General features: G+C 43.2%; 63 protein-coding genes, 1 pseudogene and 1 riboswitch. Of the genes and pseudogenes, 49 read left to right on the forward strand and 15 right to left on the reverse strand.

Features of this window, described 5'->3' with window-relative positions:
* Positions 1–223 precede the first annotated feature (223 nt).
* Entirely contained in the window at positions 224–1,174 is a 951-nt protein-coding gene (rnz, locus tag AAHB12_RS00605) for a ribonuclease Z (RefSeq protein WP_342043968.1), read from the forward strand.
* A 178-nt stretch (positions 1,175–1,352) separates the two neighbouring features.
* On the opposite strand, the gene proI is transcribed toward rnz, so the two are convergent.
* Entirely contained in the window at positions 1,353–2,189 is an 837-nt protein-coding gene (proI, locus tag AAHB12_RS00610) for a pyrroline-5-carboxylate reductase ProI (protein ID WP_129727129.1), read from the reverse strand.
* A gap of 625 nt (positions 2,190–2,814) precedes the next feature.
* Here proI and AAHB12_RS00615 point away from each other — a divergent pair.
* Together AAHB12_RS00615 and AAHB12_RS00620 are read left to right on the forward strand one after the other, a co-directional pair.
* Complete coding sequence (locus AAHB12_RS00615; protein ID WP_129727128.1) at positions 2,815–3,765, forward strand: MBL fold metallo-hydrolase; 951 nt, start codon at positions 2,815–2,817, stop codon at positions 3,763–3,765.
* Between the two features lie 8 nt (positions 3,766–3,773).
* A complete protein-coding gene (locus AAHB12_RS00620; RefSeq protein ID WP_129727127.1) occupies positions 3,774–4,562 on the forward strand; it encodes an SDR family NAD(P)-dependent oxidoreductase in 789 nt (262 codons plus the stop codon).
* A 231-nt stretch (positions 4,563–4,793) separates the two neighbouring features.
* On the opposite strand, the gene AAHB12_RS00625 is transcribed toward AAHB12_RS00620, so the two are convergent.
* Positions 4,794–4,997, reverse strand: a complete 204-nt coding sequence (locus tag AAHB12_RS00625) for a YqzH family protein (protein ID WP_129727126.1) — start codon at positions 4,995–4,997, stop codon at positions 4,794–4,796.
* A 396-nt stretch (positions 4,998–5,393) separates the two neighbouring features.
* Between AAHB12_RS00625 and argC the strand changes: the two genes are divergently transcribed.
* The 7 genes from argC to AAHB12_RS00660 all read left to right on the forward strand — a co-directional run bounded on the left by argC (position 5,394) and on the right by AAHB12_RS00660 (position 12,164).
* Positions 5,394–6,428: an N-acetyl-gamma-glutamyl-phosphate reductase gene (gene argC, locus AAHB12_RS00630; RefSeq protein ID WP_129727125.1), complete on the forward strand. Its 1,035-nt coding sequence runs from the start codon at positions 5,394–5,396 to the stop codon at positions 6,426–6,428.
* Between the two features lie 16 nt (positions 6,429–6,444).
* Positions 6,445–7,668: a bifunctional ornithine acetyltransferase/N-acetylglutamate synthase gene (gene argJ, locus AAHB12_RS00635; RefSeq protein WP_129727124.1), complete on the forward strand. Its 1,224-nt coding sequence runs from the start codon at positions 6,445–6,447 to the stop codon at positions 7,666–7,668.
* Between the two features lie 12 nt (positions 7,669–7,680).
* Positions 7,681–8,451: an acetylglutamate kinase gene (gene argB / locus AAHB12_RS00640; RefSeq protein ID WP_129727123.1), complete on the forward strand. Its 771-nt coding sequence runs from the start codon at positions 7,681–7,683 to the stop codon at positions 8,449–8,451.
* Positions 8,448–9,605: an acetylornithine transaminase gene (locus AAHB12_RS00645; protein WP_342043969.1), complete on the forward strand. Its 1,158-nt coding sequence runs from the start codon at positions 8,448–8,450 to the stop codon at positions 9,603–9,605. The genes argB and AAHB12_RS00645 overlap by 4 nt, the downstream gene beginning before the upstream one ends.
* 253 nt (positions 9,606–9,858) lie before the next feature.
* Positions 9,859–10,818 (forward strand): ornithine carbamoyltransferase, encoded by a 960-nt coding sequence (argF, locus tag AAHB12_RS00650; protein WP_342043970.1) that lies wholly within the window; start codon positions 9,859–9,861, stop codon positions 10,816–10,818.
* Between the two features lie 371 nt (positions 10,819–11,189).
* Entirely contained in the window at positions 11,190–11,744 is a 555-nt protein-coding gene (locus AAHB12_RS00655; protein ID WP_129727391.1) for a DUF2062 domain-containing protein, read from the forward strand.
* A gap of 243 nt (positions 11,745–11,987) precedes the next feature.
* The gene (locus AAHB12_RS00660) at positions 11,988–12,164 is read left to right on the forward strand and encodes a hypothetical protein (protein WP_342043971.1); all 177 of its coding nucleotides are present in this window, start codon (positions 11,988–11,990) and stop codon (positions 12,162–12,164) included.
* A gap of 33 nt (positions 12,165–12,197) precedes the next feature.
* Here the strand turns inward: AAHB12_RS00660 and AAHB12_RS00665 are convergent, their stop codons facing one another.
* On the reverse strand, positions 12,198–13,328 hold the full coding sequence (locus AAHB12_RS00665) for a CapA family protein (RefSeq protein WP_342043972.1): 1,131 nt from the start codon (positions 13,326–13,328) through the stop codon (positions 12,198–12,200).
* Positions 13,329–13,536: 208 nt separating this feature from the next.
* Between AAHB12_RS00665 and AAHB12_RS00670 the strand changes: the two genes are divergently transcribed.
* The 4 genes and pseudogenes from AAHB12_RS00670 (at position 13,537) to AAHB12_RS00685 (ending at position 15,905) form a co-directional block, all read left to right on the forward strand.
* Positions 13,537–14,115 (forward strand): class D sortase, encoded by a 579-nt coding sequence (locus AAHB12_RS00670; protein ID WP_342043973.1) that lies wholly within the window; start codon positions 13,537–13,539, stop codon positions 14,113–14,115.
* A 3-nt stretch (positions 14,116–14,118) separates the two neighbouring features.
* A pseudogene (locus AAHB12_RS00675) lies at positions 14,119–14,376 on the forward strand (DUF554 family protein); the annotation flags it as partial.
* Between the two features lie 297 nt (positions 14,377–14,673).
* Entirely contained in the window at positions 14,674–15,291 is a 618-nt protein-coding gene (locus tag AAHB12_RS00680; RefSeq protein ID WP_342043974.1) for a hypothetical protein, read from the forward strand.
* 194 nt (positions 15,292–15,485) lie between these two features.
* Entirely contained in the window at positions 15,486–15,905 is a 420-nt protein-coding gene (locus AAHB12_RS00685; RefSeq protein ID WP_410776037.1) for a hypothetical protein, read from the forward strand.
* Between the two features lie 422 nt (positions 15,906–16,327).
* On the opposite strand, the gene ribH is transcribed toward AAHB12_RS00685, so the two are convergent.
* The 5 genes from ribH to AAHB12_RS00710 all read right to left on the reverse strand — a co-directional run bounded on the left by ribH (position 16,328) and on the right by AAHB12_RS00710 (position 20,662).
* The gene (gene ribH, locus AAHB12_RS00690; RefSeq protein WP_129727116.1) at positions 16,328–16,792 is read right to left on the reverse strand and encodes a 6,7-dimethyl-8-ribityllumazine synthase; all 465 of its coding nucleotides are present in this window, start codon (positions 16,790–16,792) and stop codon (positions 16,328–16,330) included.
* Positions 16,793–16,807: 15 nt separating this feature from the next.
* A complete protein-coding gene (locus AAHB12_RS00695) occupies positions 16,808–18,001 on the reverse strand; it encodes a bifunctional 3,4-dihydroxy-2-butanone-4-phosphate synthase/GTP cyclohydrolase II (protein ID WP_129727115.1) in 1,194 nt (397 codons plus the stop codon).
* A 16-nt stretch (positions 18,002–18,017) separates the two neighbouring features.
* A complete protein-coding gene (gene ribE / locus AAHB12_RS00700; protein WP_129727114.1) occupies positions 18,018–18,665 on the reverse strand; it encodes a riboflavin synthase in 648 nt (215 codons plus the stop codon).
* Positions 18,666–18,676: 11 nt separating this feature from the next.
* Entirely contained in the window at positions 18,677–19,759 is a 1,083-nt protein-coding gene (gene ribD / locus AAHB12_RS00705; RefSeq protein WP_129727113.1) for a bifunctional diaminohydroxyphosphoribosylaminopyrimidine deaminase/5-amino-6-(5-phosphoribosylamino)uracil reductase RibD, read from the reverse strand.
* A 210-nt stretch (positions 19,760–19,969) separates the two neighbouring features.
* Positions 19,970–20,115: riboswitch (FMN riboswitch) on the reverse strand.
* 328 nt (positions 20,116–20,443) lie between these two features.
* Entirely contained in the window at positions 20,444–20,662 is a 219-nt protein-coding gene (locus tag AAHB12_RS00710; protein WP_129727112.1) for a CDGSH iron-sulfur domain-containing protein, read from the reverse strand.
* Positions 20,663–20,922: 260 nt separating this feature from the next.
* Between AAHB12_RS00710 and AAHB12_RS00715 the strand changes: the two genes are divergently transcribed.
* Entirely contained in the window at positions 20,923–21,165 is a 243-nt protein-coding gene (locus AAHB12_RS00715; RefSeq protein ID WP_129727111.1) for a DUF2552 family protein, read from the forward strand.
* Positions 21,166–21,356: 191 nt separating this feature from the next.
* On the opposite strand, the gene AAHB12_RS00720 is transcribed toward AAHB12_RS00715, so the two are convergent.
* Positions 21,357–22,259: an alpha/beta hydrolase gene (locus tag AAHB12_RS00720; RefSeq protein ID WP_342043975.1), complete on the reverse strand. Its 903-nt coding sequence runs from the start codon at positions 22,257–22,259 to the stop codon at positions 21,357–21,359.
* 124 nt (positions 22,260–22,383) lie between these two features.
* Between AAHB12_RS00720 and AAHB12_RS00725 the strand changes: the two genes are divergently transcribed.
* From AAHB12_RS00725 to AAHB12_RS00765, 9 genes are all read left to right on the forward strand, one after another.
* Positions 22,384–23,430, forward strand: a complete 1,047-nt coding sequence (locus tag AAHB12_RS00725; protein WP_342043976.1) for a LacI family DNA-binding transcriptional regulator — start codon at positions 22,384–22,386, stop codon at positions 23,428–23,430.
* A gap of 408 nt (positions 23,431–23,838) precedes the next feature.
* Positions 23,839–24,294: a ribbon-helix-helix domain-containing protein gene (locus AAHB12_RS00730; RefSeq protein WP_129727109.1), complete on the forward strand. Its 456-nt coding sequence runs from the start codon at positions 23,839–23,841 to the stop codon at positions 24,292–24,294.
* Between the two features lie 98 nt (positions 24,295–24,392).
* A complete protein-coding gene (locus AAHB12_RS00735) occupies positions 24,393–24,665 on the forward strand; it encodes a YqkE family protein (RefSeq protein ID WP_129727108.1) in 273 nt (90 codons plus the stop codon).
* 281 nt (positions 24,666–24,946) lie between these two features.
* Positions 24,947–25,768 carry an aldo/keto reductase gene (locus AAHB12_RS00740; protein WP_129727107.1) on the forward strand — a complete coding sequence of 274 codons (822 nt, stop codon included), beginning with the start codon at positions 24,947–24,949 and terminating at the stop codon, positions 25,766–25,768.
* A gap of 297 nt (positions 25,769–26,065) precedes the next feature.
* Positions 26,066–26,530: a MarR family winged helix-turn-helix transcriptional regulator gene (locus AAHB12_RS00745; RefSeq protein WP_342043977.1), complete on the forward strand. Its 465-nt coding sequence runs from the start codon at positions 26,066–26,068 to the stop codon at positions 26,528–26,530.
* 1 nt (position 26,531) lies between these two features.
* Positions 26,532–28,148: an MDR family MFS transporter gene (locus AAHB12_RS00750; RefSeq protein WP_342043978.1), complete on the forward strand. Its 1,617-nt coding sequence runs from the start codon at positions 26,532–26,534 to the stop codon at positions 28,146–28,148.
* A 336-nt stretch (positions 28,149–28,484) separates the two neighbouring features.
* The gene (locus AAHB12_RS00755; RefSeq protein WP_342043979.1) at positions 28,485–29,249 is read left to right on the forward strand and encodes a hypothetical protein; all 765 of its coding nucleotides are present in this window, start codon (positions 28,485–28,487) and stop codon (positions 29,247–29,249) included.
* Between the two features lie 17 nt (positions 29,250–29,266).
* Positions 29,267–29,713 carry a hypothetical protein gene (locus AAHB12_RS00760; protein ID WP_129727103.1) on the forward strand — a complete coding sequence of 149 codons (447 nt, stop codon included), beginning with the start codon at positions 29,267–29,269 and terminating at the stop codon, positions 29,711–29,713.
* 98 nt (positions 29,714–29,811) lie between these two features.
* A complete protein-coding gene (locus AAHB12_RS00765; protein ID WP_342043980.1) occupies positions 29,812–30,372 on the forward strand; it encodes a CBO0543 family protein in 561 nt (186 codons plus the stop codon).
* 302 nt (positions 30,373–30,674) lie between these two features.
* Here AAHB12_RS00765 and AAHB12_RS00770 read toward each other — a convergent pair whose 3' ends face one another.
* Both AAHB12_RS00770 and mciZ read right to left on the reverse strand, forming a co-directional pair.
* On the reverse strand, positions 30,675–31,589 hold the full coding sequence (locus tag AAHB12_RS00770) for an aldo/keto reductase (protein ID WP_342043981.1): 915 nt from the start codon (positions 31,587–31,589) through the stop codon (positions 30,675–30,677).
* A gap of 55 nt (positions 31,590–31,644) precedes the next feature.
* Positions 31,645–31,773, reverse strand: coding sequence for a Z-ring formation inhibitor MciZ (gene mciZ, locus AAHB12_RS00775; RefSeq protein WP_129727100.1), 129 nt, complete (start codon positions 31,771–31,773; stop codon positions 31,645–31,647).
* 71 nt (positions 31,774–31,844) lie between these two features.
* Here mciZ and AAHB12_RS00780 point away from each other — a divergent pair, with 71 nt between their 5' ends.
* On the forward strand, positions 31,845–32,384 hold the full coding sequence (locus AAHB12_RS00780; protein ID WP_205650888.1) for an NUDIX domain-containing protein: 540 nt from the start codon (positions 31,845–31,847) through the stop codon (positions 32,382–32,384).
* Between the two features lie 22 nt (positions 32,385–32,406).
* Here AAHB12_RS00780 and AAHB12_RS00785 read toward each other — a convergent pair whose 3' ends face one another.
* Positions 32,407–32,646, reverse strand: coding sequence for a DUF3951 domain-containing protein (locus tag AAHB12_RS00785; protein ID WP_129727098.1), 240 nt, complete (start codon positions 32,644–32,646; stop codon positions 32,407–32,409).
* A 258-nt stretch (positions 32,647–32,904) separates the two neighbouring features.
* On the opposite strand from AAHB12_RS00785, the gene AAHB12_RS00790 reads away from it, so the two are divergent.
* The 11 genes from AAHB12_RS00790 (at position 32,905) to corA (ending at position 41,862) form a co-directional block, all read left to right on the forward strand.
* Complete coding sequence (locus tag AAHB12_RS00790) at positions 32,905–33,060, forward strand: SH3 domain-containing protein (RefSeq protein ID WP_281278878.1); 156 nt, start codon at positions 32,905–32,907, stop codon at positions 33,058–33,060.
* 107 nt (positions 33,061–33,167) lie between these two features.
* Positions 33,168–33,818 carry a stage II sporulation protein M gene (spoIIM, locus tag AAHB12_RS00795; protein ID WP_342043982.1) on the forward strand — a complete coding sequence of 217 codons (651 nt, stop codon included), beginning with the start codon at positions 33,168–33,170 and terminating at the stop codon, positions 33,816–33,818.
* Positions 33,819–33,924: 106 nt separating this feature from the next.
* On the forward strand, positions 33,925–34,383 hold the full coding sequence (gene fur / locus AAHB12_RS00800; RefSeq protein WP_129727095.1) for a ferric iron uptake transcriptional regulator: 459 nt from the start codon (positions 33,925–33,927) through the stop codon (positions 34,381–34,383).
* Between the two features lie 131 nt (positions 34,384–34,514).
* Positions 34,515–34,745, forward strand: a complete 231-nt coding sequence (locus AAHB12_RS00805; RefSeq protein ID WP_129727094.1) for a YqzK family protein — start codon at positions 34,515–34,517, stop codon at positions 34,743–34,745.
* A gap of 6 nt (positions 34,746–34,751) precedes the next feature.
* Positions 34,752–35,642, forward strand: a complete 891-nt coding sequence (gene xerD / locus AAHB12_RS00810; protein ID WP_129727093.1) for a site-specific tyrosine recombinase XerD — start codon at positions 34,752–34,754, stop codon at positions 35,640–35,642.
* A 143-nt stretch (positions 35,643–35,785) separates the two neighbouring features.
* On the forward strand, positions 35,786–36,511 hold the full coding sequence (locus AAHB12_RS00815; RefSeq protein ID WP_342043983.1) for a FixH family protein: 726 nt from the start codon (positions 35,786–35,788) through the stop codon (positions 36,509–36,511).
* Between the two features lie 79 nt (positions 36,512–36,590).
* The gene (locus AAHB12_RS00820) at positions 36,591–37,247 is read left to right on the forward strand and encodes an N-acetylmuramoyl-L-alanine amidase family protein (protein ID WP_342043984.1); all 657 of its coding nucleotides are present in this window, start codon (positions 36,591–36,593) and stop codon (positions 37,245–37,247) included.
* An 88-nt stretch (positions 37,248–37,335) separates the two neighbouring features.
* Positions 37,336–38,517, forward strand: coding sequence for a phosphopentomutase (deoB, locus tag AAHB12_RS00825; protein WP_129727090.1), 1,182 nt, complete (start codon positions 37,336–37,338; stop codon positions 38,515–38,517).
* Between the two features lie 13 nt (positions 38,518–38,530).
* Positions 38,531–39,349 (forward strand): purine-nucleoside phosphorylase, encoded by an 819-nt coding sequence (locus AAHB12_RS00830; protein ID WP_129727089.1) that lies wholly within the window; start codon positions 38,531–38,533, stop codon positions 39,347–39,349.
* 91 nt (positions 39,350–39,440) lie between these two features.
* Complete coding sequence (locus AAHB12_RS00835; protein WP_129727088.1) at positions 39,441–40,745, forward strand: pyrimidine-nucleoside phosphorylase; 1,305 nt, start codon at positions 39,441–39,443, stop codon at positions 40,743–40,745.
* A 166-nt stretch (positions 40,746–40,911) separates the two neighbouring features.
* Positions 40,912–41,862 (forward strand): magnesium/cobalt transporter CorA, encoded by a 951-nt coding sequence (gene corA / locus AAHB12_RS00840; RefSeq protein WP_129727087.1) that lies wholly within the window; start codon positions 40,912–40,914, stop codon positions 41,860–41,862.
* Between the two features lie 75 nt (positions 41,863–41,937).
* On the opposite strand, the gene AAHB12_RS00845 is transcribed toward corA, so the two are convergent.
* The gene (locus AAHB12_RS00845) at positions 41,938–42,600 is read right to left on the reverse strand and encodes an SIMPL domain-containing protein (RefSeq protein ID WP_129727086.1); all 663 of its coding nucleotides are present in this window, start codon (positions 42,598–42,600) and stop codon (positions 41,938–41,940) included.
* Positions 42,601–42,860: 260 nt separating this feature from the next.
* Between AAHB12_RS00845 and AAHB12_RS00850 the strand changes: the two genes are divergently transcribed.
* The 12 genes from AAHB12_RS00850 (at position 42,861) to AAHB12_RS00905 (ending at position 52,498) form a co-directional block, all read left to right on the forward strand.
* Positions 42,861–43,280, forward strand: a complete 420-nt coding sequence (locus AAHB12_RS00850; RefSeq protein ID WP_129727085.1) for a MarR family winged helix-turn-helix transcriptional regulator — start codon at positions 42,861–42,863, stop codon at positions 43,278–43,280.
* Between the two features lie 353 nt (positions 43,281–43,633).
* The gene (locus AAHB12_RS00855) at positions 43,634–44,836 is read left to right on the forward strand and encodes a D-alanyl-D-alanine carboxypeptidase family protein (protein WP_342043985.1); all 1,203 of its coding nucleotides are present in this window, start codon (positions 43,634–43,636) and stop codon (positions 44,834–44,836) included.
* A 393-nt stretch (positions 44,837–45,229) separates the two neighbouring features.
* Positions 45,230–45,568 (forward strand): anti-sigma F factor antagonist, encoded by a 339-nt coding sequence (gene spoIIAA, locus AAHB12_RS00860; RefSeq protein WP_379952311.1) that lies wholly within the window; start codon positions 45,230–45,232, stop codon positions 45,566–45,568.
* Positions 45,569–46,009, forward strand: coding sequence for an anti-sigma F factor (gene spoIIAB / locus AAHB12_RS00865; RefSeq protein ID WP_129727082.1), 441 nt, complete (start codon positions 45,569–45,571; stop codon positions 46,007–46,009).
* Between the two features lie 12 nt (positions 46,010–46,021).
* Positions 46,022–46,780 carry an RNA polymerase sporulation sigma factor SigF gene (gene sigF / locus AAHB12_RS00870; RefSeq protein ID WP_342043987.1) on the forward strand — a complete coding sequence of 253 codons (759 nt, stop codon included), beginning with the start codon at positions 46,022–46,024 and terminating at the stop codon, positions 46,778–46,780.
* Between the two features lie 795 nt (positions 46,781–47,575).
* Positions 47,576–48,196, forward strand: a complete 621-nt coding sequence (locus AAHB12_RS00875; RefSeq protein ID WP_342043988.1) for a stage V sporulation protein AA — start codon at positions 47,576–47,578, stop codon at positions 48,194–48,196.
* Positions 48,189–48,605 carry a stage V sporulation protein AB gene (locus AAHB12_RS00880; RefSeq protein WP_129727080.1) on the forward strand — a complete coding sequence of 139 codons (417 nt, stop codon included), beginning with the start codon at positions 48,189–48,191 and terminating at the stop codon, positions 48,603–48,605. The genes AAHB12_RS00875 and AAHB12_RS00880 overlap by 8 nt, the downstream gene beginning before the upstream one ends.
* Before the next feature lie 11 nt (positions 48,606–48,616).
* Positions 48,617–49,072 (forward strand): stage V sporulation protein AC, encoded by a 456-nt coding sequence (spoVAC, locus tag AAHB12_RS00885; protein WP_129727051.1) that lies wholly within the window; start codon positions 48,617–48,619, stop codon positions 49,070–49,072.
* Positions 49,073–49,086: 14 nt separating this feature from the next.
* On the forward strand, positions 49,087–50,100 hold the full coding sequence (gene spoVAD, locus AAHB12_RS00890) for a stage V sporulation protein AD (protein WP_342043989.1): 1,014 nt from the start codon (positions 49,087–49,089) through the stop codon (positions 50,098–50,100).
* Positions 50,101–50,107: 7 nt separating this feature from the next.
* Complete coding sequence (gene spoVAE / locus AAHB12_RS00895) at positions 50,108–50,458, forward strand: stage V sporulation protein AE (RefSeq protein ID WP_129727049.1); 351 nt, start codon at positions 50,108–50,110, stop codon at positions 50,456–50,458.
* A gap of 5 nt (positions 50,459–50,463) precedes the next feature.
* Positions 50,464–51,048, forward strand: coding sequence for a stage V sporulation protein AE (locus tag AAHB12_RS00900; protein WP_342043990.1), 585 nt, complete (start codon positions 50,464–50,466; stop codon positions 51,046–51,048).
* A complete protein-coding gene (locus AAHB12_RS00905; RefSeq protein ID WP_342044041.1) occupies positions 51,029–52,498 on the forward strand; it encodes a spore germination protein in 1,470 nt (489 codons plus the stop codon). Before AAHB12_RS00900 ends, AAHB12_RS00905 begins: the two co-directional genes overlap by 20 nt.
* 134 nt (positions 52,499–52,632) lie before the next feature.
* Here AAHB12_RS00905 and AAHB12_RS00910 read toward each other — a convergent pair whose 3' ends face one another.
* On the reverse strand, positions 52,633–53,499 hold the full coding sequence (locus AAHB12_RS00910; protein ID WP_342043991.1) for a DUF1002 domain-containing protein: 867 nt from the start codon (positions 53,497–53,499) through the stop codon (positions 52,633–52,635).
* Between the two features lie 233 nt (positions 53,500–53,732).
* Between AAHB12_RS00910 and AAHB12_RS00915 the strand changes: the two genes are divergently transcribed.
* Positions 53,733–54,167: a peptidylprolyl isomerase gene (locus tag AAHB12_RS00915; RefSeq protein WP_129727045.1), complete on the forward strand. Its 435-nt coding sequence runs from the start codon at positions 53,733–53,735 to the stop codon at positions 54,165–54,167.
* A 330-nt stretch (positions 54,168–54,497) separates the two neighbouring features.
* Here the strand turns inward: AAHB12_RS00915 and AAHB12_RS00920 are convergent, their stop codons facing one another.
* Positions 54,498–56,321 carry an APC family permease gene (locus AAHB12_RS00920; protein ID WP_342043992.1) on the reverse strand — a complete coding sequence of 608 codons (1,824 nt, stop codon included), beginning with the start codon at positions 56,319–56,321 and terminating at the stop codon, positions 54,498–54,500.
* Positions 56,322–56,572: the final 251 nt, after the last annotated feature.

A 56,572-nucleotide genomic window follows, 5' to 3' on the forward strand; every position in this document is an offset into this window, starting at 1 on the left:
AGTAGTTCAATACAGTTATCCTTTTTACATACTTGTACTGACAGTAAATCTAAATTTGCATAGTTGGATTCGAAAGCGTTATTGGCACGGAGTACAGCTTAGCGGATACAACTATAAACACATGAACAATATAACTTATTTTCTGATTGCGAGAAACATTTGCCAATCGGCTCAACTTTCCGTAAGATGAACGGTATATACTATGATATTTGGAGGAAGCAGTGTGGAGTTATTGTTTTTAGGAACAGGTGCAGGCGTTCCCGCAAAAGAGCGAAATGTATCGGCTGCGGCGCTGCAGCTATTGGAGGAGCGGGCCGCAACGTGGCTGTTTGATTGCGGGGAAGCGACGCAGCATCAAATTTTACATACATCGATTCGGCCGCGCCGGATTGAAAAGATTTTTATTACCCATTTGCATGGGGATCATATTTTTGGATTGCCCGGTCTGCTTGGCAGCCGTTCCTTTCAAGGCGGGGATACGCCACTGACGGTATACGGACCAAAAGGGATTCGTTCCTTTATCGAGGTCTCTCTTACAGTAAGTACAACACATGTGAAATATCCGCTTCATATTGTGGAAATCGAAGAGGAGGGTATTGTGTTTGAAGACGAACAGTTTACAGTCGAAACAGCACGTCTTTCTCATGGAATCGAGTGCTTTGGATATCGTATTACAGAGCACGACATTCCCGGACCGCTGCTTGTTGATAAATTGCTTGAGCGCGGCATAAAACCGGGACCTATGTTTAAACGTTTAAAGAACGGCGAAAGTGTTGAGCTTGAGGATGGAACGGTGCTAAGCGGCGCAGATTTTATTGGACCACCGCAAAAGGGACGGATTGTCACGATTTTAGGAGATACGCGCTATTGCGAGACAAGTATTCGTTTGGCACAGGATGCAGACGTGCTTGTGCATGAGGCAACGCTGGCGGCTGCCGAAGAAGAGCAGGCGCATGAGTATTATCACTCTACAACGCATCAAGCAGCCCGCGTAGCAATGCTTGCCGGAGCGAAGCGGCTGATTTTGACGCACATAAGCTCTCGTTATCAAGGGAAGCAGTGTGCTCAGCTGCTGGAAGAAGCGCGCGATATTTTCTCTCATACAGAATTGGCGGATGATTTCAAACGATTTTCAATTGGAAAATTTGTATCTCCATCCAAGAGAAGTGAGTAAGAAATGAAAGAGGACGGCAAATTGCCATCCTCTTTCGGTTTTTGTGTGTTGCAAACTTTATTCCACTGTAAGAAAAGATAAGTTTCCAGCTAGATGCCAATTCGACATAGTCAGAAATGTTAGGAATACAGTATCAGTGCAACTCCGCCTCTGTCTGCGCCCAAGGGCAGGGCTCGCTTTATTGCTTCATCAATGCTTGTAGCGTTTCACCCAGCTCATGGGAGCGCTCTGTTGCCCGCTTGATGCATTTTATAATTGCATCTGGGAAACCATTGTTCTGCAGCGTTTCAATCCCAGCTTGGGTTGTGCCGTTCGGGGACGTAATTTCCGCACGCAGAACAGTCGGATGCTTCCCTGTTGTGAGCAGCATATCAGCCGCTCCGGATAATGTTTGTAAGATTAATGATTTAGCAACCTCATCGTCAAGACCAGCCTCGCGCGCTGCTTGTTCCATTGCTTCGACCATGTAATACACATAAGCTGGGCCGCTGCCAGCTAAAGCTGTGACTGCATGCATTTGTTCTTCATCCACAACCGAAACGCTGCCAATTGCTTCAAAGAGCTGTCTTGCAATACGAAGATGTTCTTCTGTTGCATAAGCAGATGCACAAATCGCTGTTGCCGATTTCAAAATAGCAGCTGATGTATTTGGCATAGAACGAACAATCGGTATGTGCTTTTCTAGCAATCCTGTCATAGAAGCTGTTGAAACACCAGCAAGAAGAGAAATAATGAATTGCTTCTCCGTGATGTATTCCTTCACCTCAGCGATTGCTTCAACTACGTCTTTTGGTTTCATAGCAAAAAAGATAATATCGGCATTACGAAGAAGTTCTTTTTTATCGTGTGTGCCGTTTACGTCGTACTTGCTTTTGAAGTACGAGAGCCGATCAGTGTTAGAGCGGTTGCTCACTGTAATATCTTGTCCCTTGACTAAATTTGCTTCCAATAATCCTGCGATCACGGCCTCCGCAATGGAGCCGGCCCCTAAAAAGGCAATTTTATAGCTTTGCATGATAAGCCCCCTGATAAAATGTACTCCCATATCATATGGGACATTTTCTGATTGTTCCGTATTTTTATCACTATACTTCAGAATGTGTTTCCATGTAAAGAGTATATGTCACTTCGAAATGAATGACAAAATTTTACTCTTCGTGTAAACTGAAGGGAGATTCATTTTTTACATGTTTAAGCAGGAACAAGTCTGCAGAATGTGCGGGTTGTTTGGCTATCGAGTCTAAATGGGACACTTGCGAAAAGGTATAAATTTCTATATAGAAGCTGATCCAACGCAGCAGGAAATTTTAGGAACAAAGTGCAGTTGCAACTACGTCTCTGTCTACGCCTACTAGCTTGCCAATCGACGAGTTTTCTTTACACTGTAAGAAAAGATAAATTTCCAGCCAGAAGCCATTCGACGTAGTCGGAAATTTTAGGGATACAGTGTAAGTGCAACTACGTCTCTGTCTGCGCCTATCGACGAGTTTTCTTTACACTGTAAGAAGATATAAATTTCCAGCCAGAAGTCAATTCGACGTAGTCGGAAATTTTAGGGATACAGTGTAAGTGCAACTACGTCTCTGTCTGCGCCTATCGACGAGTTTTCTTTACAGGTAAAAGAATAAGGGGGCTGAACAATGGACACCATTTACCGACTGGAGATTCCAGTTCCGTTTGCAGTGGAAACAGTGAATGTATTTTTAATAAAAGGCGATTCGTTGACGCTTGTAGATACGGGAACAAATACAGCAGAGGCCCGCTTGGCTTTACAGGCTGGGCTTGGTGAACTTGGCTATCGTTTGTCTGACATTGAAACAGTTATCATTACACATCATCACGTAGATCACTCTGGCTTGCTGAATGATTTTTCGGAGACCACTGCTATTATTGGGCATCCGCGGAATGAGCCGTGGATTAGTCAAAATCCAGACTTTTTAGCATGCTATGAGCAATTTTTTCAAGATATTGTACCGCAGTTCGGCATCCCGGAAGTGATTGCGAAGTATGGACCCCCGATGAAGAGGACGCTTGCTTACGCGAGCAAGCGCTCGTTAAGTGCAGCGGTTCAGGAAGGGGATCGTCTGGATTTCTTGCCGGAGTTTACCGTGATCGAGACACCGGGACACGCTTCTACCCACATCGCTTTGTTTCGGGAGCAGGACGGCTTGATGATTGGCGGCGATGCATTGCTCGGTCATATTTCCTCGAATCCATTATTAGAACCGCCTTATTTCGGAGAGACGGAGCGGAAAAAGCCGCTGTTAGAATATAATGGTACATTGCGACGGCTTGGAGAGATGCCGATTTCGCGTATTTTGCCGGGGCATGGCAGTGATGTCACACAGGTAAGTGAGCTTGTAGCGGAGCGGTTGAAAAAACAGGAAGCTCGGGCGCAAAAGGTACTCAATATGCTGAAGGAAAAACCGATGACGGCGTTTGAAATATGCATACAGCTGTTTCCGACACTGTATACGAAGCAGTTTGCGCTCACTTTGTCTGAAACAGTTGGACAATTGGACTTTTTAAAATATAATCAACAAATATTATTAGATACATCTGTAGCAGAGTGGATGTATTATGCGAAATAGGTGAGAATATGAAGCTTAGCGGAAAAGTGATTGTTATTACAGGTGCCTCAAGCGGCATCGGTGCGCAGCTTGCCTTGCAGGCCGCAGCTCTTGGAGCAGTGCTTGTTATCATGGCACGCACGAAAAGTAAGCTTGAAGAACTAAAGGAGAAGATTGAAGCTCAGTACCGCACCCCTTGCCATGTTTATGCACTTGATGTAAGTGATGAGCGGATGGTGGAAGAAACATTTGCACGTGTTGAGAAGGAAGTCGGTTCTGTCGATGTGCTTGTGAACAATGCGGGCTTTGGTATTTTCAAAACGTTTCAGGATGCCTCCATGGCGGAGGTCAAGGAGATGTTTCATGTAAATGTATTTGGTCTTGTTGCTTGTACGAAGGCAGTTCTCCCAAGCATGCTTCGGCGTAACAGCGGACATATTGTCAATATTGCCTCGCTTGCTGGGAAGATCGCAACACCAAAATCAAGTGCATATGCGGCAACAAAGCATGCGGTGCTTGGTTTTACAAACAGTCTGCGCATGGAGCTCGGTAATACAAATATAGGTGTTACGGCTGTAAATCCAGGTCCTATTGAAACAAATTTTTTCAATATTGCTGATCAATCCGGTACGTATGTCAAAAGCATGCAACGATATATGCTGAAAGCTGATTATGTCGCAAAGAAAACGATAAAAGCGATTGAAACAGGAAAGCGGGAGCTAAATCTTCCGCGTTGGATGGGAATCGGTCCTGTGATTTTTTCTTTATTTCCTGGTTTATTTGAGCGTGCGGCAGGAAAATCGCTTAACAAAAAATAAATGGGAAGGCTGTAATAGCTCTCCCATTTTATTTTTTCGATGAAGCTGCCGAATAATTTTATCGAAAGCACTTGCCAGTGATATCTTACTAACGGTTGGTATGAGAAATCCTAACTGTACTGCTTGATATACAAACTAATCAAAAACCCCAGCCGTAAACGCTACGGCTGGGGTTTTTGGAGATTGTCCCGGAACAGCCTTTTGCTTATTATTTGCTGCAGACCTATCCTCTTACTGGCTTGAATTGGTGATAAATTCGTATACGGCATCCTCTATGAGCTCGTATAGCTCAGCATCAGGCTGATCCCGCTGCATCTTCCATATTTCCTCAAGAAGCTGCCTGTAATCGGACTCGGAAAGCGGCAAAGTCTCTTTCGTATAATGATATTGATAAAAACAATTGCGGATCATATTTTTGATCAATGCTTCATTCATTTGTTTAAGTCCCTTTGTTCTTGATTTTGTAACAGTATACAGCAGAAGTAAGGAAGGATAAAGAAAAAATAAGCTGTTTTTGTTGGATTCTTAATCAAAACAAGTTTTTATGCATTTCAATGAATAAAAACATCCTTTTTATGAAAGTCACGTTTTAAACCAGCTGAAGCTACGCAGCTTTATACTACTGTTTGAAAAAAGAATATGCTTTGTCCGTCTTTTTTTAGGACATTATAAGAAAGAAAAGTTTCCGAATTTTTTGCTGGCCTTCTTGCGGGGCGTTCTGATATTGTGCGAACATGAAAAAAATTCGGTCATTTATAAATATTTAATTGACGTCATAAATATACAATATTATAATCAGAGATACATTGATTTTATGAGCGGAGGGAATATATGAAAACATCTGTTATCGGTGCTACGGGATACGGCGGAGTGGAGTTGCTGCGATTGCTTGCTCACCACCCTGAGCTTGAGGTTGCTTCGATTCACTCATTTTCGCAAACGGGGGAACCGATTAGCAATCAGTATCCGCACCTAAACTCGATCGTAACAAATACATTAGAAGAAATAGACGCAGATCATATTGCGAATACTAGCGAGCTTGTATTTCTAGCAACGCCTCCAGGGGTTTCTAAAGAGCTGACTCCAGGGTTATTGCGAAAAGGCTTAAAAGTGATTGATCTCTCTGGGGATTTCCGTATGAAAAATCCAGATGAGTATGAGCAATGGTATAAACGACCGGCTGCTGGGCGAGAGGATTTAGCAAAAGCAGTTTACGGATTATCAGAATGGAAAAGGGATAGCATCTACGGAGCAGACTTGATTGCGAATCCAGGATGCTATGCAACTGCTACATTGCTTGCGGCTGCACCTCTTATGAAGGAACAATTAATTGAAGAGAATTCTCTTATTATTGACGCAAAATCAGGTGTATCGGGAGCAGGAAAATCACCAAACGCGATGACGCATTTCCCGGAAATTCACGATAACCTTAGAATATATAAAGTAAATGAGCATCAGCATGTGCCAGAAATTGAGCAAATGCTGACAGAATGGAATGAAAATACGAAGCCTATTACCTTTAGCACGCACCTCATTCCGATCACACGCGGCATCATGGTAACAATGTATGGGCAGGCAAAGCGTGAAATGACACGGGAGCAACTAAAGCAAATATATGAGGAAAGCTATGCAGACGCTTCATTCGTACGGATCCGCCAGAGCGGCTATCCAAGTCCGAAAGAGGTATGCGGCTCAAACTATTGCGATATAGCTGTAACATATGATGAGCGAACAGGACGGATTACAGTTGTATCTGTTATTGATAACTTGATGAAGGGCGCTGCAGGGCAAGCGGTGCAAAACGCAAATATTGTATTAGGATTGAATGAACGAACAGGGCTTGATATTGTGCCTTTGTATCCATAGAGGAGGAAGAAAAATCATGATTGAAACATCAGTGTGCGTAAAACTAGCAAATGGATCTATTGTTACTCCAAAAGGCTTTAAAGCAACAGGAGTGCACGCCGGAATTCGAAAAGCGAGGAAAGATCTCGGAGCGATTTTGTGTGAGGTACCGGCCAGCTGCGCAGCTGTGTATACACGAAATCAATTTCAGGCAGCACCAATTGTTGTCACGAAAGACAGCATCGCTGCGCACGGCAAGCTTCAAGCAGTTGTCGTAAACAGTGGGAATGCGAATGCGTGTACAGGAGAGCAAGGAGAACAGGACGCTTTTGAGATGCGCACACTGACAGCGCAGCAATTTGGTTTAGAGGAACATCTTGTAGCGGTCGCTTCAACAGGAGTGATCGGTGAAATGCTTCCGATGGAAACAGTGCGCGGGGGGATCTCGCAGCTTTCTCCTACAGAGGATGAGCAGGATGCCTTTGGCTTTTATGAAGCGATTTTAACAACAGACTTAGTTGTGAAGAAAACATGCTACCAAACAATGATTGATGGCAAATGTGTAACAGTAGCAGGTGCGGCAAAGGGTTCTGGCATGATCCACCCGAATATGGCGACAATGCTAGGCTTTCTTACAACGGATGCAAATATTGACAGTGAGGTGCTGCAGCAGGCACTGCGCACAGTAACGGATCGCACATTTAATCAAATTACAGTAGATGGCGAAACATCTACAAATGATATGGTCGTTGTGATGGCGAGCGGATTGGCAGAAAATGAGCCGCTTCATCCGGGACATCCAGACTGGGATAAATTTTTCCAAGCATTTAAAAGCGCAAGCGAGGATTTAGCAAAGGCGATTGCAAAAGACGGCGAAGGCGCAACAAAGCTGATTGAAGTGAATGTGCATGGCGCGACTTCAGAGGATGATGCGCGTATGGCGGCGAAGAAAATCGTTGGCTCTAGCCTAGTGAAAACAGCAGTTTATGGTGAAGATGCGAACTGGGGTCGAATCATCGGTGCATTAGGCCATAGTGAAGCGCCGGTAAATCCGCGCACGGTGGATATTTCATTAGGAGATATCGCTGTACTGAAACAAAGTGAACCGCAGCCTTTCTCAGAAGAAGAAGCAAAGCGTTATTTACAGCAGGATACAATTGTAATTAACGTGAACTTAAACATTGGGGACTTCAGCGGAACGGCATGGGGTTGTGATTTAAGCTATGATTACGTGAAAATTAATGCGAGCTATCGCACGTAAGGGGAGACGGAAATGAAAGAGGCAATTGTAGTAAAGTGCGGCGGGAGCGTCTTAGCACGTCTGTCGGACACTTTCTTTTCGAGCCTGCAAAAGCTAAAAGCAGAACACGACCTTGTCGTTGTCCATGGAGGCGGGCCGGAAATCGATGAAATGTTGACGAAGCTAAACATTCCAGTAGAAAAAAAGAACGGATTGCGCGTCACAACAAAGGATGTATTAGAAGTTGTAGAAATGATTTTATGTGGAATGGTAAACAAAAATCTCGTAGCACGCTTTGAGAAAAACGGCGCGTCAGCTGTCGGATTATCCGGCTGCGATGGCAAACTTCTCGAAGCTGCCGCTTTAAATGAAGAGCTTGGATATGTTGGCGATGTGAAGACTGTAAATGTGAAGCTGCTGCAAAGCTTGCTGTCACAGGAACTCGTTCCAGTCGTGTCTCCGGTAGGTATGGATACAAGCGGTCAGCTGTATAACATTAACGGTGATACAGCTGCGGGAGCGATTGCTTCTTCACTTGGAGCAAAGCAACTTTTATTTGTAACGGACGTTCCAGGTGTACTTCATAATGGTGAACTTATTCGCGAGGCGAACGAAGAGCTATTGTCCAGTCTGATTGAAGAGGGAGTCATTACGGGCGGTATGATTCCAAAGGTGAAGGCGGCTTTAGCTTCACTGCAGGGTGAAGTTGAGCAGGTTATTATCGTAGATGGACTTAAAGGCTTTATTGATGAGAACGGAGCAATCATTGGAACAACTGTTACGAAAGGAGTGAAGGCAGGATGAGCAGCGCGTTATTTCCGAATTACAAACGCTGGGAATTGGAAATCGTAGAGGGTAAAGGCACAAAGGTAATTGATGCAAATGGAACGGAATACTTAGACTTTGTCTCTGGTATCGCTGTATGCAATCTAGGACATTGTCATCCTGCTGTAGTTGAAGCGGTGCAGGCACAATTACAAAAGCTATGGCACGTTTCAAATCTTTTTGAAAACTCCTTACAGGAGGAAGTTGCGTCTCTTCTCGTTGCAAATAGCGACGGACAGCGCGTATTTTTCTGTAACAGCGGCGCAGAAGCAAATGAGGCAGCTATTAAACTAGCCCGTAAACATACAGGGAAAAGCAGAATTTTAACGTTCCATCAATCATTCCACGGCCGCACATTTGCGACAATGACGGCAACAGGACAAGAGAAAATTCACAGCGGCTTTGGTCCGCTGCTCCCGACGTTTTCTTATTTGCCATTTAACGACGCGGCGGCGCTTGAGCAGGCGATGGATCATGAAGTGGCGGCTGTTATGGTAGAGGCTGTGCAAGGGGAAGGCGGCGTAACGCCAGCACAAATAGAATTTCTGCAGGCAGCAGAAAAGCTTTGCAAGCAATATGGCGCATTGCTAATTATTGATGAAGTGCAAACAGGAATCGGGCGGACAGGAAAAGCGTTCGCTTATCAGCACTATGGTATTTCTCCTGACATCATTACAGTAGCGAAGGGGCTTGGAAACGGTATTCCAGTTGGGGCGCTTATTGGAAAAGGGGAGCTTGCGGATACATTTAGTGCGGGAACACACGGTACAACGTTTGGCGGGAATATGATTGCAATGTCTGCTGCGAAAGCGGTGCTAGAGAACGTAATGCAGCCAGAATTCCTAGAAAGTGTGACTGAAAAAGAGGCGTACTTTATGGAACTTCTGCAAGATGTAACATCTCTTCCAGTTGTTAAAGAAGTGCGCGGCAAAGGGTTAATGATCGGAATCGAATGTAACACAGAAGCGGCTCCTTTTGTAACAGAGCTGCAAAAGAAGGGCTTGCTCGTATTGGTGGCTGGACCGAATGTTGTACGTCTGTTGCCTCCTTTAACGGTAACAAAGGAAGAGCTGGAAACAGCTGCTAGCGCAATAAAAGAAGTACTAGGCAAAGTCAGTGCAGTCTCACTATAAAGAAAACTCGCCGATTGGCGAGCCGTGCCCTTGGGCGAAGACAGAGTTGCACTTACATTCCTGAAATTCCCATATAAGTAGAGTGACTTCTAGCTAGAAATTTATAATTTTTTATAGTGTAATAAAAAGCGGAGCTAGTCAGAATGGCTCACGCTGTAAAATACCTCCTCACCATAGAAGGTGCGTTTCTGCCTTTTATGGTGAGTGTTATTTTTCGTAAGGGATTAGGGACAATCAAAGGGAGGCGTGCTACATGAGTGTATTACAGCAAACGATAGATGTGAAATTAAAGGCAAATGATGTCTTAACATTAGAGGAGCTTAGCTCAGAGGAGATTGTATCCTTGATTCAACTGGCGGTACAGCTAAAAAAGCAGCGAGCTGAAACAGGAAGCAATCCAAACGTATTACAAGGAAAAGTGTTAGCGATGATTTTCGATAAGAGCTCCACGCGTACACGTGTTTCCTTCGAGACAGGCATGCTGCATCTTGGCGGACATGGTATGTTTTTAAGCGGAAAAGAGCTTCAGCTTGGACGCGGAGAAACAATTGAAGACACGGCAAAGGTATTATCGCAGTACGTAGATGCGATTATGATTCGTACGTTTGAGCACGAGAAGGTGGCAGAGCTTGCGAAGTATGCGACAATACCTGTTATTAATGGTCTAACAGATGGCCATCATCCTTGTCAGGCTTTGGCAGATTTGCAGACTATTTATGAGGAAAAAGGAACATTCGAGGGCGTAAAGCTTACTTATGTTGGAGATGGCAACAATGTACTGCATTCCTTATTAATTGGGGGAGCAAAGGTTGGTCTGCATGTGGCAGCTGCTTGCCCGGCTGGTTATGAGCCGAATGAGGAAATTGTAAATACAGCGAAGGAAATTGCAAAGAAAACCGGCGCTGTAATTGAAGTTATGGAAAATCCACAAGCAGCTGTGCAAGGAGCAGATTTCTTATACACAGATGTTTGGACTAGTATGGGGCAAGAAGAGGAAGCTGCAAAACGTCTGCAAGACTTTGCAGCATACCAGGTAAATGAGCAATTGGTGCAATGGGCAAAGCCAGATTACAAGTTTTTACATTGCTTACCGGCGCACCGCGGTGAAGAAGTAACCGCAGAAGTTATTGACGGACCACAGTCCGCTGTATTTGAGCAAGCTGGCAACCGTCTTCACGCGCAAAAGGCAGTACTTGCTGCGCTATTACAATAGTTATAAAACAAGCAGTCTTCTAAATGAGGACTGCTTGTTTTGCACTTTAATAAGGTATAAATTTCCAGGTGGAAGATAGTTTGATATGACGAGGAATTTTAGGGGTACAATATAAGGGCAACTACGCCTCTGTCTTCGCCCAAGAGCAGGGCTCGCCAATCGGTGAGTTTTCTTTATTGCAATCTTAATATTATGTTTTAAATATATATACTGTTTACATGAGGAGATGGAAGAGCTTCTAAATCCTTTCCAAAATATGTATTGTTATTTGAATATTTATTATCTTTTTTAACTCTTCTTTATACATTATAATAGTATATACAAGGAGAAATATATCTGTGAGGAAACTTGTGAAGGATAAAACGGGAGAGATGTATGTGAAAAGAGGAAAAAGGAAATACGGCTTTTGGAGAAAGATACAACGTGCATTTAAGCTTAATTTTTATAAGTTATTTCGATCTCCTGGCGGTGCCAAAAAGGTTGCGCTTGGATTCGCACTTGGCTTTGGTATGGAAATGATTGTTCTTTCTACTGCTTCTTTAATTTACTTACTGTTTTACCCAATTGTCCGTTTGTTCCGTGGGTCCCTTCCAGCAGCGATTATTGGAAACGTTGTCGGCAAGCTAACGTTTTTACCTGTTGTTTTGCTCCCGTTTGCTCATGCGCTTGGCAAGTTTGTTTATCCGGTTGACATCCATGATCGGCCAATGAAAGAGCACTCACTGTTAGAGGTATTCTCAGGAAACTTTATGGATATCGCAAAGGAACTGCTGCATAGCGGTTTATATACACTGATTGGCATGATCATCTTCGGGACATTACTGGGTCTTGCTTCGTATTTCATCATCTACCATCTATACGAAAAAGAACGGCAACGCCGCCTAGAGAAAAAGAAAACAACAGCAATCGCATTGATGCGTACGTAACGAATAAACGGGATCTGCGTAGATTCCGTTTATTTTATGCTGTAGAGAAAAGATAAATTTCTAGCCGAAAGCTGACTCGACGTAGTGAGAAGTTTTAGGAATATAGTATAAGGGCGACTACGCTTTTGTCTTCGCCCAACGGCTCGCCAATCGGCGAGTTTTCTTTTCATATACGGTAAAATCGCCCACCCAAACAGCTTGTGTGCTGCATATTGTTCAATATATGCATAGGAGGGATGATGTATGATTTGGTTGTATCCACCTGCTTCATTTTATTATTACACTCCAATATATATACCTGCATTAGATGAACGTGTTATGCCGTTTCGTCAAAGCGAGCAAGTCCAGCAAATCCAGCCGCCCTATTTACAAACGTGGCCGTATTCGAACAACTATTATGGCAATTACTATGAATCGTGAGGCTGCCCCCGGGCAGCTTCTCTTAACACGGTATTACTTGGGTGTAACAATACGCAGCGTCGGAAGGTAAGTTTTCATATGCTGTATGATTTTGTCATAGCGTTCTCGTGCAAGCGGATATTGCTCTTCTGTAACTTGTGCAAGCGGTATGACCTGATAATCCGTTTGATTGCGAGAGTATGTGAAGGTCGGTAAAAAGGAGGGATTGTTTAATACGATTCGTCCATCTTTCTCCTTCCTTATAGAGACCTCTATAATTCCACCAAAGTGCGTTTCTTCATTTTCCTGTCCAGCAAGAAAGTTGCCAAGGGAGTAGGCAACAAAGGTTTGGTTTCCTTGTTTTCCGGTCAGAAACTCGGGCGGCTGCAGGACATGTGGATGGTGGCCAAGAATAACAGAAACACCAAGGTCCGCTAAAAATTGGGTAACTTCCTTTTGGCTGCTGTTGGGCAGCGTTTCATATTCTGTTCCAAAGTGAAGGATGACAATAACTGCGTCCACAATCTGCTTTGCTTGTTCCACATCTTGTTTCATTTGTTCAGGTTGCATTAGGTTCACTAGATAAGGCTTTTGCAACGTATCAATCCCATTTAAACCGTATGTATACGATAAGACAGCACAGGTTATGCCGTTTTTGGAAAATGTGCGAATTGTATTTCTGTCTTCTTGTGACGTGTACGCCCCTGTGCGGACGATATTAAGTTTATCCCAATAAGAGAGGCTACGCTGCAAGGCTTGTTCACCGCGATCTAGCGCATGATTGTTTGCTAGGCTCATCACATCAAATCCGGTAAAGGCAAGGGCATCAGCAATTTCAATGGGACTGTTAAAGGAAGGATATGTTGATAAACCAATTTCTACACCGCCTATGATCGATTCTTGATTTGCAAAAGCAACATCAGCTTTCTCAATATAAGGCTTTACAGCGGCAAACATAGGCAGAAAATCAAAGTGATTCCCGCTTCTGCGAGCATCATTGTATACAACGTCGTGGAGAAGAATATCACCGACTGCCGCGAGCCGCACTGTAGCCTCCGGAGATGGATTTGTTTGCTTTGGCATGTCCTTCGCTTGCGGTTGATTTTTATTTTGAAGGAGAAACACGATGCTAGTGCACGCTGCAGAAAGCAAAATAAGTGTGATGAGAGATCGTACATATTTCATTGTTGCATAACTTCCTTTATTAGATAGAGTATAGAAGTTAGTATTTCCAACAATGGGTTCTGTGAAACAACAGCGGAGACTGTTTGAATGATGATCATTAAGCAGCACATGATACGTGTTATAATAATTTGACATACGGTTTATATGTATACAGGGGCGTAGTTGCAAAATATAGAAAAAAAGACTATAGAAGGTGTTGCAAAAGAGAATGAGAAATTATATAGCAGCTTTGTTATTTATAGCAGGGGTAGTACTCATCAGCATAACAGGATGGCAGTTTATTGATGCGAAGAGGCAGCAGAAGCAATCAACGGCAGAAGCACAAGAGATGTTAGGGAAAGCCAAGGATACGAAGCCGAGCCGTGCTGCATTTCAGCCGCAAAAGGACGAAACAATCGGCATGCTTCGGATCCCGAAAATTAATGCTGTGCTTCCTATTATAGAAGGAACCGATCCAGATGACTTAAAAAAAGGGGTCGGACATTATACAAGTACAGCATTTCCAGGAGATCATAATCAAATTTTGCTTTCCGGTCATCGCGATACAGTGTTTCGGAAATTTGGTGAAATAGAAAAAGGCGATGAATTGATTGTAGAGCTGCCGTATGGCACATTCCGTTATGTGATGGATCATGCAAAAATTGTCCCGGCAGATAATACAACAGTCATTGGTTCAACCGCACCAAATGAGGTGTTAAATGTATCAACCTGCTATCCGTTTCGATTTGTCGGATCAGCGCCGGACCGTTATGTTATCTATGCCTATCCTGAGGAAAAACAGTCGTAAGCGCTCGGCATCGAAGTCGCATTCTCTGCTGGCCCGGTTTTTCTATATCAGGGAGCAATCGCACTATTAGCAACACAAATTCATACATTTGTGCCGAAGGAAATAATGGATCAGCTTATTGTTGAGCTAACAGCTACAGGTGGTGCGCTTATCATCGTAATCGGGCTGAATATTTTAAAAATCACGTCTATTCGCGTGGCTAATAGGCTGCCAAGCTTGTTATGTACGATAGTATTCGTGCTTATCATGGAATATATGTAAGAACAGGAGGAAAACCCTCCTGTTTTTTTATGCCTTAAGAAAGCATAAAACTCCAGCTAAGAGTATATTCGATGTGACAGAAAATCTTAGCAATAAAGTGTATGAGCAACTACATCTTTTATCTTCGCTCAAGAGCAGGGCCCGCCAATCAGCGAGTTTTCTTTACAAGATAATTTAGGATTCATCCGCGGACATACTCTCTTTGCTTATAATAATTTTTTTATAAAAACATGAGGAAAAAACAACCAATTGGGCAAAATAACGGTAATCTTTTATGATAAAAGGAGTGAATAGACGATGAAAAAGCAAGTGATAGGCTGGACAATAGCTGGTTTATTGGCAGTAGGAGGAGCAGGGATGCTGCCAACAGCAAAAGCGGAAGCGATGCATGGAAAGTTTTTGCAGGATGGCTCGCGGCATGAGCATTTACTTAGAATGGCAAATCATTTTGGGATTGCAACGGAAGGAAAAAGCGATGAGCAGCTAAAGGCGGAAATCCATCAAGTGCTCGAGAAAAAGCATCGAGAGCATTTGCTGCAGAAGGCAAAGGAATTTGGGATTGCAACAGAAGGCAAGACAGCGGAGCAAATTCATAATGAAATTCGGAAGCTGCATGAGTCTGATCTATTGGAGGAGGCAAAGCGCTTTGGAATTGCAACAACAGGAAAATCTCATTTTCAGCTAAGAGAAGAAGTCCAAAAAGCCCGGTATGCTCAGGAGCATGAGCAGCTCGTACAATCGGCGAAAGAATTTGGAATTGCAACAGAAGGAAAAACGAACTATCAGCTGCGTAAAGAAATTATGAAAAAAGAAGAAACGCAAGTCATAGCGGAGGCAAAAAAACTAGGCATTCAAACGGAAGGGAAATCGTATGAGGATCTAAAAGAAGCAGTAGAAAAAGCGAAGAAGCAGTAAGCAAAAACAGCCGGTTCTCTATTGAACCCGGCTGTTTTTGCTTACTGCTTAAAGAACGTATAAATAAGCGAGTTTTCTCCACAAAATGGATCCATTCTCAATTGTATATTCTCAAGAAGTTTTCTCTTCATGGACGAATTTTCCTTTCTTCCCTTGCGCATAGTAACAATGAGAGTAAGATCAGGAGGGTTAGTATGTACAGATATACATTAGCAGTAATGACTTTTTTGATTTTATTTAAGGCCCTCAGTGCAGACCCTGTGAAGGCTGCGACAGAGCCAACACAACAGGAAATGCATATGCGTATTGAACAGCATTTTCGTCAAAAGGCGGAGCATTTCGGGATTGAAACAGAGGGAAAAGAGCTTAAGCAGGTGCGTAAGGAGCTTCATGATGCCCAAGAGGCAAAGCGTTTGGAGATGATTCAGCGTGCAGCAGCTCGTTACGGCATTGAAACGGAAGGGAAGAGCATGCATACGATTGTTGAGGGGATTCGAACAGCGAGAGAAAAAGAAGTACATGATCTTGCCAAGAAGTTTGGCATTCAAACAGAAGGAAAAACGATGCAGCAGCTTACAGTAGAGGTAGAGGAAAAACAAGAGGCCACGAAGTAAGCGTCACGAAAGGGGTTTCATGCCATGGAGCACAACCGGCATAGTCTGCAAAATCATTGGACATTTGTCATGTATGATGGCTGCAGGCGATATTCGAATGATAATCATTGTATTGTAGCTGCGTAAACAATAGTAAAGAAAACTCGCCGATTGGTGAGCCCTGCCTTTGGGCGAAGACAGAGGCGTAGTTGCCCTTATACTTTATGCCTAAAATTTCTCGCTACGTCGAATTGGAAGCCAGTTAGAAATTTATACTTTCTTAAAGTGAAATATAATTTCTCGTCTCCCCGTACTCAGAAACTTATCTCTTCATCTTCAGCTTGTTACTTTTTCAAAAAACAGGTACAAATAAAAAACGGGCCATTCTTCCATAAATTTTTGATAGAAGGATGACCCGTTTTTTATATAGATGTTTTTTATTATTAGCCTTGCAATTGTCGGCCTAGGTTCGCCATTTCAATTGCGGTAGCAGCTGCCTCGTAGCCTTTATTGCCCGCTTTTGTGCCGGCACGCTCGATTGCTTGCTCAATTGTTTCTGTTGTTAATACACCGAAAATAACTGGTATTTCCGTTTGTAATGTAATAGCTGCAACGCCTTTCGCTACTTCATTGCATACATAATCATAGTGTGTTGTTGCGCCGCGGATTACTGTGCCAAGTGTAATAACCGCATCATATTTACCGCTTGTCGCCATTTTCTTTGCAACCAATGGAAGCTCAAATGCACCTGGTACCCAAGCTATGTCTACGTTTGCATCATCCACACCGTGGCGTTTTAAGCCGTCTTGAGCACCGCCAAGAAGCTTGCTTGTAATGAATTCGTTAAAACGTGCTACTACAATTCCTACCTTTAAATCTGTACCAACTAAATGTCCTTCAAAAATCATCGTTCTCTTCTCCTTTTATAGGTGCAGCAGATGCCCTAATTTTTCGTATTTTGTTTTAAGATATTCTTGATTTTCGCGTTTTGCTGGCAATTGCAGCGGCACGCGTTCTACCACCTGTAAATCATGTCCCTGAAGACCTGCGATTTTACGCGGATTGTTGGTAAGCAGTTTAATATCGCGTACGCCCAAATCCTTTAAAATTTGCGCACCAATGCCATAGTCGCGAAGGTCTGCATCAAAGCCAAGCTTATGGTTCGCTTCGACTGTATCATAGCCCTCCTCTTGGAGCTTATAGGCGCGCAGTTTATTCATTAAGCCAATGCCGCGGCCTTCCTGACGCATATATAGCAATATCCCGCTGCCTGCCTCTTCAATTTGAGCAAGCGCTGCATGCAGCTGAGGTCCGCAGTCACAACGGTATGACCCTAGTACATCTCCTGTTAAGCATTCAGAGTGTACACGTACTAATACAGGCTCATTTGGATTAATTTCACCTTTTACGATTGCAATATGCTCTTTGTCGTCAAGGGAGTTTGTATAACCGACAGCACGGAAGGTTCCGAATTCTGTTGGAAGTGTAATTTCCACCTCGCGCTTCACAAGCTTTTCGTTACGGCGTCGATATTCAATTAACGCTTCAATCGTAATCATTTTTAAATCAAATTGCTCTGCGACCTTTTCTAAATCTCCGACGCGTGCCATTGTACCGTCTTCATTGATAATTTCACAAATAACACCGGCTGGCTCGGAGCCGCATAACATTGCCAAATCTACAGCAGCCTCTGTGTGGCCGGCCCGACGCAGCACACCGCCTTTTTTCGCAATAAGCGGAAAAATATGGCCTGGTCGTTTAAAATCGCTGCCCTTTGCGTTAGGGTCCAGCATTTTTTGAATCGTGAAGGAACGCTCATGGGCACTGATGCCCGTAGTTGTTTCCTTATGGTCAATGCTTACGGTAAAGGCAGTTCCGTGTGCATCTGTATTGTTTGCTACCATCGGTTGAAGGGATAAACGCTTTGCGTGCTCCTCCGTAATCGGTACACATACAAGACCGCGGCCGTGCGTGATCATAAAATTAATCACTTCCGGCGTTGTACGATCGGCAAGTGACACAAAGTCACCTTCATTTTCACGATTTTCATCATCGCATACGATAATTGGTTTTCCTGCCTTTAAATCATGTAACGCTTCTTCCACTGTATGAAACATAGCGATCTCTCCTTTCTTACATATATCCGTGTTCTTGTAAAAAGCTTGCAGTGAGTGAGGATTTTGGTGGTGCTTCCTCCCGGCGTGTAAACCGTTCAATATATTTGCCAATCATATCACATTCAATATTTACAATGTCCCCGACACCCTTCTGCCCAATAACAGAGTAATCAACCGTATGTGGAATTAAGGAAATTGTCACAGATGTATCATCTAGACCGAAAATTGTCAGACTTGTGCCATCAATTGTAATAGATCCTTTAAAAATGCAGTAGCGCAGCAAATTGCTTGGAAGTTCAATTCGATAGTAAATGGCATTATGACTTTTTTTCTTCTCCACAATCGTTCCGATGCCATCCGCATGACCGCTCACAAAATGTCCGCCAAATCGTCCGCCTGCACTCATCGCACGTTCTAAGTTAACGGAAGAGCCGCGTCCTAGCGCCTGAAGCGATGTAGCTTTCACCGTCTCTGGCATCACATCAACCGTAAAGGCGGAAGAGGTGAAGGATGTAACGGTTAAGCAGACGCCGTTCACAGCGATGCTGTCGCCAAGATGCACATCGGATAGAATATGAGAGGCAGAAATGGTCATCGTAATAGCCTGCCCAGTTTGCTGCATCCGTTCGACTTTCCCAATTTCTTCAATAATACCTGTAAACATTGCTGCACCTCCTATTTCGGAATGGCGACGATTTTTATATCGTCTCCAATAGTCTCAATGGATTGAATGGAAAGAGAAGCAGCATCAGCGAGCGAGGAAAATCCACTGCCGCCAAAAATTGTTGGCGCCGCTTGGCCGCCAATCAGCTTCGGGCTAATATACACAATGAACTGCTGAAAGCATTTCGCTTCTAAAAAGCTTGCATTCACCTGTTGTCCGCCCTCTACAAAGAGAGAAAGAATTCCTTTTTCTCCTAAAATGGCAAGTACTTCATTTATCTCAATACGGCTTTTGCTTGCCCTGATAACCGTTACCATATCAGATGTATATTGTTCCCATTTTTCCTGCGGTACATGTGAACCAACGATAATCCATGTTGGAGCCATACCGTCCGTAACAACAAGCGAATCCAAAGGTGTCCGCAAATTTGTATCCAAAATGATGCGGATAGGATGCTTCCCCCCATTTGGCAGGCGTGTCGTTAAGCTAGGATTATCAGCAAGAACCGTATTTACGCCAACCAAAATAGCGTCATGCTCATGTCTGTAGCGATGCACATCGAGCCTTGCCTGTTCTCCTGTAATCCATTTGCTTTCCCCTGTTACAGTCGCAATTTTTCCATCAAGGCTCATTGCTGTTTTAATGGTGACATACGGCTTATGCTCTGCCATGTAATGAAAAAAGACAGTATTGAGCTCACGCGCTTCCTTCTCCAGCACACCGACTTCTACTTCGATGCCTGCATCCTTTAGACGCTGCACCCCTTTGCCGGATACGAGTGGATTGTTGTCTAGTGAAGCCACAACAACACGTTTTACCTTTTTCTCAATGAGCAGATTGCTGCAAGGCGGTGTTTTACCAAAATGGCTGCAAGGCTCAAGCGTCACATAGGCAGTTGCCCCTTCTGCTTTATCTCCTGCCATTTTGAGCGCATGCACCTCGGCGTGACCTTCTCCAGCCTTTAAATGGGCACCGAGACCGATAATCACACCATCCTTTACTACAACCGCACCAACAGTCGGATTTGGACTTGTTTGTCCTTGCGCCGCCTTCGCAAGATCAAGTGCGAGGCGCATATATTCCTGATCAGTCATAGCAAGACCACCTCTCCTAAAAAATCAAAACCCCAAGGACATTCCTTGGGGTTGGGAGAGACGTTTGTTTTCAGCGACAACAAGGATACAAAAGCACGGGAAAATAAGCCTAGCTGCAGCGATTAAAAAAACGAGCAGCTAGAACAAGTGTTCTCAAAAAGGAAGACACTCGCCCTTGGATAGACATATCCTTATGTACAGCCTGAAAACGCAATCCTTCTCCCATCCAGACTATACTGTCGGCCCTAGATTTTCACTAGATCCACCGCTTTGCGAGTGCAAAGGCGGGTCACGGGCTTAGAAGACGAGACTTCATCACCGCCGGTTGGGATTTTCACCCGACCCCGAAGGATATTGTTTTCTGAAATTATAGCACAAAATAGAAAAAAAGGTACAATAATTTGTTTGTGATGAAAGAAAATGGCTTGTTCTTTGTTACTTTTATAAATTTTGGGATTCCTTATTAGCAGATTTGGAAAAAAACAACTGTAGCCAGAAATTTTAAAGGACAATAAAGAAAACTCGCCGATTGGCGAGCCCCGCTCTTGGGCGAGGACAGAGGCGTAGCCCTACTTATACTGTATTCCTAAAATTTCCGACTACGTCGAATCCACTTCTGGCTGGAAATTTATACTTTCCTACAGTGTACAAAGATCCTGCTCTCACACAGGATCCTGCTTCTTACTAAATATCTGTTTCTTCCGACTGCGGTGCTCTTACAACAGATTGGAACTTTCCTTTATGCGCACCGCTGCAATATGGCATATTTGTTGATAAGCCGCAGCGGCAAAGAGAGAAGGCCGGCTTTGCCGGAAACGCGTGTCCTTGTGAATCCACCAATTCCACATCACCTGTGATACGGAACGAACCATTATCATTGACTTTAATTTGTACCTTTGTCATTTAGATATCCTCCTAATTTTAAGTTTTTTCTATAATATGCACATTTTTACATATTTTCAATCTACTCGTATGTGTATGTTTAGAAAGATGCTTTCTTTCCAAAAAATTAGAATGTATAATAAGCTTCGTAAAGAAAACTCGCCGTTAGGGCGTAGTTACACTTACACTGTATCCTTAAAATTTCTGACTGCGTTGAATGACTTCGAGCTGGAAATTTAGCTGTTTCTACAGTGTAAGAAAAAAGACATAGGTGGAAAAAGATGAGCAAAAAATTACATACGATCCAAGCAATTGCGAGAGATAAAAAATGGGTTTCCTTTTTATATGATCATCAGCCTTACAGCTTGCTGCATTGGTCAAAAGCTGGGATAGAAGAAGAGGAAAAGGATGCATGGCTGCTGCAGGATGAAATGACATTTGAAATGCAAGAATTTGCGACGCTTGAGGAAGCGATGACTTGGCTTGCTGAACATATGAAGGACGTCACGGACGTCCTGGCATGAGGTCCAGAATAACAGTAAAGAAAGAGCCCTGCCCCCGGGCCGGGCAAAGATAGAGACGTAGTTGCATCTATCCTTTTTAAAGCGCAAAAAAAGGAGGGGAGAATCATATGACAGATTCTTCTCTCCTTTTTTGCTATTATGGCTGTGTTTTCTTTGTATTAGTACTCACAGCTGCTTTTATGCAAATATGCTTATAGCTTATATCGCTTTAAGAAGCTGTCGATCGCCCTCTTATATGCTTCTTTATTCTCCACATATGACATCGCATGGGCACCTCGCTCTGCAATAAACAGCTGCTTCGGTCCTGCTTTGTGATTATACAATTCCTCTGTCATTTTACATAAAATATAATCGTCATCCTTACTGTGTATAAACAAAACAGGGCTTTTAATATGTTTCACACATTGAATGGGGGACACATCACGTATCTTATATCCATCGCGAAGTTTTAAAATCATGTTCGCAAGAGGAAGCACCGGCCAGTGAGGCAGCTTGAATTCAACTTTAAGTCGATAGGATAGCTGTTCGTAAAAGTCGGAAAAGGGACAATCGGCAATATAAAAATCTGCTCCATCCTCAACCATTCCTGCATACTGCAAAAGTGTGGCAGCTCCCATCGATTCTCCGTGAATGCCAAGAGTAATATCAGGCCCGAATCGGCTCTTTATATACTGTACAACCGCATGTAAATCATACTTTTCATAATAGCCGTAGCTCGTTGTTTTCCCGCCTGTTTTGCCGTGACGACGGTGATCATAGATAAGAACATTAAAGCCGCGTTCTAAAAAGAGGTTACTGTATTTCACCGAATTCAGTTTGTTCACGGAGACGCCATGGCAAAAAATCATGAATCGGCTGGAATGTCGTGATGGAGTATAATATCCATGAATTTGATAGCCAAACGGTGAGTCGATCCAAAGCTCTTCCTTTTGCATCGATTGAAACCTCTGCAAATTAAAATTTGTATTTGTTTCCCTCTGCAAGATTTCCTCATCTGTTTTCTTTTTCAGATACATGATCTTGTTTGTGAAAAACATCCCAACGCCAAATAACATAGCAATGAAGATGCCTATTAAGCTGAAAAACGCTCTCATACTAATCCTCCAATAGTTCAACTAGAAGTTATTGTATCATACTGCTAAAAAAAGCGGGAGCAGCGCAGAATATGTAACAATCGTTACATGTTACATATTACGGCTAGGACAGGGAAATAACTTCATGTTATTCCTTTTTTTTCATATTCATCTTGACGGCTTGCTTTGTTTGTTTTACGGTAAATCTGTAACGCATTACCGCAAAGAGGTGGAGAAGGTGGCAACAATTCGTGATGTCGCAAAGTTAGCTGGTGTTTCGGTAGCAACCGTGTCCCGTGTGTTAAATAAAAAGGGATACGTTCATGAAGAGACGGTGAAGCAAGTAGAAGAAGCAATAGAAAGGCTGCAATATAAACCAAATGCAGTAGCCAAGTCGCTTTTTAAGAAATCCTCTACGATGATAGCTCTTCTTGTATCTGATGATTCTGCTCCTTCCTTTTTTGAGCTGTTTTCTTCCATTGAGCAAGCAGCATATGAGGCTGGATATCAAATTGTAATAGGAAGGGTCAATGGGAAGGCATCCTATGTAGACACGCTGCTGCAAAATAATGTGGCGGGCTTTCTTGTTATGAATGAGGTCTATGAGCAGGTCAAGAAGAAAATCTCCTCTACTCCGTTTGTCGTTTTGGACGGTGAATTACATAACACGTACGCTACTGTAAGATGCTGCGACTATGAAGGAGCAAAACTAGCAACAGAGCAGCTTATTAAAAAAGGCTGCCGCTTTTTGGCTCACCTTCGCGGTCCAGAGCATAATGAAGCAATGCATGAGCGGCTGGAGGGCTTCATCGATACTGCTGAGTACTACAATATCCCATACCGAGTCGTAACGAGCGGTTTATCCGTTAGGGAGGGTGAGCAAGCAACTATCGCAATGCTGCAACATGCACCTTACATAGATGGAATTGTTGCTTGCAATGATATTGTAGGAATTGGGGCTTTGCGCGCGGCGCATCGTCTTCACCTATCTGTTCCTGATCAGCTTCAGCTTATCGGAATTGATGGAATAGCAGCAGGAGAATTTTTATATCCGGCCCTTACAACAGTCGGACAGCCTTATGGGGACAAAGGTACGATTGCCGTCCACATGCTGCTTCGACAAATGAAAGAACAGACAGAGGCAGTTCGTCGCTTACGTCCTGTTCTAATTGAGCGCGAAACAACAAGATAGTTCATTTTTATATTCTGATTTTATGAAATTAATTAGCAAAAGGTCTGCCGCAAAGCAGACCTTTTGCTATATAAGTATGAAAAGGTCGGAATGATAAAATAGCGGAAGCTGGAGTATGTATAAAGTAGAGCTATGAGCATTTAACGGACAGCTCAACGATTGGCGAAGATAAAGGCGTAGCTGCAATCATACTTTATCTCCCAATTTACTAATACATCGAATTAGCGGTTCATTACTATAACTCGCAGTTGATTATGTTTCGCAGTATACCTGCCAGTATGTCATTTTTAGTTAATAAAAGGAGCAATTTTGGAAAGGGCCCGTAGTGCAAATAATGATGAAAACAATAGCCAGCCAGAATTGTCTATTCCTTTCTTTTCAGCTCGATTCTATTAGGAGGGCAGGTCAATGAAGGTAGGAGATATTATTGATCGTCTCAATGGGAGGGAATCGCTCGTCGTGTTGGCCAAGCGGCTTGGCTTGATGCCGCATACACTATCGAAGAAGTTGCGGTTATTTGGATACGAGTATGATAGCAAAAAGAAAAAAAGAGTCTTTGTCGGCGAGGGAGAGGAGCCTAGGGAACAGAGTATTTTTGGCGAGGTACCCTTATCTAAAGCAGCGGAAGTGCCTGATTATCAAAAGCTTATGTACGAAGAATTGCGTTATATTCGATCTTTGCTTGAAAATCGGCCTATATACAACGCACTGTCCGAGGCGGAAGAACAACGGGCGCGAAGAACCTTTACGCTTCCCGTATCGCTGTTACAGCATTTGGACGCAGCATCAGCTAAACGAGGCATCCAAAAATCAAGAATAGTGGAGGCGGCGCTGCGATTGTTTTTGAGGGAGAATAAATGGTGAACTCCTGGCGACCTGTATACTGGAAAGAGGATAGGACATTTGCTACAATAATCTAAAAAATAAGCCGTAATGAGGGAAACAACAAGGGGAGAGGTCATATGGCAAAAAAACAAAAGCAGCAAAGACAACCCGTTCGCAAAGCTGAAACTGAAAAAGAGAGCGTGCGCTTGGGAGACTTTTTAAATACGGACGTATTGCAGCAACTGAAGCAAAAGCAAAAAGCGCTGCAGGAGGAGCAGGACAAACAGCAGGAAAAGCAGCGAGCTGAGGAATTGGAACGAAAAAAGCGTGAGCAGCGGGAACGCGAAAAAAATAAAACATTTGAAGATTTGCTAAAAGAAAGTAATCTATCTTGGAAGGATTTCAAATAACAATGTGAGTCGGGCTGGATGAAGAATCCAGCCTGTTTTACACTTTAAGCTGGCTAGGAGACCGTTCGACATAGTCGGAAATTTTAGGAATACAGTATAAGTAGGGCTACGCCTCTGTCTTCGCCCAAGAGCGGGGCTCGCCAATCGGTGAGTTTTCTTTACTAGGGAGAGAAAACGAAGCCATGTCCGCTTTTCTTAGTTCGAAATCACTTTCATTGACATTCCCGCTTTCTTACTGATTAAATAAACAGGAAGAGATTTCTAAAACGGAGGGGAAACCTATGATTCCAACAAAAAAGCTTCATAACGGTGTGGACATGCCTGTTCTTGGTCTGGGCGTGTGGCAAACAAAAGAAGGCGAAGAAGTACGAACAGCAGTGAAGGCAGCTTTAGCAGCCGGCTACCGCAGCATTGATACAGCTGCTGTGTATGGCAACGAAGCAGGCGTTGGAGAAGCGATCCGTGAATCTGGCGTAGCGCGTGAAGATTTGTTTATTACAACAAAGGTGTGGAATAGCGACCAAGGCTACGAATCTACATTGAAGGCATTTGAGACAAGCCTTGATAAACTTGGCTTAGAGTATATGGATTTATATTTAATCCACTGGCCTGTAAGCGGCAAATATGTCGATACATATCGAGCATTAGAAACATTGTATGAGCAAGGAAAGGTGCGTGCAATCGGCGTATCTAACTTTCATATCCATCACCTAGAGGATGTGCTTGCAAACTGCAAGATTAAGCCAATGGTGAACCAGATCGAGCTTCATCCACGCCTATCACAGGTGGAAATTCGTGAGTTTTGCCAAAAGCATGAGATTGCTGTTGAGGCATGGAGCCCGCTTATGCAGGGCGGTGAGATTTTTGAAAACGAAACGATTGCGGAGCTCGCTGAAAAGTATGGTAAAACACCAGCACAAATTGTACTGCGCTGGGACATTCAAAGCGATATTATAACAATTCCAAAGTCGATCACGCCATCCCGCATTGAACAAAACGTGAATGTATTTGATTTTGAATTATCTGCTGAAGACCTAGCAAAAATCGACGCACTAAATGAAAATCGACGACTCGGTCCAGATCCAGATAATTTCGATTTTTAATACTAGGTAAGTGAAGAAAAAACGAAAGTGTGGCATCCACACTTTCGTTTTTTCTTTATGTCATATTTTCATGAAAGGTGTTCCTAAAGGATAGTCTGGCTAACCTTTGAGAGCACCTTTTGTCTGCTCCTGTCATCGATTGGGCGCGAAATGCAAAGGATATTACAGAAACTATCCGAATTGCGTATACCTAAAAAAGATAACAAAAATAAATGTTGATTCATATAAATATTTAATGTATATTAAATATTGCTGTTATGCATATATTTAATTAAATTAAATATTGGGGGTTATACTTTGGGCGAGGTAGATCATTACATTGAACGAATTCAGGCAGCCGTTCACACTGTGTTCCAACAAATGCAGCCTGAACTGCTAGAGGTTGTACACAGCTATGAATTGACCCCAACACAGTTTTTCGTATTGATATACGTAAACAAAAAGGGGAGCTGCAAGGTTTCACAGCTAGCTGAGCATATGGATGTAAAGCCAAGTGCGGTAACGCTGATGATAGACCGTTTAGAACAGCATAAGCTTGTAGAACGTGAGCATGATAAGAAGGATCGACGTGTTGTTAACATTCGTCTGAGCGAACGTGGAGAAGAAAGGCTAAAGCAACTAATTGGCGCGAGAAAAGCTGTTGCGCAGCGCTATTTGTCGAGTTTGACTACGGAAGAGCTAGAAGCAATGGCCTCCATAACAGAGAAGCTCGCGCAGATAACAGTTTTTGATAAGAACGAGGAAGAAGAGGGGAAATGCTAGGATGGTGAAACAAGAAAAAGATAGCAAGCGTACCTTATTGCTGATTGGGCTCATCATTGCGATGTTCTTCTCTGCACTTGACGGTACAATTGTCGGAACGGCGATGCCGCGGATTGTTGGTGATTTAGGCGGATTAAGCATGATGACATGGCTGACAACAGCATATTTGCTGACATCTACAACCGTTGTGCCAATTGCAGGGAAATTAGCTGATTTGCTAGGACGCAGGGTTGTATACGTAACAGGACTTATTATTTTTATGATTGCTTCTGCTTTGTGCGGAATGGCTGAAAATATGACACAGCTGATCATTTATCGTGGTTTGCAGGGCATCGGGGGCGGCGTGCTAATGCCAATGGCGATGATTGTTGTCGGTGACCTGTTTACAGGAGCGCAGCGTGCTAAATTTCAAGGTGTGTTTGGAGCGATTTTCGGTCTTGCTTCGGTTATTGGACCGCAAATTGGCGGTTGGATTGTAGACGCTTGGAACTGGAAGTGGGTATTTTATATTAACCTCCCTGTTGGAATTATTGCGACTATTCTAATTGCGTTAGGCTTACAGGGGCGCAAGCATACAGGACCGATTCAGTTTGACATTGCCGGTATGCTCACAATGGTTGTTGGGGTTGTGAGCCTGTTGCTTGCATTAAGTCTCGGCGGCAAGGACTACGCTTGGGACTCCTGGCAAATTCTCGGCTTATTCGCACTCGCTCTCATTGGATTAGCGGGCTTCGTTATCGCAGAAACAAAGGCAAAAGAACCGATTTTACCAATGTATCTCTTTAAGAATAGAACCTTTACATCTTTGAATTTAATCGGCTTTTTCATGAGTATCGGGATGTTTGGGGCAATTACATTTGTACCATTCTTTATGCAAGGCATTGTTGGTGTAAGTGCCACGGAATCGGGAATGATTATGACGCCAATGATGGTTTCGATGATCATTACAAGTATTATTGGCGGGCAACTTGTCTATAAAATTGGCATTAAAATTCAAATTATTATTGGAATGCTTGTTATGGCGGGCGGCTTTGGGCTGCTGACAACGTTAGATATGAATACAGCAAAGCTTGTGGCAACATCTTATATGGCAGTAATCGGTTTCGGGATGGGCTTAGTCATGCCTTTGCTTACTCTTGCGTTACAGGAGAGCTTTTCGAGGGAGGAGCTTGGAGTTGTTACATCCTCCAGTCAGTTTTTCCGCTCCATCGGCGGTACGTTTGGTATTACCATTTTAGGGGCTGTAATGAATAAGCAAGCAGGAACGGCGCTTAATGACAAGCTTGTACCATTCTTAAATACATTGCCAGCACAGGCAAGCGAAATGGTAACTAAGTTTAAAGAAATGATTGCAACAAATCCAGAGGGGCTATTGCAGTCATTGTTCAGCCCAGAGGCTTTGAAACAGCTGCCAGCGGCATTAGCTGAAAAGATGACTCCTATCTTAAAAACATCATTAATGGACTCTCTCCACAGCGTATTCCTAGTGGGATTAGTTATTATTGTTATCGGGGCAGTATTCACGCTCCTTCTGCCGCACATTAAACTGTCTGACAGAAAGACAGGAAAAAAGGCTGGGAATGAAGAAGAAGCAAAGGTTTTGGCTCAATCAAATTAAGAAATGGATAGAAAAAAGAGGTTGACTAAGGGGTCAGCTTCTTTTTTTATGCTTTGAGAAAGAAAAAATTTCCAGATAGAAGCGAATTCGACGTAGCCGGAAATTTTTGTTTGAAAATCTAAAAGAATGAGAACGATACTAAAGAAAAGTAATCGTAGACGTAAGATCTATACTAACAGCTAAAATCGCTTCAAAGAGAAAGTACTAAATCTTCAGTTTATTTCAGTGTTTTTGGACTGGAATATAAGGGACTGCATGATTTTGAAAATGATACGTTCTCCGATGAAACAAGCAATATATACGAACGGAGAAACGTAGTAATTAGGAGTAAATGCTATGAATCAAATGCCTCCTTTTCGAAGAACAAGAGCTCATATATCTCAATTTACTATTTCACAACTTCATTTGCGAAACCCTTGGGTTATCAGTTTTTTTGCTTTTTCATATCCAGGTTTTGGACATCTGTTGCTGCACCGTTATGCAGCAGCTTTTATCCTCATTACGTGGGAAGCATTTATTAACAATATGGCGAATGTCAACCTTGGTATCCTCTATTCTTTACTAGGAGATTTTGAAACGGCTAAAAAAGCCCTCGATGAAAAATGGCTTATGCTGTATGTGGGAATTTATATGTTTAGCATATGGGACAGCTACCGGGTAACTGTCGATCATAATAAACTCTACTTATTAGCAGATCGGGAAGATGCACCCATCCCTTCTTTGAATATCGGATCTTGGGATATTAATTCTTTAGGGAGGTGTAAACCATGGATTGCTTTAACATGGTCGTTTCTCATGCCTGGGCTCGGACACTTGTATATTCATAAAATTCTCACAGGTTTCTTTGTTTTTGGATACACAATCACGGTGTTGTATTTTGGACATATCCCACAGGCAATTCAGTTTACGATGGTCGGGGAATTTGCACAAGCGAAACAAATTATAAATATGCAATGGGCGATGTATCTCCCGTCCATATATATATTTATCGTGTACGATTCCTATGTTTCAGCGGTTGAATACAATAAGTTGTTTGAAAAAGAGCTATCGAACTATTTACGTCGCAATTACCAAAACCCTAATTTCAAGCCACCTATCTAACAGGAGAGGAGATCTGTATGTTAGTGATTACGACATTTGAAAATTCCCTTTTTATTGAACTTGCTATTAGCTCACTGGAACAGAAGGGGATTCCAAAAGAACAGATATTTGCAGTTCCTCTTAAAAAGAGAACCGAACCGAAACAACTATTTGATACAATTCACCGAGCAGATGGGCTTAGTATGTTTGATGCAGCAGCAATATTAGGGACATGTACCATGCTCTTAGGGGCAATTTATGGATATGTACTAAAATGGGGACCAATCATTTGGGGGATTATTGGGGCAGTTACCGGCTTACTTGTCGGGTTTTTGATTAAATTATGGATGGTTAAAAAGAGGCCGGAAGGAAACAAACAAATAACCTCGGAAGTCGTGCTGATGATACGATGCGAAGACTATCAATGGGAAGCTGTTGAAAGGATTTTGTGGGAGCATACAGCATTAGGCGTAGCCCGGGTCTAAGAGGAGACACGAAGGCACAGAGAATACATACATTTATCAAATGAAAGATTTTTCTGTTTTACACATATGTAAACTATACGAAAATGGTGAATTAGAGGATGAAGAACTTCCGTCTAGAAGAAAACACGCATAAAATTGAAGAGTTTTATCACATAGTCCATAAGGCAAATGAAGCATACTTCACTTACTGGAAGGAACATACATTTCTGCACTGGGACTGGTGGCTATCTGTCGGACTTACTATTCTTCCATGGGCCATCTGGTGGAGATGGATTGATAAAGCAAACCGTGCTCGTTTCATGTTTACTGCCTTTTTCATCATTATTGTATGCTCTTGGTTTGACTTTTGCGGTGTTGCTTTAGGATTATGGTATTATGCAGGGAAAGTTATCCCTACTATTCCTTCGTATGCACCCTGGGATTTCGCACTTTTTCCAGTGACCATGACATTATTGATACAATTTAGACCGCATATATTTCCTTTAAAGAAAGCCATCATTTACGGATTAATGGTCGCATTCATCGGAGAACCCATATTTGAATGGACGGGCTTATATACAAAAGTTCATTGGCAGTACGCATACTCCTTTCCCATTTATATGTTGATTTATCTAGCCGCTAATTGGGTGAGTAAAAGAGAAAGTTTTGGAACTGTGTAAAGAAAATTCGCTGATTGGCGAGCCCTACTTATACTTTATTCTAAAATTTCTTGCTACGCCGAATGGTCTTCCAGCTAGAAATTTATCCTTTCTTAAAGTATAAGAAAAGGACAAAGCCAGCCTTTTATAGCAGCGTAGGGGTGGACCGGAGTCTGCCATTTTGGGCCTTGGGAGCTAGACATCACCCCGAAAAAGACATCACCCCGAAAAGTTATCCTTTCTTAAAATGCAAAAGAAATACTCCAAATGACACATGAGGTGTCTTTTGGAGTACTCAAATAAAAAGCAGAATAACATTTTTCCTAGCGATGCAGCTCATACAAATCTTGCTTTGTTGTATTTTGAATGTGTTCGTATTCCTGTGCTGTAAGGGGCGCAGCTTGTCCAGCATTTGCATTTGCGCGGAGCTGTCCTATAGAGCTTGCCCCTGGGATAATGGAAGCAACAACAGGATCGTGCAGGCAGTATTGCACAGCAATTTCTTCAAGCGGACGATTAGGTGCAGCAGTTTGCACAATTTGCAGTGTACGTTCAAGCTCTTCATAGCGATACGACAAATAGCCTTTTTCCTGCGCATTTTCAAGCTTGCCTACGTTATGATTCGTAAGCAATCCTTTCGCAACCGGACCACGCGCAATGACGCTTACATGATGCTCTTTGAGAAGAGGAAATAGTTCCTCTGGGCGGCGGTTTAGGATGCTGTATTCCATTAAGATGCTTACGATATTAGATCGCTTTACATACTCGCGAATCACGTTCGGGCGGATCGAGGAAATTCCGTAATAGCGAATAACACCCTCCTTTTGCAGCTCATCAAATGCTGCAATTGTTTCCTCGATGTTATCCTCAATGGTCCCGCCGTGCAGCTGATATAAGTCGATATAGTCCGTTCCTAGACGGCGCAGGCTCTCTTTTACTTCTTCCTTTATGTACGCTTTGGATGGATCCCAAAACCAACCGTTTTTCTCCTCCGTCCAGCGGTTGCCAACCTTTGTCGCAAGTACAATATCAGCTCGTCTATCACGAATCGCCTTTCCGACAATTTCTTCGTTTAAGCCGTAGTGATACAAGTCGGCAGTATCGAGAAAATTAATTCCTTCCGCAAAGGCAGCGTCAAGAATCCGAAGCGCTTCTGCTTCATTTGTGCCGAGCGACATGCAGCCCAATCCTACCTCGCTTACAAATAAATCTGAATTTCCTACTTGGCGTTTTTTCATGCACACCCCTCCTTATTTCTATTGTAAGCGAGAGAGGAATGCGGATACAAACAGTTTACTTTTTCATTTCCTGTAGCCACTCGGAAACGGTTGTGTAGTGTTTGCTATATTCCTTGAGCTTGTTGCGAATCTCCCACGCTTTGCCAACGAGCATAATTCTATTTTCTAGTAGATATACTTTCATTTTTTTCCTCCTTAAGAGTTGTGATAGAATGTATGAAGAGAACCTAACGAATAGAACAAGGAGATGATATTGTGCATAAATTTGAAGAAAAAACAACAGCAACCCAGCCGATTTATGATGGCCGCATTATTCAAGTACGTGTTGATGATGTAGTATTGCCAAATGGGGCTTCCAGCAAACGTGAGCTTGTCAAGCATCCGGGAGCGGTTGCTGTTATTGCCGTAACAGACGAGGGGAAAATTGTCCTTGTTGAGCAATATCGAAAGGCGATGGAAAAGGCGCTTGTAGAAATTCCAGCGGGCAAGCTGGAACAAGGGGAAGCCCCGCTTGCAACGGCGATGCGGGAGCTGGAAGAGGAAACAGGATACATATGTGAGGATATGAAGCTTTTATATTCGTTTTACACATCACCAGGTTTTGCGGATGAGATCATCTATTTATACGAGGCGACAGGCCTAACAAAGAAGGAAGATAAAGCGGATTTGGATGAGGATGAATTTGTTGATTTGCTGGAGGTAACATTAGAAGAAGCATGGGAATTGATTCAGGAGCAGCGTATCCATGATGCGAAAACAATTCTTGCGATGCAGTATTTACAGCTGAAAAAGTAAGACAATGAGAAAGAGACAACCATTACGGATGTCTCTTTCTTCCCTTGTTATACTTATCTTTACCGTCTGCCTCGCCCTCATCCTCTTCTACGACATGCTGCTCCTCATGAAATGCAATGGGCGTTTGCCCCATGATTTCATCGAACGGTGTATAAAAAGCTGTGATGTTTTTCTTTTTTATGAATAGTTTATAAAATCCAATCAACGTTAAGATAACAATGGCCATTGGCAGACCTATCGCAGCCATATCTAATAGATTCAATAGATGTTCCTCCAATCCAATATGTTCTTCAATTATACCCTAATTCCTTTTCTCCTTAAAAAGGACAGCCCCTCTTTCTTACACTGCAAGAAAATATAAGTTTCCAGCTGGAAGCGAATTCGACGTAGTCGGAAATGTTAGGAATACCCTCATTCAGTTAGCCGCTCATATAATTTTATTAAATCAAAAGCCTTAAGCATATGTCATAGTTGTCCAATCAGATGCAAAGTTTGTACATAAGTTAATGTTGATTTGAATGTGCGCAGTGGTCCTAGTATGCAGCATAGTATTATCCGTGTTATGCACAAAAACGAAATTTATAAGGTATACGGGGAAACAAACGGCTGGTATAATCTTGGCGGCAATCAGTGGTGCTTTGCTAATCCAGCATATGCAGCATTCAAATCGTACTAAAATAATCATAGTGAATAACCCTATTATGCATGTCTCTTTTTTCATTCCTAGTCATACTCTCTCTTTTCTCTCATACAATTTACTAGAAAAGAAATGGAGGGAAAGAGATGGTCAGAAAGCAATCATGGCGGGAGAGAGCAATGTCCCATATACAAGCTCATTCCTCGCTTTATTTATTTGTCTCTGTCCTGCTGCTGATGGGCGTCATTTTTGGAGCGATTCTCGTAAATAGCCTGCATGCGAGTCAAAAGCAGGATTTATACTTTTATTTAAACCGTTTTTTTGGACAAGTCTCACAGGGGAAGTTTGCGCAGCCGATTGAGATGTTTCAGGAAAGCTATTTTTCCCATTTGAAGTATATTGGCTTTATTTGGCTGCTTGGCATTTCTATGATTGGTTTGCCGCTTATTTTTGTGCTGTTGTTTTTAAAGGGGGTTGTTGTAGGCTTTACCGTTGGTTTTCTTGTAAGCCAGCTTGGCTGGAGCGGTTTTTTATTATCGGCTGTCGCGATTATGCCGCAAAATTTTATTATCATTCCTACTTTTATTATAACGACAGTGATAGCGGTAAGCTTTTCATTGCGGCTGATCCGTCATCAATTCGTACGAAAGCTGCATGAACCATTCCTGCCGTTATTTACAAGGTATACCGTATTCTTTCTTGTTATCGGCATTGTGCTTGCAGGCGCTTCTATGGTGGAGTCGTATGTAGCGCCTTCCTTTATGAAGGTTGTCATTAAAACCATTAATGAAAAATAATTCTTATCTGATAACAATCCTTAGTTAATTTTGAGTATTTCCTTTTGACAGTATCCCTTCTTCTGATATAATGGTGTAAGAATGGCGAGGGAGGGAGTAGCCCAAAATGGAAGACAGAATCGAACGAATTAAGAAGCAATTGCATGCAGCAAGCTATAAATTGACACCACAGCGGGAAGCAACTGTACGCGTTCTGCTTGAAAACGAAGAAGACCATTTGAGTGCGGAAGATGTGTACCTCCTCGTAAAAGAAAAATCGCCGGAAATTGGACTTGCGACTGTGTATCGGACTTTGGAATTATTAACAGAGTTAAAAATTGTTGATAAAATCAACTTCGGTGATGGCGTATCACGCTACGACTTGCGCCAAGAGGGTGCGACTCGTTTCCATCACCATCTGATTTGTACGGAATGCGGTGCTGTGGAAGAAATTCAAGAGGATTTACTCGGCGAAGTAGAGAAACAAGTGGAAAAAGCGTGGAACTTTAAGGTGAAGGATCACCGTTTAAGCTTTTATGGCATGTGCCACGCGTGTCAAGAAAAGCTCGTACAACAAGAAACATAACCTCTTCCCATTCTGGGGAAGGGGATTTTTTATACTTTAAAAAGTATAAATTTTTATAGGCTTGGCATATGTTGTAGTAAGGGTGCGCTAGCTAATGGGCTCGCGCTAAAACTTATCAATGGAGGAACAAGATGCGCCAAGCAATGAAGGTTATGTTTGATGTTGTAAAGGTTTTTATATTGTTTGTAGGTTGTACGCTTTTGTTTTATTTCGCTATACTATGGGTAAATGAAGAATATCAAAACTATCATCGCTATGATAAGCCGACAGGAGAATCAGTAGAGGAAGTATCGGGCATGCATGGTTCCGTTGCGAATAATTGGATGGATCGGGTGATCTTCTTCTATGAAAACGGGGAGTAGGAAAACGTGGAAGATCAGTTGAAAGATTATATGCATTATATGCTGGTAGAAAAGGGACTTTCGCAAAATACGATTGTTTCGTATGAACGAGACTTAAAAAGCTATATTAAGTATTTACAAAAGGTAGAGCAGCTTTCATCGCTTGCTGAGGTTACGCGTCTGCATATCATCGGCTTTTTACAAGGCTTAAAGGATGCGAATAAATCATCTAAAACAATGGCTCGCCATATTGCATCCGTCCGCTCGTTTCACCAGTTTTTGCTGCGCGAGCGCGTGTTAGAGCGGGATCCATCGGTACATATTGAAACGCCGCAGGGAGAGAGGAAGCTGCCAAAAGTATTGTCCGTTGCCGAAGTAGAAGCGCTCCTTGACGCACCGAAGCAGGGCGGGGCGTTTGGCCTGCGTGATAAGGCGATGCTAGAGTTGTTATATGCAACTGGCTTGCGTGTCTCAGAGCTTATCCAACTGGATATATCTGATGTTCATTTAACGATGGGCTTTGTACGCTGCTTGGGAAAAGGAAGGAAGGAGCGCATCATCCCGCTTGGCAATCTAGCAATTGAAGCAGTTGGGCGCTATATTGAACGGGGGCGAAGAGAGCTTCTTGGAAAGAATGCAACAGATGCCCTGTTTTTGAATCTCCGCGGAGAACGCTTGTCACGCCAAGGGTTTTGGAAAATTTTAAAGGGGATGGCTAAGGAAGCCCGTATTGAAAAGGAGCTAACTCCACATACACTGCGGCATTCGTTTGCAACACATTTGCTGGAAAATGGAGCAGATTTGCGTGCAGTGCAGGAGATGCTCGGGCATGCTGATATTTCTACCACGCAAATCTATACGCATGTGTCAAAAGCGAGAATGAAAGATGTGTATAAGCAGTTTCATCCGAGGGCATAGTGATATGCCCTGTTTGTTATGGCTGTAGAAAAGGATAAAATTCCTTTCACAAATATTTCACAAACATTTCTCATATTCTTTTCCACCCGTTCAGTAGACTCTGCAGCAGCCGTAGTTTATACTGAAACGCAGAGGTGACAAAGATGAGAAAATATTGGATAATGGTCGCTCTTTTCCTGCTTGTGCTAGCAGGCTGCAGCAGCGGACAGAAAGACCAGAATAGCGAAGCAACAAATGAATTGCCAAAAGAAGTGAAAGTTGAAGTGAAAACAGCGCCAGAAGCAGTACAGGCGCATGAGCATACAGAAATACAAGCGATCGTAACCCAGGACGGAAAAGCGGTAAACGATGCGGATGATGTAAAGTTTGAAATTTGGAAAGATGGCGCCGAACAGCACGAAATGCTTACGGCAAAAGCAAAGGGAAATGGTGTGTATGCGGTTGACAAAACATTCCCTGAGGATGGCGTGTATCATATTACAGCGCATACAAATGCAAGGGACATGCATGTAATGCCAACGGTGCAAGTCACAGTTGGCACGGGGCAGGCAGCAGCGCATGAACAAGCGGAGCAGGACCATCATGATAGCGATACTGTGATCCAGTTAACAGCGGACCAAATTCATGCCGGCACGTCTCCTTTACAGGCTCAGGTGCAGCATAGCGGCAGTGCGCTAACAGGTGCGCAAGTAGAGTTTGAAATTTGGAAGGACGGCGCAGCTAAGCATGAGTACATATCCGCAAAGGAAGATGCGAACGGGCAATATGGGGCTTCGTTTGTTTTTGAAGCAGGCATGTACAATATAACAGTGCACGTGAGAAAGGGAGAACTTCACGAGCATAAGGAACAAACAGTCGAAGTAAAGTAGGCCTCCATCTTGGTGGAGGTTTTTTCTATTTCTTCCCGAATAGTTATGTATATACAATCAGAAGTAGGGACAGATGGTGATGAAAAAACTTTTTATAACGTTCAGCATCGTAATTGCCTGCTTGCTCGCATTCTTGTTGTATCGGAATGTGTTTGAACTGAAAAAAAGGCAGGCCGAGAAGATTGTTGTTCTCGACCCGGGACATGGCGGCAAATATCCCGGCTTTGAGTTGAACGGGCTTGTGGAAAAGGATATCGTGCTGCAGGTTTCTCTGTATACGAAAGCGCTGCTTGAAGAAAAAGGATACAAAGTATATTTGACGAGGCAAAAGGATGAGGAGTGCAGCAAGGAAAGCTATATAAAAGATTTGAGCTGTCGTCCCGCTGTTGCCCATAATGTTGACGCTGACTTATTCGTAAGTGTTCATGCGAACGCATTTCCTGCAAATGCAAATGTACGCGGTGTAGAAGCATATTATTTTACACCGTTTCGAGATAAAGAGGCAGCCGAAGCACTCGGCTCAGCAATTACGGATGAAACGGGCTTGCCGCTTCGGTCTGCAAAATTTGGGAATTTTAAGGTGCTGCGTGATTCACGTGTGCCCAGCACACTTGTTGAAATTGGCTATTTAACGAATAAGGAGGATGCAAAGCTGCTTGCATCCTCTGAATTTCAGAAAAAGCTGGCGGCTGGCATCGTAAGTGGAATTATGAATTATTTCGCGGCAAACAGCTAACATATGATACTAGTGAGAGAGTGTGCAGCGTTTTTTCACACTTTCGTACATACTAAGAACAACAAGGATATAGACCTAGGAGGGATAGATTGTGAAATATACACGCATCTTTCTTGTCGTCATGGACTCAGTTGGTATTGGAGAAGCACCTGATGCGGAAAAATACGATGATCTTGGAGCTGATACGCTTGGACATATTGCAGAGCATATGAACGGTTTGCATATGCCGAATCTGGAGAAGTTGGGACTTGGGAACATCCGGGAGCTGCCAGGAATCAAAAAAGCGGACAAGCCGCTTGCCTATTATACAAAAATGCAGGAGCAGTCCGCTGGCAAGGATACGATGACAGGTCATTGGGAGATTATGGGACTCTACATCGATAAGCCATTTCGTGTATTTCCAAATGGATTTCCAAAAGAGCTGTTAGATGAATTGCAGCAGCGCACAGGCCGAAGCTTTATTGGAAACAAGCCGGCATCCGGAACAGCCATTTTGGATGAGCTCGGCAAGGAGCATATGGAAACGGGTGCTTTAATTGTCTATACATCCGCTGATAGCGTGCTGCAAATTGCCGCGCATGAAGAGGTTGTACCACTCGATGAACTGTATAATATTTGTAAGATTGCGCGTGAGCTGACATTAGACGAGCCATATATGATTGGCCGGATTATTGCCCGCCCGTTTGTTGGGCAGCCGGGAAGCTTCAAACGGACGCCAAACCGTCATGATTATGCGCTAAAGCCGTTTGGACGCACTGTGATGAATGAATTAAAGGATAGTGGATTAGACGTGATTTCCATTGGGAAAATTGCAGATATTTATGATGGGGAAGGAGTTACGCAGTCGCTGCGCACCGCCTCAAACATGGATGGGATGGATAAGCTAGTAGACACGGCTCAGATGTCTTTTACGGGGCTAAGCTTTGCAAATCTTGTCGATTTTGATGCGCTATATGGTCATAGACGTGATCCAAAAGGATATGGCCAGGCGCTTGAGGAATATGATGCCCGTTTGGCGGGGCTGTTCCCTGCGCTAAGGGAGGATGATTTGCTTATTATTACAGCAGACCATGGAAATGATCCCGTGCATCATGGGACAGATCATACGCGTGAATATGTTCCCCTGTTAGTCTACAGTCCAAGCATGAAAAACGGCGGGCAGGAGCTCCCGGTTCGCCAAACGTTTGCGGACATCGGGGCGACAGTTGCTGAAAACTTCGGTGTAGAATTGCCGCCGCATGGTACTAGTTTTTTAAAAGAACTACAATAAGGAGAGACCTTTCATGAACCTTGAATCTATTGAAAAAGCAGCAGCCTATTTACAAAGCAAGTTTGCTAGCACTCCAAAAATCGGACTCATTCTGGGCTCAGGTCTTGGTGTATTAGCTGATGAAATTGAACATGCCGTTAAGATTCCATACAGCGAAATTCCAGAATTTCCGGTATCGACGGTGGAGGGACATGCAGGACAGCTTGTGTTCGGGACGCTTCATGGTGTTTCAGTTGCAGCGATGCAGGGGCGTTTTCATTATTACGAGGGCTATGATATGCATAAGGTAACGTTTCCTGTGCGTGTAATGAAGGCGCTCGGTGTTGAAACGGTAATCGTAACCAATGCAGCTGGAGGTGTAAATATGGACTTTGAGCCTGGTGATTTAATGCTCATTTCCGACCATATTAATTTCATCGGGAATCACCCGCTCATCGGCCCGAATGATGCCAAGCTTGGCGTTCGTTTTCCGGATATGTCTGAAGCGTACTGTAAAAAGCTGCGCCGCGTAGCAAAGGATGTCGCCGAACGCCTGAATATTAGGGTGCAAGAGGGCGTCTATGTTGCTATGTCAGGTCCGACATATGAAACACCGGCTGAAATCCGGATGCTGCGTACGCTTGGCGGGGATGCGGTCGGCATGTCCACGGTTCCAGAGGTGATTGTGGCCCGCCATGCTGGCTTACAGGTGCTCGGCATTTCTTGCATTTCGAATATGGCGGCTGGTATTCTTGACCAACCGTTAAATCATGAGGAAGTCATTGAAACAACAGAACGCGTGAAAGCAAACTTCTTATCTCTTGTAAAAGAAATTGTAAGTGAACTGGGTTGAACTCTCCTGCCTATTTGTGAGTGCTTCTTTATCCTTGCACAAATTGAGAAGGAGTCTTCTTAAGTTAAAAATGATAGAAGGGTGATACGGGATGAGAATGGTTGATTTGATTGCAAAAAAACGAGATGGACATATACTATCTGCAGCAGAAATTCAGTTCATTATCAACGAATACACAAATGGAACGATTCCTGATTATCAAATGAGCGCTTTTGCAATGGCAGTATTTTTCCGGGATATGAACGACCAGGAGCGCGCGGACTTAACGATGGCAATGGTACATAGCGGGGATACAATTGATTTATCAGCTATTGCGGGCATTAAGGTCGATAAGCACTCTACCGGGGGAGTGGGAGACACAACAACACTTGTGCTCGGTCCGCTTGTCGCATCCCTTGGCGTACCGGTTGCAAAAATGTCAGGGCGCGGCTTAGGTCACACGGGCGGTACGATTGATAAGCTAGAAGCGGTGCCCGGCTTCCACGTTGAGATTGAAAATGAAGAATTCACCCGTCTCGTAAATGCAAATAAGATTGCGATAATCGGACAGAGTGGCAATTTAACGCCAGCTGATAAACAGCTCTACGCGCTTCGTGATGTTACTGCAACTGTCAACTCTATTCCCCTCATCGCCAGTTCGATTATGAGCAAAAAAATTGCTGCAGGTGCCGATGCGATTGTGCTCGATGTGAAAACCGGGGCAGGCGCGTTTATGAAAACGGCAGAGGAAGCACGCGCATTAGCGGAGGCGATGGTACGTATCGGGAATACGGTCGGACGAAAAACAATGGCGGTGATTTCTGACATGAGTCAGCCGCTCGGCTTTGCGATTGGCAATGCGCTTGAGGTGCAGGAGGCAATCGATACATTGCGCGGACAAGGACCGAAGGACTTGGAGGAACTTTGTCTAACGCTTGGCAGTCAAATGGTCTATTTAGCGGGAAAAGCACCGTCTATAGAAGAGGCACGCGCGAATTTGCAGGAAGCCATCCAAAATGGATCGGCACTCGAAACGTTGAAAGTATTTCTTGCTGCGCAGGGCGGCGATGCTTCAGTTGTCGATGATCCGTCCAAGCTGCCGCAGGCAAAATATGTGTTCGACTTGGAAGCGCAGCAGGACGGACATGTTGTGGAAATTGTTGCAGATGAGATCGGTACAGCTGCGATGCTGCTGGGGGCAGGACGTGCAACGAAAGAGTCGGTCATTGACTTGGCCGTTGGGTTAATGCTGCGCAAAAAGGTAGGAGATAGTGTCAAAAAAGGGGAGCCGCTTGTTACGGTATATGCAAACAGTGAACATGTGGAAGAAGTGAAGCGGAAACTATACGAGAGTATTCGTATTTCCAAGGAAGCGGTTGTTTCTCCAGTGCTTGTTTATGACATTGTAGGAGAATAAAGGAAGTATTTAGAGAGTGTAAAGGCTAAGGAGATGCTTCCTTAGCTTTTTATACTTTAAATGGTTGATACAGCATTGAGTGTTGGACAGGAAACCGGACAGACACAAGTTCACAGATTACATGATTTGTTTTTAGCTGCGTTATAATAGGGATGGGGTGGTCTTTATGATTCGAATTTGTGCAATTTATCATACAGGAGAAGTTGTATATGATGTGACACTGGAAGAAGCGCGGCAAAAACATGTTGCTTGGTATTGGGTTGATTTGTCGGAGCCGACAGAGGAAGAATATACATATGTGCTGCGGGATACATTTCGCTTTCATCCATTGGCGATTGAGGATTGCTTAGAGTATGTGCAGCGGCCAAAGGTTGATTTCTATGAGGGTTACCATTTTCTTGTACTGCATTCCTTATCCAGAGACGACTTGGATCCTCGTGAAATTGACTTGTTTATTAGTGAGAACTATGTTGTATCCTTTCACTTTCATGAAGATAAGGCGCTGCAGCGCGCATGGGAAAAACTATCAGATCGAACACGTGTGCAGCAAAGCCCGCTTCATTTAACACATACGATTATCGATCAGATGGTTGATAACTATTTTTCACCAGTGTACTTTTTGGAAGATCGACTAAATGATATCGATGATAGTTTAACCCGCGAATCAGCAGGTGACGTGCTTGAAGAGATATTTGATATACGGGCAGATTTGTCTAAGCTTCGCAGGACAATTGTACCAATGCGCGATTTATTGTACCGTATTCTCAACTCGGAGCGATTTTATAATGTGAGCGATCATGAAATATATTTTAAGGACATCCATGATCATCTGCTAAAGCTAGCGGAAATGATTGAAATGAGTCGAGAACTAACAGCCGATATTCGTGATAGCTGCTTTTCATTAAACTCAAACTATATGAACGCGATTATGAAAACACTCACCGTTTTCTCGACTATCTTCATGCCGCTCACCTTTATCGCTGGTGTGTACGGGATGAATTTTAGATTTATGCCCGAGCTTGGCTGGAGGTACGGTTATTATGGATGTCTCCTGCTAATGGGGGCGATTTTTGTGGTGATGATGCTTTGGTTTCGAAAAAAGGGCTGGTTTAAATAATGTTCTTCGGCACAGAAGTTTTTTGCCTTCTGTGCCGAAGCGTGCTAAAGACAAAAGCAAAGATCACGTGTTACGTTACATATACATAAAAACGCCCTGCACGCGTACTTTAACTGTCAGCTCTCCAGGCGCGATTGGCGTCACAGCTTTTGGCTGCGCAGCTGCGTAGCCAACCAGCGGCTGTGGCGCGCATCCTCCTTCTTCTACGATGGAAACAGGGATAGGATTTATATTCACATGCAATGCTTCGGCAACTGTTTTTGCTTTTTCTTGGGCATTCAAAACGGCGCGTGTTAAAGCTTGCTCGTAATATAAGCCAGGATCGGACACGCGGAAAGTTAGATCGCGAGCAATATTAGCTCCTGCCCCAATCGCTGCATCATACACCTCTCCTGCTTTTTGCACATTCAAAACGGTTACCTCGTATAAATGCTCCACCCGGTAGCCGCGTAAAGAGGAGACACCGTCTTTGTAATCATACTCTGGCGTAATGGTATACGAAAGAGTTTGGATATCCTTTTCTTGAATGCCGAGCGTTTGCAATGCTTGCAATAAGGCATTAGAGCGAAGGGCATTTTCCTCTTGTGCTGCCTTCACATTGTTATCCTCAGTCATCACGCCAATCGTCAAAACGACTACATCGGGCTTTGCCGTCGCAATTCCTTCTCCTTGTACCGTTACAGTGCCCTCTCTTGTGGGACGATAGTCTGAATATGGGTATGAGTTCATATGGTACATTGTTAGCACCTCTCTTCGCTTTTTCTCTAAAATATATGAAGAGTGCAGCAGAAAAATTTGCAGGAGCATACTGTCAAATATACCGTCATCATGGCAGATTTATCGTTAAAACCATACGTATTTTACAATTAAAGTAAATTAAAAGAGGGTTACACACAAAAAACCTAACATAATCACGTAAATTTTGCAGAAAAAGTGTACAACATGAAGCAACATACATTATAATAAATGAAAATCAAGAAGATAAAGGGTCGAGACTAGTGAAAGAAGAACGAGAAACGCTCATTTTAGAACTATCTATGTCATTTCGAAAAATGATCCGCATGCTCCAGAATGATATTAACGAATTGTTTTCTGAGTATATGCCATGGAATGAATTTTCTGTTTTACGTGCGTTACACGCAAAAAGCCCACAAATGGCTTCCCAAATTGCCCAAGAAGTCAATGTCACATCAAGTCACATTACTGCTGTTACAGATCGTCTCGTACGCAAGAATCTTGTGATGCGTAAACGCTCTGATTCTGACCGACGGATTGTATATTTAGAAATTACTAAAACAGGACAGGAAGTCGCTGAAAAGCTGGAAAATGTCAGAAAAGCATATTATCGGGAAAAATTTGCAGATTTGAGCAATGAAGAAATGAAGGTTATGGTTGAATTAATTGAGCGAGTATTGTAAAGAAGAAGCTGACCTCAATAGGCATACAAAATGTCTACTGGGGTCAGCTTTTTTGTAGGCGCTTTTACATTGTAAGAACGTATAAATTTCTAGCTAGGAGACCATTCGACGTAGTGAGAAATTTTAGGAATACCGGATAAATAGGGCTGCGTCTCTGTCTTCACCTGGGGAGCAACGCTCGCCAATCGGCGTTTAACGACTTTTCCGAGAAATCTCATTCTAGTTCAGCCTCAAGGCATCCTCTGAGAGCATGGAGAAACATGTCGATTTTTTCTATTCTCCTTAGAAAAAAATGGTATAAACGCTTTTTTACTGGAAACAATAGATATGATACTGATATGGAGGGTGTGGACATGAGACGATTCATCGGAATATTGGCTTGTTTCACATTATTATGTTCCGCTGCTCCGGTTGGCTTTGCGCAGTCTGAAGCAACGCCCAAGCAACCGGTGCAAAGGCAAGCGGAAGCTTCACAGCCGAAGCTGGTGGAAAATGCTTCATCTGCCGTTTTGCTCGAACAGGATACAGGGAAGGTGCTATTTAATAAAAATAGCAACGAAAAGCTGCCCCCAGCGAGCATGACGAAAATTATGACAATGCTGCTCATTATGGAGCAAATCGACAAAGGAAAGCTTAAGCTTACTGATAAGGTGCGTACGAGCGAGTATGCAGCTTCCATGGGAGGATCGCAAATTTTCTTGGAGCCAGGAGAAGAAATGACGGTGGATGAGATGCTAAAAGGCATTGCGATCGCCTCCGGAAATGACGCTTCCGTTGCCGTTGCTGAGCATATTGCCGGTTCGGAGGAAGGCTTTGTTACGATGATGAATAACAGGGCGAAGGAGCTAGGGCTGAAAAATACGCATTTCCAAAATCCGACAGGCCTGCCCGCGGAGAATCATTACTCCACCGCATATGATATGGCAGTGATGGCGAGAGAATTAATGAAATATCCACTCATCCGCAATTATACAGGGAAATATGAGGGCTATTTACGTGAAAACACGGACAAGCGATTTTGGCTTGTGAATACGAATAAGCTCGTTCGTTTTTACCCAGGTGTTGACGGCGTGAAAACTGGCTTTACGACAGAGGCACGATATTGCTTGACAGCTTCTGCACAAAAAAATGGCATGCGTGTGATTGCTGTCGTGATGGGAGCGCCAACGTCCAAAGAGCGTAATGCACAAGTTACCAAACTGCTTGATTACGCATTTAGTCAGTATACGACAAAGCTGCTTTATAAAAAGGATCAACCGATCAAAACTATTAAGGTAAGCCGCGGTCAGAGAAAAGAAGTACAGCTTGTGGCTGCTGATAATGTATCGGTGCTGTTGAAAAAAGGAGAAAGCGCTGACAAGGTGACGCAGGAGATTATCATGGATAAAAAAGTAAAGGCACCTGTGAAAAAAGGCACACCACTGGGCACGCTTATTGTGAAAAATGGAAATGAAGTCATCTCGAGGCAGTCGATCGTAGCGAGCGAGGATATTGATGCAGCAAGCTGGTGGGAACTGTTTAAACAGAGCTTTGGAATGTTTTCAAAATCGAAGTAAAGAAAAGTAGTTGCACTTACAATTTATCTCTAAAATTCCGGCTATAACGAATACAGTCCCGCAGCAAACAGCCTGTGCGGCTTATGGAAAGATTCTGTTTGCTCTTCCCCATGAAAGGAGCTTTTTCCCTATACAAAAGGAATAGCATGTTGTGGCAAAGAGTGAGCAGGGCGGCATCTAAAAAGCTATGCTTTCTCAGCCTTGAAGCCAACCGTGGGAGCGGCTGTAAGCTGCTTCCCCTTTTGCCGGGAGGCTTGCTTCTTGACTGCGAAAATGCACTTCTTTTGTCGGGTGGAAGGAATAGCCAATCGAGAAAGCGAAAGATGTTATATACGTTCCGCGCGAATGCGCACGCATCCTACAAACAAGGGGGAAGGAAACGTGAGTCTTTCGATGAGTCTAGAAGTAAAGCAAGATGTTCTATGCATTCGGTTGGAGGGAGAGCTCGACCATCATACAGCTGAAGCGTTGCGTACAGAAGTGACAGAGATGCTGGAAAAGAAGCGGATTCACCATATTATTTTAAATCTCGAGTCTTTGAGCTTTATGGATAGCTCCGGTCTTGGGGTTATTTTAGGAAGATATAAGCATATTAAAAGCTTGGGCGGAGAAATGGTTGTTTGTGCGATTTCTCCCGCTGTGAAACGATTATTTGAAATGTCCGGCTTGTTCAAAATTATCCGTCTGGAAGAAAGTGAACAAAACGCACTTGCGACATTGGGGGTGGCATAAATGAGAAATGAAATGCACTTGCAGTTTTCTGCTCTCAGCCAAAACGAATCGTTCGCGCGCGTAACAGTTGCTTCTTTTATCGCGCAGCTTGACCCGACGCTAGACGAGCTGACAGAAATTAAGACCGTTGTCTCAGAGGCGGTAACAAATGCGATTATCCACGGATATGAACAAAGACCGGACGGCATTGTATATATTACGGTTACATTGGAGGACGGAGCTGTCAAAATGACAATCCGTGATGAAGGGATCGGTATTACAGATTTAGATGAGGCAAGACAGCCATTATTTACGACAAAACCTGAACTAGAGCGTTCCGGCATGGGCTTTACAATCATGGAAAATTTTATGGACGAGGTCGAAGTTATTTCCAGCCACAATTTCGGAACAACAATTCATCTTACGAAGTATTTGTCAAAAAGCAACGCTCTATGCAATTAAGGAGACGGGCCTATGGACATAGAGGTAAAAAACGAAAATGGAAAAGTGCAGTTAAAGGACCATGAGCTGAAGGAATTGATCCAAAGAAGTCAAGCCGGTGACCAAACCGCACGAGATACGATTGTGGAAACAAATATGCGCCTTGTTTGGTCCGTTGTACAGCGCTTTTTAAACCGTGGCTATGAGCCGGAGGATTTATTTCAAATCGGCTGTATTGGGCTGCTAAAATCAGTTGATAAATTTGATTTGTCATTCGATGTTAAGTTTTCAACGTATGCCGTCCCGATGATCATTGGAGAAATCCAACGCTTTTTGCGTGACGATGGTACGGTAAAGGTGAGTCGTTCCTTGAAGGAAACGGGAAATAAAATTCGTAAGATGAAGGACGAACTCTCAAAACGATTAGGACGAGCTCCAACGATTAATGAAGTAGCGGAAGCGCTTGAGCTTACGCCAGAGGAGGTTGTACTGGCGCAGGAGGCAAGCCGTACACCATCTTCCATTCATGAAACGGTATACGAAAATGACGGAGATCCGATTACCATTTTGGATCAAATTGCTGACCAAACCCAAACAAAATGGTTTGATCAAATCGCTTTGAAAGAGGCAATTCGCGAGCTTGATGAACGTGAACGTCTCATCGTTTATTTACGATATTATAAAGACCAAACCCAATCTGAAGTAGCAGAACGGCTTAGTATTTCTCAGGTGCAAGTTTCACGCTTAGAAAAGAAAATCCTGCAGCAAATGAAGGACCGAATAGGTGAATAGCCTGTTCGGTTTTTTCTTGCACTGTAAGAAAGTATAAATTTCCAGCCGGAAGTGAACTCGACGTAGTCGGAAATTTTGGGAATACAGGATAAGGGCAACTACGCCTCCGCCAGCTGGCGAGTTTTCTTTACACTGTAAGAAAGTATAAATTTCTAGCTAGGAGACCATTCGACGTAGTGAGAAATTTTAGGAATACAGGATAAGGGCAACTACGCCTCTGTCTTCGCCCAAGAACAGGGCTCGCCAATCGGCGAGTTTTCTTTACCTTACGAAAGTAGTGCAGCTTTTAGGCACAGTCTAGTTCTAGATTCAAATTAATTTTCTGGAATAATTTAAATCTAGGGGATTTATGCTGCGTATGAGATGAATCTTCAAAGGGACAAGCGTCACCTCTCCGCAATTCCACTATAACACTTGAGGAAATAAGTGTTTCGTAACGTATTTTTAGCATAACCATTTTTTTCTCCATTAAACATATTCCATGAAGATGTTGTATTCTGATATAACTTATTTTTCATCTTGTTTGCTTTTTGGTATTTTGGGTATAAATTTCCAGTTAGAAGCGAATTCAGTGCCGTTAGGAAATTTTAGGAATGCACCATAAGTACAACTACATCTCCGCCTTCACCAGCCGGCGAGTTTTCTTGATCTAGTGCTTGCTGTGGAGCAAGACCTCCTACAAAGCGCTTCACAAGTCAGCAAACGGTTCTCTTGCATTTTTATTAAAAATTCGTATTAGATAATTTTGCATCAAGCATACTACAACTACGAGGAATTGTGGAGGAGATGGTGGCAATGAGCAACCTTGTCTATATAAAAATGCGTCAGCGTTTGCAGGTGTCGCCGGGGTATGAAATTCAGGTGGGAGATGTCGCACAAATCACAGCAGATGAGACGCTTGTCGAGCACTTAAGAAAGTGCCCTGTATATCAAATTACAAAGCAGGATAAAACGCATGTGGTCATTGACGCAATGAAGGTAATTGAAGCAATTAGGCGGCATAACCATACATTAGAGCTGAATTTACTAGGGCCCGCACAAACGATTGTGGAGATCGTCTATGAGGAAAAACGTGTGAATCCATTTTTTTTCACTGTTGTTTGGCTGCTTTTATTTGTCGGGGCTGGTCTCGCTATCATTTACTTTCATGAGGATGTTAGTATGCAGCAGGTGCACCAGCGTATGTATTACATGGTAACAGGAGAAACAGTCAAAAAGCCGCTTTTATTTCAAATCCCATATTCGCTCGGACTTGGAGTTGGTATGATCTTGTTTTTTAACCATGTGTTTAAAAAACGTATTAATGAAGAGCCTAGCCCGCTTGAGGTCGAAATCTTTCAATATCAGCAGTCATTAGATCAATACGTCATTATGAATGAAAACAAAGAGAGTATGAAACAGCTTGAAAATCGTTGAGTACAGTTCAGTTATGTTCATTGGCTTTGCGGGCGGCATTGCGGTTGGAGGAGGCTTTGTAGCTTTTCTGGCGGTGCTTGGCATTATTCCGAGGCTAGTGCAGCTGACGAAAAGTGTCCATTATGTACAAGCTTATGAATGGGCAGTTATCACAGGAGCGTTAATTGGCAGTTGGTTCAGCTTGCGAGATACGGTGCTGTCAGTTTCTCATTTTTGGATTGTACCGCTCGGTTTGTTATGCGGTGTGTTCGTCGGTATGCTGTCGGCGGCTTTAACGGAAGTATTAAATGTGCTTCCGATATTAGCAAAGCGGATCGGCGTAGATGGGAAAATTGTTGTACTGCTCATGGCCCTTGTGCTTGGAAAGGTGTTAGGTTCGTTGTTTCATTGGCTGTATTTGATTAAATAGGAGGAATATGGATGGCGAAGAAAAAGCTGAAGGATGATTATAAAAATAATATTAAGCCCTATCAACCAAAGCCGAATTATCTCGTAAATTGCACGAGAGCATTTATTATTGGGGGCATCATTTGTACGATTGGAGAAGCTTTAACAAAGTTTTACACAACTGTTTTTCATTTTTCCGATAAAGAGGCTGGTAATCCTACTGTAGCAACGCTGGTCATACTTTCCGCTCTTTTAACGGGACTTGGTATATATGACAAACTCGGACAATACGCAGGGGCCGGGTCGGCTGTGCCAGTAACCGGTTTTGCCAACTCTATGACAAGTGCAGCGATGGAGCATCGGAGTGAAGGAATTGTACTAGGTGTGGCGACGAACATGTTTAAGCTAGCAGGAAGCGTGATTGTATTTGGGGTAGTCGGAGCTTATATTGTCGGCCTGATCCGCTATACACTCAAACTGTTGATGTAACAAGGAGGAGCAGCATGAGACTGACTGGAAAACAAACGTGGGTGTTTCAAAATGATGTGTATGTCAATGCAACTGGTACAGCGGTTGGACCAATGGAAGCAAATGGGCCTCTCGGTCAATACTTTGATGTGAAGTATGACGAACTCCATTGCAACGAAAGCAATTGGGAACTCGCTGAAAGACGGCTCATGAGCGATTCCATTGAACAAGTACTAACAAAGACGGAACTTAAACATGAGGATATTAATTTTTTCCTCGCCGGGGATTTGCTGAATCAAATTGTAACAGCAAGCTATTCTGCCCGCCAACTCGGTATTCCATATTTAGGGATGTTTGGCGCCTGCTCAACGTCTATGGAAACACTGGCGGTTGGTTCGGCATTGGTGGACGGGGGCTTTGCCAATCGGGTTTTGGCAAGCGTGAGCAGCCATAACGCTACAGCAGAGCGACAATTTCGTTATCCAACAGAATATGGAGGACAAAAGCCGGATTCAGCAACGTGGACCGTGACCGGAGCGGGAACCGCTTTGGTGAGCCAAACTCCAGGACCTATTAAGATTACCTCCGCTACGCTTGGAACGGTGGAGGATCTTGGCATTACAGACCCATTTGATATGGGATCTGCAATGGCGCCGGCAGCGGCGCGAACAATTCAACAGCATTTTGAAGATTTAGGCCGCAGCGCAAGCGACTACGATTTAATTGTAACAGGTGACTTATCTGCAGTTGGCACACCCATTTGCCGGCAAATGCTGCTAGATGAAGGCTACGATATGGGAAGTGTGTACAATGATTGCGGCTTGCTGCTTTACGGACCGGACCAAGAAGTATTTGCCGGCGGTAGCGGCTGCGCGTGCTCAGCAGTTGTGACATATGGACATTTGCTGCAGGAAATGCGGTTAGGAAACCTAAATCGTCTGTTGGTAGTAGCGACTGGCGCTCTGCTAAACCCGATAATGGTTCAGCAAAAGGAAAGCATCCCAACGATTGCGCACGGGGTTGTATTCGAACGCGTAAAAGGAGTGTAATGGAAGTATGGAGTTTGTATATGCTTTTTTGGTCGGCGGAGCCATCTGTGTAGTAGGACAATTGTTTTTAGATATTACAAAGCTAACTCCGGCCCATCTTATGGCAAGCTTTGTCATACTTGGCGCCATATTGGACGGGTTTGGTCTTTATGATAATCTCATTCGCTTTGCTGGTGCGGGTGCCACTGTTCCAATTACAAGTTTTGGTCACTCCCTCATGCACGGAGCGATGCAGGAAGCGAAGCAACACGGTTATCTCGGGCTTGGGATGGGGATGTTTTCCCTCACATCTGTTGGGATTTCAGCTGCTATTTTGTTTGCGTTTATCGCTGCTCTTATTTTTAAACCGAAAGGATAAGATCTATGAGAAGAAGGGTTATTTTGGTGACGGACGGAGATGAATATGCGCTGCGCACAATTGAATATGTAGCAAAAGAGTTTGGCGGGCGCTGCATTTCGGCATCCCAAAGCAATCCGACGAGGCTGACAGGAGAACAATTAGTACAGCTCATCCTCCAGACGCCGTATGACCCTGTTTTTGTACTGTTTGACGACAGCGGCTACATAGGAGAAGGACCCGGAGAGCAAGCATTACAGTATGTAGCGAACCATGCGCAAATGGATGTTCTTGGCGTACTGGCTGTTGCATCAAACACGCACCATCATGAATGGACGCGTGTGGATGTGAGCATCGACCGAAATGGTCACTTAACGGAGTATGGTGTTGATAAATCCGGGCTGGCAGATGTGGAACTTGGGCGCATTAACGGTGATACTGTATATTGTCTAGACAAATTGAATGTACCGATCATTATTGGAATTGGTGATATCGGGAAAATGTATGGAAATGATGATGTGAAGCGCGGCTCTCCCATAACAAAGCAGGCGATTGAGCTGATTTTAGAAAGGAGTGGATATTATGACGGCAATGGAGAAGCAAAAGGTTAACATTCCCATTTCTTCGTTTTTGAGCGATAATGAAAACTATTTAAAGCAAACCGTTGGGATTGGTGTAACATTTGACGTGGGTCTGCGGAAGTTTGATTTTCTAGGAACAAAGATTGGTTTGCTATATGTAAACGGGCTGTGTGATTCCAACTTTATCATCCATCTTTTGGATGAAGTGATTGATACAAATGATGTAGAAAGCCAGCGTGACAATGTAACAGCAATTTTAGAAAACCGCCTCATCCATCAGCAGGTGAGCAAAGTGAAAACAATGGAAGAGGTATTATCGTCTGCTTTATCCGGACTCATTATTATCTTTGTAGAGGGAGAAGAAGAGGCGTTTGTCATTGACGTTCGAAGCTATCCGGGACGGACCCCGGCTGAGCCTGATACAGAGAAGGTTGTACGCGGCGCCCGTGATGGATTTGTTGAGAATATCGTTATGAACACCGGTCTGATTCGCCGCAGAATCCGTGATCCACGCCTTCGTCATGAGATTATCAAGGTTGGGGAACGCTCAAAAACAGACATTTGTATTTCCTATATTCAGGACGTGGCAGATCCTGATTTAGTGAAAATTATTAAACAAGAGCTAACAAACATTAAAATTGATGGCCTTACAATGGCAGATAAAGCAGTCGAAGAGTTTTTAGTGAAGCAAAGCATCAACCCATATCCGTTAGTACGATATACGGAGCGCCCTGATGTTGCGGCCAATCACATTTTGGAAGGACATGTTCTTATTATTGTTGATACATCTCCTAGCGTTATGATTACACCGACAACATTTTTCCACCATGTGCAGCATGCGGAGGAGTTCCGGCAAAATCCGGCAGTTGGTACGTTTTTACGTTGGATTCGATTTATCGGGATTTTTTTCTCCCTCTTTCTATTGCCATTTTGGTTAGCCTTTGTATTTGATCCGAGCCTTTTACCAGACAAGTTTGCGTTTATTGGGCCGAATAAAATGACGAACTTGCCGATATTTCTGCAAATTATCTTAGCTGAAGTCGGACTGGAATTTTTACGGATGGCATCTATTCACACGCCAACAGCGTTATCGACTTCACTTGGTTTAATCGCTGCCGTGCTTGTCGGACAAATTGCCATCGAAGTCGGTCTATTTGTTCCCGAGGTTATTTTATATTCAGCAATCTCTGTCATCGGAACATATGCCACACCAAGCTATGAGCTTGGGCTTGCGAACAAAATCGCAAAAATTTTCATTATGCTACTCACAGCATGGCTTCATGAAATGGGCTTTATCATCGGCGTAACACTGGTGATTCTATACCTTGTATCGATCAGAAGCCTGCAAACTCCATACCTATGGCCGTTTTTGCCATTTGATGGGGGAGCGCTTATGAAAATCTTGGTTCGTCCAACCATTTCCAGTATGAGAGCAAGGCCAAGCATCGTCCATCCGCAAAATACAAAACGCTTGCCCTAACATGCAGCGATACTGGTCGCTTGTTTGTCAGGCGAAGACAGAAGCGCAGTTGCACTTACATCTTGTTCTTAAAAGTGGAAAAAAAATGACCGTAGCAGGGAGAAATATCTCCCGCTCGGTCATCCCAGCTTTTCTTATTTAAACAATGACTTCACAAAATCAATAAAGCTTGCAAAAATCCCTTTCAATTGCTCCAAAAAGGTTTGGCCTTCCTCAGAACTTAGGAATGCCGTTACTTTCTCTTTCGCTTGATTCAATTGATCACCGACTTGATTCCAGTCGATGTTTAAGCTTTGCATTTTCTGGAATAAGGTAACGAGATTGTTAAATTGCTCGTCAGTCAATTGAATACCAAGCTCATCTGCATATTTTTTAATCAGAGCCTTCAGCTCCTCTACGTTTTGCGGCGGATCATTCGCAATGGCTTCCTTGACCTTTGCAACAAGTGCGACTGCCTGATCGGAGCCAATTTGATCACCAAGCTTTGCGGTTGTTACCATTTCCTGATTTGCGACCTGTTTGACTTCTTCGGAGATCGGCTTATTTGTCGCTACCTCATAGGCTTTCATTAATCCTGTAAGCGCTGCTGTACCAGAAACGGAGAATGGTGCTGTAATATAAATATTTGCATCCTTTACACCTGCTGTGATAAGCGCGTTCGTATACATGGCGTCTGTCACCCAGCTAATATTCTTTGTTTGTACGATTAAGCCAGAGCCGGCCTTTGTATACGTAATGATAGATGATGAAATGGCTTTTGTGCCAATTTGCGCTTTCGGTACATATTGATCCAAATATTTGTGTTCTTCCTCATTAGAAACAGTAATAATTTGCGCATCGCTTGGCGCCTTCATTTCCTGTAACATTTCGGTTTTTTGTTGTTCCGTTAAATTTTCTCCTAATGTCACGATGCTGTCTCCCTCTGCTACATCTGCCAGTGCAGAAACAGGCACAAGTAGCACAGATAAGGCGAGAAGCCATGATAAGAGCTTCGTTTTCACGAAAATCGCTCCTTTCCTTCTTTCCAATAATTTTAGGGCAACAAGCCCATTATAGTACATTTCTATGCTTTGTCATCAGTCTTAAGTTGGATTTTTGCAAAGTTGTCTTGTTATATTTTAGAAGCAAAGGGCATAATTACCATAAATACTATTCCCCATAAGGTCCTTATTTTGTATCCTGCACACAATATGGTATGATAGAGGCTGAGATTGAATAAAGGAGAGATTTTCCAATGAAAAAAGGTCATATTATTATGGAAAACGGTGAGAAAATTGAATTCGAACTGTTTCATGAAGCAGCACCGATTACAGTTGATAACTTCGCTAAATTAGCTAAAGAAGGATTTTATGATGGTGTAACTTTCCACCGTGTTATTCCAGGTTTCGTAAGTCAAGGGGGAGATCCTACAGGAACAGGCGCAGGCGGTCCTGGTTATTCGATTCCATGTGAAACAGCAGGCAACCCGCACAAGCATACAGCAGGGGCGTTCTCAATGGCGCACCGCGGAAAAGATACAGGCGGCAGCCAGTTCTTTATTGTACATGAGCCGCAGCCTCATTTAGATGGTGTACATACTGTGTTTGGAAAAGTAATCGAAGGAATGGAAACAGTGCTGAATATGAAGCAAGGCGCTGTTATGAAGGAAGTTAAAGTTTGGGAAGATTGATTTCCTAAAGAAAACTCGCTGATTGGCAAGCCGTTAGGCGAAGACAGAGGCGTAGTTGCATGTACACTGTATCCCTAAAATTTCCAACTTCATCGAATGACTTCTAGCGGGAAATTTATACGTTCCTACAGTGTAAATAAAAAACTGAAAGCCCTTGGTCTGAAATGGACCAGGGGCTTTCAGTTTTTAAAAATAAGAAAGTATCGGATTTTGTCTGGGGTCTACGAACTGCTTGTTACGGGAAAGAGCCTCCCATTCATAAGGCAAAAACGTCTTGCCAATGAGATCGCTATTCCCTTTACGAGCAAAGCTGAACTGCATCCGCTTTTCTTATTTCCAAAAATGATACGGCACAGTTGCCACGACAACATTCTTTTTGTGCAGTAAATAGGTGCGCAGCAGAAAACTGGATTGATTATGCAAAATATTATGCCAGTTTTTCTTCGGAATAAACTGCGGAATCAGTACTGTTACTGTATGATGGTTTTCCTTTGCCTTTGCGTCAATTGTGTCAATAAGTTTAAACAGCGGTCTTGTTAAACTACGATAGGCAGTGAATACCGTGATTAACCGTATGTTAGGTTTCCACTGCTCCCATTTTTTCTTCATTCGGAGTTCATCCTCACGATCAAAGGCGACGTATACTGCAAATACACGGTCTCCAATCGATTCCGCATATTCAATGGATTGCTCCACTACTCTCGTGATGCCTGCTATAGGTACAATTACAACATTTCCTTCAATTTCTGTTGTTTTCCCAATTGTATCAATCCGCAATTGTTCACCAACATCATCGTAATGCTTGCGGATTCGGCGAAATATAAACACAATGATAGGCAGAAAAATAAGAATAGACCATACTTGCCCAAACTTTGTGAGAAACAGGATACTTAACACCGTAAAAGTAATAATCGCCCCAAGCAGATTGGTAATCATTTTCGCGACCCAGCCCGCAGGCTTTTCCCGCAGCCATTTTAATGTCATGCCTGTTTGTGATAGGGTGAATGGAATAAATACCCCAACGGCATAGAGCGGAATGAGCTGCTCTGTTTGCCCTTTAAATGCAATAATGAGCACAATGGATCCCAGACCAAGTGTAATAATACCATTTGAATAGCCTAAACGATCTCCTCGCATTAAATACATACGCGGCATATACTTATCTGCCGCTAAATTGTATGCAAGCAAAGGAAACGCCGAAAATCCTGTGTTGGCCGCAAGAACGAGAATCAGCGCTGTTGCTCCTTGGATAAAATAGTACATAAAGTTTCGTCCAAATATCTCAGAAGCGATTTGTGAGACAACTGTTTCCTCTATTTTAGGGGTGATGGCGTACCAATACGCAAGTATCGTAATGCCGGAAAACAGCACGGCTAAAATTCCGCCCATCATTATGAGTGTCATAGCTGCATTTTTCGGCGCAGGATCTTTAAAATTTGGAATCGCATTAGAAATTGCTTCCACACCTGTTAATGCAGAACAGCCAGATGCAAATGCACGAAGCAAAAGAAATAATGTGACACCCGACACTGCTGTTCCAATTGGAGCATGCCCGCTAGCCGGAGCGTGCCCTGTTGCAATTTTAAATAGTCCTACTGCAATTAAAACAATGAGAGCAAGGACAAACAAATAAACAGGGTAGGCGAGCACGGAAGCAGACTCGGTGAGTCCTCTTAGATTGAGAATTGTAATGCAGATAACGAGTACAATCGCGATGATGACCGTATCATCGTGAAGAGCCGGAAATGCTGATGTAATTGCATCTGTTCCGGCAGAAACGCTTACCGCAACTGTTAAAATATAATCGACAAGCAGTGAGCCTCCGGCAATTAAACCAGCATTTTCGCCCAAATTACTTTTGGAAACAACGTAGGCGCCGCCCCCCTTTGGATACGAGTAAATAATTTGCCTGTACGACAAGATAAGCGCAATTAATAAAATGAGAACACCTAAAGCAATTGGGAGTGAATACCAAAAGGCAATTGTACCGAATGCGACCAGCACAATCAAAATTTGTTCTGTTCCATAGGCGACAGATGAAAGCGCGTCAGAGGATAAGATCGCCAATGCCTTTAGTTTATTTAGCTTTTGCTCCCCTAGTTCTGTTGACTTTAATGGCTTTCCGATCAGGAAACGCTTCAAAGAGGACATCATAAATTCACCACCAGTATGTAAAATGTATTGTGAATTGTACCATTTTTTTCATGTCTTTGTGTGCAAAAAATAAAATGAAATGTGAAATTAGTATGTGTCTTTTATAAACTTTATAGAAGATTATTTTTAAATTCCCAAACATTGCATCCGATTCTTGCATATGAATAATAAGTACTTCTCACCTGAAAAAAAATGGTGTAAAATAAACACATCTCTGAACATATTAATGTTTGCAAAATTAAGCCATAATA

The sequence above is a fragment of the Bacillus sp. OTU530 genome (assembly GCF_038440375.1).

Bases quoted from the DNA above. Each gene is read 5' to 3' on its own strand.
- proI (WP_129727129.1), bottom strand. From the start codon at position 2,189: ATGCAAAGCTATAAAATTGCCTTTTTAGGGGCCGGCTCCATTGCGGAG.
- AAHB12_RS00615 (WP_129727128.1), top strand. From the start codon at position 2,815: ATGGACACCATTTACCGACTGGAGATTCCAGTTCCGTTTGCAGTGGAA.
- AAHB12_RS00620 (WP_129727127.1), top strand. From the start codon at position 3,774: ATGAAGCTTAGCGGAAAAGTGATTGTTATTACAGGTGCCTCAAGCGGC.
- AAHB12_RS00625 (WP_129727126.1), bottom strand. From the start codon at position 4,997: ATGAATGAAGCATTGATCAAAAATATGATCCGCAATTGTTTTTATCAA.
- argC (WP_129727125.1), top strand. From the start codon at position 5,394: ATGAAAACATCTGTTATCGGTGCTACGGGATACGGCGGAGTGGAGTTG.
- argJ (WP_129727124.1), top strand. From the start codon at position 6,445: ATGATTGAAACATCAGTGTGCGTAAAACTAGCAAATGGATCTATTGTT.
- argB (WP_129727123.1), top strand. From the start codon at position 7,681: ATGAAAGAGGCAATTGTAGTAAAGTGCGGCGGGAGCGTCTTAGCACGT.
- AAHB12_RS00645 (WP_342043969.1), top strand. From the start codon at position 8,448: ATGAGCAGCGCGTTATTTCCGAATTACAAACGCTGGGAATTGGAAATC.
- argF (WP_342043970.1), top strand. From the start codon at position 9,859: ATGAGTGTATTACAGCAAACGATAGATGTGAAATTAAAGGCAAATGAT.
- AAHB12_RS00655 (WP_129727391.1), top strand. From the start codon at position 11,190: ATGTATGTGAAAAGAGGAAAAAGGAAATACGGCTTTTGGAGAAAGATA.
- AAHB12_RS00660 (WP_342043971.1), top strand. From the start codon at position 11,988: ATGATTTGGTTGTATCCACCTGCTTCATTTTATTATTACACTCCAATA.
- AAHB12_RS00665 (WP_342043972.1), bottom strand. From the start codon at position 13,328: ATGAAATATGTACGATCTCTCATCACACTTATTTTGCTTTCTGCAGCG.
- AAHB12_RS00670 (WP_342043973.1), top strand. From the start codon at position 13,537: ATGAGAAATTATATAGCAGCTTTGTTATTTATAGCAGGGGTAGTACTC.
- AAHB12_RS00680 (WP_342043974.1), top strand. From the start codon at position 14,674: ATGAAAAAGCAAGTGATAGGCTGGACAATAGCTGGTTTATTGGCAGTA.
- AAHB12_RS00685 (WP_410776037.1), top strand. From the start codon at position 15,486: ATGTACAGATATACATTAGCAGTAATGACTTTTTTGATTTTATTTAAG.
- ribH (WP_129727116.1), bottom strand. From the start codon at position 16,792: ATGATTTTTGAAGGACATTTAGTTGGTACAGATTTAAAGGTAGGAATT.
- AAHB12_RS00695 (WP_129727115.1), bottom strand. From the start codon at position 18,001: ATGTTTCATACAGTGGAAGAAGCGTTACATGATTTAAAGGCAGGAAAA.
- ribE (WP_129727114.1), bottom strand. From the start codon at position 18,665: ATGTTTACAGGTATTATTGAAGAAATTGGGAAAGTCGAACGGATGCAG.
- ribD (WP_129727113.1), bottom strand. From the start codon at position 19,759: ATGACTGATCAGGAATATATGCGCCTCGCACTTGATCTTGCGAAGGCG.
- AAHB12_RS00710 (WP_129727112.1), bottom strand. From the start codon at position 20,662: ATGACAAAGGTACAAATTAAAGTCAATGATAATGGTTCGTTCCGTATC.
- AAHB12_RS00715 (WP_129727111.1), top strand. From the start codon at position 20,923: ATGAGCAAAAAATTACATACGATCCAAGCAATTGCGAGAGATAAAAAA.
- AAHB12_RS00720 (WP_342043975.1), bottom strand. From the start codon at position 22,259: ATGAGAGCGTTTTTCAGCTTAATAGGCATCTTCATTGCTATGTTATTT.
- AAHB12_RS00725 (WP_342043976.1), top strand. From the start codon at position 22,384: ATGTTATTCCTTTTTTTTCATATTCATCTTGACGGCTTGCTTTGTTTG.
- AAHB12_RS00730 (WP_129727109.1), top strand. From the start codon at position 23,839: ATGAAGGTAGGAGATATTATTGATCGTCTCAATGGGAGGGAATCGCTC.
- AAHB12_RS00735 (WP_129727108.1), top strand. From the start codon at position 24,393: ATGGCAAAAAAACAAAAGCAGCAAAGACAACCCGTTCGCAAAGCTGAA.
- AAHB12_RS00740 (WP_129727107.1), top strand. From the start codon at position 24,947: ATGATTCCAACAAAAAAGCTTCATAACGGTGTGGACATGCCTGTTCTT.
- AAHB12_RS00750 (WP_342043978.1), top strand. From the start codon at position 26,532: ATGGTGAAACAAGAAAAAGATAGCAAGCGTACCTTATTGCTGATTGGG.
- AAHB12_RS00755 (WP_342043979.1), top strand. From the start codon at position 28,485: ATGAATCAAATGCCTCCTTTTCGAAGAACAAGAGCTCATATATCTCAA.
- AAHB12_RS00760 (WP_129727103.1), top strand. From the start codon at position 29,267: ATGTTAGTGATTACGACATTTGAAAATTCCCTTTTTATTGAACTTGCT.
- AAHB12_RS00765 (WP_342043980.1), top strand. From the start codon at position 29,812: ATGAAGAACTTCCGTCTAGAAGAAAACACGCATAAAATTGAAGAGTTT.
- AAHB12_RS00770 (WP_342043981.1), bottom strand. From the start codon at position 31,589: ATGAAAAAACGCCAAGTAGGAAATTCAGATTTATTTGTAAGCGAGGTA.
- mciZ (WP_129727100.1), bottom strand. From the start codon at position 31,773: ATGAAAGTATATCTACTAGAAAATAGAATTATGCTCGTTGGCAAAGCG.
- spoIIM (WP_342043982.1), top strand. From the start codon at position 33,168: ATGGTCAGAAAGCAATCATGGCGGGAGAGAGCAATGTCCCATATACAA.
- fur (WP_129727095.1), top strand. From the start codon at position 33,925: ATGGAAGACAGAATCGAACGAATTAAGAAGCAATTGCATGCAGCAAGC.
- AAHB12_RS00805 (WP_129727094.1), top strand. From the start codon at position 34,515: ATGCGCCAAGCAATGAAGGTTATGTTTGATGTTGTAAAGGTTTTTATA.
- AAHB12_RS00815 (WP_342043983.1), top strand. From the start codon at position 35,786: ATGAGAAAATATTGGATAATGGTCGCTCTTTTCCTGCTTGTGCTAGCA.
- AAHB12_RS00820 (WP_342043984.1), top strand. From the start codon at position 36,591: ATGAAAAAACTTTTTATAACGTTCAGCATCGTAATTGCCTGCTTGCTC.
- AAHB12_RS00830 (WP_129727089.1), top strand. From the start codon at position 38,531: ATGAACCTTGAATCTATTGAAAAAGCAGCAGCCTATTTACAAAGCAAG.
- AAHB12_RS00835 (WP_129727088.1), top strand. From the start codon at position 39,441: ATGAGAATGGTTGATTTGATTGCAAAAAAACGAGATGGACATATACTA.
- corA (WP_129727087.1), top strand. From the start codon at position 40,912: ATGATTCGAATTTGTGCAATTTATCATACAGGAGAAGTTGTATATGAT.
- AAHB12_RS00845 (WP_129727086.1), bottom strand. From the start codon at position 42,600: ATGTACCATATGAACTCATACCCATATTCAGACTATCGTCCCACAAGA.
- AAHB12_RS00855 (WP_342043985.1), top strand. From the start codon at position 43,634: ATGAGACGATTCATCGGAATATTGGCTTGTTTCACATTATTATGTTCC.
- spoIIAA (WP_379952311.1), top strand. From the start codon at position 45,230: ATGAGTCTAGAAGTAAAGCAAGATGTTCTATGCATTCGGTTGGAGGGA.
- spoIIAB (WP_129727082.1), top strand. From the start codon at position 45,569: ATGAGAAATGAAATGCACTTGCAGTTTTCTGCTCTCAGCCAAAACGAA.
- sigF (WP_342043987.1), top strand. From the start codon at position 46,022: ATGGACATAGAGGTAAAAAACGAAAATGGAAAAGTGCAGTTAAAGGAC.
- AAHB12_RS00875 (WP_342043988.1), top strand. From the start codon at position 47,576: ATGAGCAACCTTGTCTATATAAAAATGCGTCAGCGTTTGCAGGTGTCG.
- spoVAC (WP_129727051.1), top strand. From the start codon at position 48,617: ATGGCGAAGAAAAAGCTGAAGGATGATTATAAAAATAATATTAAGCCC.
- spoVAD (WP_342043989.1), top strand. From the start codon at position 49,087: ATGAGACTGACTGGAAAACAAACGTGGGTGTTTCAAAATGATGTGTAT.
- spoVAE (WP_129727049.1), top strand. From the start codon at position 50,108: ATGGAGTTTGTATATGCTTTTTTGGTCGGCGGAGCCATCTGTGTAGTA.
- AAHB12_RS00900 (WP_342043990.1), top strand. From the start codon at position 50,464: ATGAGAAGAAGGGTTATTTTGGTGACGGACGGAGATGAATATGCGCTG.
- AAHB12_RS00905 (WP_342044041.1), top strand. From the start codon at position 51,029: ATGGAGAAGCAAAAGGTTAACATTCCCATTTCTTCGTTTTTGAGCGAT.
- AAHB12_RS00915 (WP_129727045.1), top strand. From the start codon at position 53,733: ATGAAAAAAGGTCATATTATTATGGAAAACGGTGAGAAAATTGAATTC.
- AAHB12_RS00920 (WP_342043992.1), bottom strand. From the start codon at position 56,321: ATGATGTCCTCTTTGAAGCGTTTCCTGATCGGAAAGCCATTAAAGTCA.